Annotated in this window: 42 protein-coding genes and 1 pseudogene (2 of these 43 cut by a window edge); 28 read left to right on the top strand and 15 right to left on the bottom strand. The window is 70.3% G+C overall.

Going from position 1 to position 57,671, the window contains the following annotated elements; genetic code table 11:
- The 5 genes from BLP83_RS07890 to BLP83_RS07910 all read right to left on the bottom strand — a co-directional run.
- Nucleotides 1-64 carry the start of an efflux RND transporter permease subunit gene (locus tag BLP83_RS07890; RefSeq protein ID WP_091241023.1) on the bottom strand. It extends 3,071 nt beyond the left edge of the window, so only the first 64 of its 3,135 coding nucleotides appear in the window; it begins with the start codon at nucleotides 62-64; its stop codon lies beyond the left edge, outside the window.
- A 13-nt stretch (nucleotides 65-77) separates the two neighbouring features.
- Complete coding sequence (locus BLP83_RS07895; protein WP_091241025.1) at nucleotides 78-1,346, bottom strand: efflux RND transporter periplasmic adaptor subunit; 1,269 nt, start codon at nucleotides 1,344-1,346, stop codon at nucleotides 78-80.
- Nucleotides 1,343-2,608, bottom strand: a complete 1,266-nt coding sequence (locus tag BLP83_RS07900) for a TolC family protein (protein ID WP_091241026.1) — start codon at nucleotides 2,606-2,608, stop codon at nucleotides 1,343-1,345. The genes BLP83_RS07895 and BLP83_RS07900 overlap by 4 nt, the downstream gene beginning before the upstream one ends.
- 131 nt (nucleotides 2,609-2,739) lie before the next feature.
- Nucleotides 2,740-3,126, bottom strand: coding sequence for a hypothetical protein (locus BLP83_RS07905; RefSeq protein ID WP_091241028.1), 387 nt, complete (start codon nucleotides 3,124-3,126; stop codon nucleotides 2,740-2,742).
- Nucleotides 3,127-3,321: 195 nt separating this feature from the next.
- The gene (locus BLP83_RS07910) at nucleotides 3,322-4,053 is read right to left on the bottom strand and encodes a GntR family transcriptional regulator (RefSeq protein WP_245679984.1); all 732 of its coding nucleotides are present in this window, start codon (nucleotides 4,051-4,053) and stop codon (nucleotides 3,322-3,324) included.
- A gap of 173 nt (nucleotides 4,054-4,226) precedes the next feature.
- On the opposite strand from BLP83_RS07910, the gene zwf reads away from it, so the two are divergent.
- The 6 genes from zwf to BLP83_RS07945 all read left to right on the top strand — a co-directional run bounded on the left by zwf (nucleotide 4,227) and on the right by BLP83_RS07945 (nucleotide 13,711).
- Nucleotides 4,227-5,693: a glucose-6-phosphate dehydrogenase gene (zwf, locus tag BLP83_RS07915; protein ID WP_091241031.1), complete on the top strand. Its 1,467-nt coding sequence runs from the start codon at nucleotides 4,227-4,229 to the stop codon at nucleotides 5,691-5,693.
- A complete protein-coding gene (gene pgl, locus BLP83_RS07920; RefSeq protein WP_091241034.1) occupies nucleotides 5,683-6,408 on the top strand; it encodes a 6-phosphogluconolactonase in 726 nt (241 codons plus the stop codon). Before zwf ends, pgl begins: the two co-directional genes overlap by 11 nt.
- A gap of 716 nt (nucleotides 6,409-7,124) precedes the next feature.
- Nucleotides 7,125-8,957, top strand: a complete 1,833-nt coding sequence (gene edd / locus BLP83_RS07925; protein ID WP_091241036.1) for a phosphogluconate dehydratase — start codon at nucleotides 7,125-7,127, stop codon at nucleotides 8,955-8,957.
- Nucleotides 8,958-9,990: 1,033 nt separating this feature from the next.
- Complete coding sequence (gene eda, locus BLP83_RS07935) at nucleotides 9,991-10,641, top strand: bifunctional 4-hydroxy-2-oxoglutarate aldolase/2-dehydro-3-deoxy-phosphogluconate aldolase (RefSeq protein ID WP_091241037.1); 651 nt, start codon at nucleotides 9,991-9,993, stop codon at nucleotides 10,639-10,641.
- Between the two features lie 351 nt (nucleotides 10,642-10,992).
- A complete protein-coding gene (locus BLP83_RS07940; protein WP_091241038.1) occupies nucleotides 10,993-11,805 on the top strand; it encodes an undecaprenyl-diphosphate phosphatase in 813 nt (270 codons plus the stop codon).
- A 103-nt stretch (nucleotides 11,806-11,908) separates the two neighbouring features.
- The gene (locus tag BLP83_RS07945; protein ID WP_091241041.1) at nucleotides 11,909-13,711 is read left to right on the top strand and encodes a diguanylate cyclase domain-containing protein; all 1,803 of its coding nucleotides are present in this window, start codon (nucleotides 11,909-11,911) and stop codon (nucleotides 13,709-13,711) included.
- Nucleotides 13,712-13,910: 199 nt separating this feature from the next.
- Here the strand turns inward: BLP83_RS07945 and BLP83_RS07950 are convergent, their stop codons facing one another.
- Genes BLP83_RS07950 through BLP83_RS07965 form a run of 4 tightly spaced genes read right to left on the bottom strand, consistent with a single transcriptional unit; the run spans nucleotide 13,911 to nucleotide 15,948 of the window.
- Nucleotides 13,911-14,603 (bottom strand): DUF3106 domain-containing protein, encoded by a 693-nt coding sequence (locus BLP83_RS07950; RefSeq protein WP_091241044.1) that lies wholly within the window; start codon nucleotides 14,601-14,603, stop codon nucleotides 13,911-13,913.
- The gene (locus BLP83_RS07955) at nucleotides 14,600-14,926 is read right to left on the bottom strand and encodes a hypothetical protein (protein WP_091241046.1); all 327 of its coding nucleotides are present in this window, start codon (nucleotides 14,924-14,926) and stop codon (nucleotides 14,600-14,602) included. The genes BLP83_RS07950 and BLP83_RS07955 overlap by 4 nt, the downstream gene beginning before the upstream one ends.
- Nucleotides 14,926-15,306, bottom strand: coding sequence for a hypothetical protein (locus tag BLP83_RS07960; protein WP_091241048.1), 381 nt, complete (start codon nucleotides 15,304-15,306; stop codon nucleotides 14,926-14,928). The genes BLP83_RS07955 and BLP83_RS07960 overlap by 1 nt, the downstream gene beginning before the upstream one ends.
- A gap of 9 nt (nucleotides 15,307-15,315) precedes the next feature.
- The gene (locus tag BLP83_RS07965; protein ID WP_091241467.1) at nucleotides 15,316-15,948 is read right to left on the bottom strand and encodes an RNA polymerase sigma factor; all 633 of its coding nucleotides are present in this window, start codon (nucleotides 15,946-15,948) and stop codon (nucleotides 15,316-15,318) included.
- A 292-nt stretch (nucleotides 15,949-16,240) separates the two neighbouring features.
- Here BLP83_RS07965 and BLP83_RS07970 point away from each other — a divergent pair, with 292 nt between their 5' ends.
- Nucleotides 16,241-18,043, top strand: a complete 1,803-nt coding sequence (locus BLP83_RS07970) for a sensor domain-containing diguanylate cyclase (RefSeq protein ID WP_176764069.1) — start codon at nucleotides 16,241-16,243, stop codon at nucleotides 18,041-18,043.
- Between the two features lie 339 nt (nucleotides 18,044-18,382).
- Here BLP83_RS07970 and recC read toward each other — a convergent pair whose 3' ends face one another.
- Nucleotides 18,383-21,985: an exodeoxyribonuclease V subunit gamma gene (gene recC / locus BLP83_RS07975; protein ID WP_176764070.1), complete on the bottom strand. Its 3,603-nt coding sequence runs from the start codon at nucleotides 21,983-21,985 to the stop codon at nucleotides 18,383-18,385.
- A 227-nt stretch (nucleotides 21,986-22,212) separates the two neighbouring features.
- On the opposite strand from recC, the gene BLP83_RS07980 reads away from it, so the two are divergent.
- The 6 genes from BLP83_RS07980 to BLP83_RS08005 all read left to right on the top strand — a co-directional run bounded on the left by BLP83_RS07980 (nucleotide 22,213) and on the right by BLP83_RS08005 (nucleotide 30,367).
- Nucleotides 22,213-23,382 (top strand): efflux RND transporter periplasmic adaptor subunit, encoded by a 1,170-nt coding sequence (locus tag BLP83_RS07980; RefSeq protein ID WP_091241055.1) that lies wholly within the window; start codon nucleotides 22,213-22,215, stop codon nucleotides 23,380-23,382.
- Between the two features lie 5 nt (nucleotides 23,383-23,387).
- A complete protein-coding gene (locus tag BLP83_RS07985) occupies nucleotides 23,388-24,635 on the top strand; it encodes an ABC transporter permease (protein WP_091241058.1) in 1,248 nt (415 codons plus the stop codon).
- Entirely contained in the window at nucleotides 24,628-25,338 is a 711-nt protein-coding gene (locus BLP83_RS07990) for an ABC transporter ATP-binding protein (protein WP_091241061.1), read from the top strand. Before BLP83_RS07985 ends, BLP83_RS07990 begins: the two co-directional genes overlap by 8 nt.
- 347 nt (nucleotides 25,339-25,685) lie before the next feature.
- Nucleotides 25,686-26,942 carry a glycerophosphodiester phosphodiesterase family protein gene (locus BLP83_RS07995; RefSeq protein ID WP_091241063.1) on the top strand — a complete coding sequence of 419 codons (1,257 nt, stop codon included), beginning with the start codon at nucleotides 25,686-25,688 and terminating at the stop codon, nucleotides 26,940-26,942.
- 595 nt (nucleotides 26,943-27,537) lie between these two features.
- Nucleotides 27,538-28,341 (top strand): DODA-type extradiol aromatic ring-opening family dioxygenase, encoded by an 804-nt coding sequence (locus BLP83_RS08000; protein ID WP_091241074.1) that lies wholly within the window; start codon nucleotides 27,538-27,540, stop codon nucleotides 28,339-28,341.
- A 109-nt stretch (nucleotides 28,342-28,450) separates the two neighbouring features.
- Nucleotides 28,451-30,367 (top strand): polysaccharide deacetylase family protein, encoded by a 1,917-nt coding sequence (locus tag BLP83_RS08005; protein ID WP_091241076.1) that lies wholly within the window; start codon nucleotides 28,451-28,453, stop codon nucleotides 30,365-30,367.
- Nucleotides 30,368-30,454: 87 nt separating this feature from the next.
- Here BLP83_RS08005 and BLP83_RS08010 read toward each other — a convergent pair whose 3' ends face one another.
- Both BLP83_RS08010 and BLP83_RS08015 read right to left on the bottom strand, forming a co-directional pair.
- Nucleotides 30,455-31,324, bottom strand: coding sequence for a hypothetical protein (locus tag BLP83_RS08010; protein ID WP_091241079.1), 870 nt, complete (start codon nucleotides 31,322-31,324; stop codon nucleotides 30,455-30,457).
- Nucleotides 31,325-31,591: 267 nt separating this feature from the next.
- Nucleotides 31,592-33,337 (bottom strand): M28 family metallopeptidase, encoded by a 1,746-nt coding sequence (locus BLP83_RS08015; protein WP_425388988.1) that lies wholly within the window; start codon nucleotides 33,335-33,337, stop codon nucleotides 31,592-31,594.
- A gap of 111 nt (nucleotides 33,338-33,448) precedes the next feature.
- Between BLP83_RS08015 and BLP83_RS08020 the strand changes: the two genes are divergently transcribed.
- From BLP83_RS08020 to BLP83_RS08075, 13 genes and pseudogenes are all read left to right on the top strand, one after another.
- Nucleotides 33,449-33,904 carry an ion channel gene (locus tag BLP83_RS08020; RefSeq protein ID WP_091241085.1) on the top strand — a complete coding sequence of 152 codons (456 nt, stop codon included), beginning with the start codon at nucleotides 33,449-33,451 and terminating at the stop codon, nucleotides 33,902-33,904.
- 483 nt (nucleotides 33,905-34,387) lie between these two features.
- Nucleotides 34,388-34,831: a type II 3-dehydroquinate dehydratase gene (aroQ, locus tag BLP83_RS08025; protein ID WP_091241088.1), complete on the top strand. Its 444-nt coding sequence runs from the start codon at nucleotides 34,388-34,390 to the stop codon at nucleotides 34,829-34,831.
- Nucleotides 34,832-34,874: 43 nt separating this feature from the next.
- Nucleotides 34,875-35,357: an acetyl-CoA carboxylase biotin carboxyl carrier protein gene (accB, locus tag BLP83_RS08030; protein WP_091241090.1), complete on the top strand. Its 483-nt coding sequence runs from the start codon at nucleotides 34,875-34,877 to the stop codon at nucleotides 35,355-35,357.
- A gap of 21 nt (nucleotides 35,358-35,378) precedes the next feature.
- Complete coding sequence (locus BLP83_RS08035; protein WP_091241092.1) at nucleotides 35,379-35,810, top strand: four helix bundle protein; 432 nt, start codon at nucleotides 35,379-35,381, stop codon at nucleotides 35,808-35,810.
- On the top strand, nucleotides 35,800-37,167 hold the full coding sequence (gene accC, locus BLP83_RS08040) for an acetyl-CoA carboxylase biotin carboxylase subunit (RefSeq protein ID WP_091241094.1): 1,368 nt from the start codon (nucleotides 35,800-35,802) through the stop codon (nucleotides 37,165-37,167). The genes BLP83_RS08035 and accC overlap by 11 nt, the downstream gene beginning before the upstream one ends.
- A gap of 346 nt (nucleotides 37,168-37,513) precedes the next feature.
- On the top strand, nucleotides 37,514-38,413 hold the full coding sequence (gene prmA / locus BLP83_RS08045; protein ID WP_091241096.1) for a 50S ribosomal protein L11 methyltransferase: 900 nt from the start codon (nucleotides 37,514-37,516) through the stop codon (nucleotides 38,411-38,413).
- A gap of 600 nt (nucleotides 38,414-39,013) precedes the next feature.
- On the top strand, nucleotides 39,014-41,785 hold the full coding sequence (locus BLP83_RS08050) for a serine/threonine-protein kinase (protein WP_091241099.1): 2,772 nt from the start codon (nucleotides 39,014-39,016) through the stop codon (nucleotides 41,783-41,785).
- 214 nt (nucleotides 41,786-41,999) lie between these two features.
- Entirely contained in the window at nucleotides 42,000-42,572 is a 573-nt protein-coding gene (locus tag BLP83_RS08055; protein ID WP_091241101.1) for a sigma-70 family RNA polymerase sigma factor, read from the top strand.
- 82 nt (nucleotides 42,573-42,654) lie between these two features.
- Complete coding sequence (locus tag BLP83_RS08060; RefSeq protein WP_143006606.1) at nucleotides 42,655-44,748, top strand: DUF7452 domain-containing protein; 2,094 nt, start codon at nucleotides 42,655-42,657, stop codon at nucleotides 44,746-44,748.
- Nucleotides 44,749-44,997: 249 nt separating this feature from the next.
- A complete protein-coding gene (putA, locus tag BLP83_RS08065; RefSeq protein ID WP_425388989.1) occupies nucleotides 44,998-48,225 on the top strand; it encodes a bifunctional proline dehydrogenase/L-glutamate gamma-semialdehyde dehydrogenase PutA in 3,228 nt (1,075 codons plus the stop codon).
- Between the two features lie 136 nt (nucleotides 48,226-48,361).
- Nucleotides 48,362-48,886 (top strand): hypothetical protein, encoded by a 525-nt coding sequence (locus BLP83_RS18260; protein ID WP_143006608.1) that lies wholly within the window; start codon nucleotides 48,362-48,364, stop codon nucleotides 48,884-48,886.
- Nucleotides 48,887-49,353: 467 nt separating this feature from the next.
- Nucleotides 49,354-50,067 (top strand): hypothetical protein, encoded by a 714-nt coding sequence (locus BLP83_RS08070; protein ID WP_091241105.1) that lies wholly within the window; start codon nucleotides 49,354-49,356, stop codon nucleotides 50,065-50,067.
- 160 nt (nucleotides 50,068-50,227) lie between these two features.
- Nucleotides 50,228-50,614 (top strand): annotated as a pseudogene (locus BLP83_RS08075) (beta-eliminating lyase-related protein); the annotation flags it as partial.
- A gap of 150 nt (nucleotides 50,615-50,764) precedes the next feature.
- Here BLP83_RS08075 and BLP83_RS08080 read toward each other — a convergent pair.
- A complete protein-coding gene (locus BLP83_RS08080; RefSeq protein WP_091241108.1) occupies nucleotides 50,765-52,114 on the bottom strand; it encodes a serine hydrolase domain-containing protein in 1,350 nt (449 codons plus the stop codon).
- Nucleotides 52,095-53,543, bottom strand: a complete 1,449-nt coding sequence (locus BLP83_RS08085; protein WP_218121223.1) for an alginate export family protein — start codon at nucleotides 53,541-53,543, stop codon at nucleotides 52,095-52,097. The genes BLP83_RS08080 and BLP83_RS08085 overlap by 20 nt, the downstream gene beginning before the upstream one ends.
- Before the next feature lie 159 nt (nucleotides 53,544-53,702).
- Between BLP83_RS08085 and ltaE the strand changes: the two genes are divergently transcribed.
- Complete coding sequence (ltaE, locus tag BLP83_RS08090; protein ID WP_091241110.1) at nucleotides 53,703-54,710, top strand: low-specificity L-threonine aldolase; 1,008 nt, start codon at nucleotides 53,703-53,705, stop codon at nucleotides 54,708-54,710.
- A 190-nt stretch (nucleotides 54,711-54,900) separates the two neighbouring features.
- Here the strand turns inward: ltaE and BLP83_RS08095 are convergent, their stop codons facing one another.
- Nucleotides 54,901-56,040, bottom strand: a complete 1,140-nt coding sequence (locus BLP83_RS08095; protein WP_143006609.1) for an HD-GYP domain-containing protein — start codon at nucleotides 56,038-56,040, stop codon at nucleotides 54,901-54,903.
- A 235-nt stretch (nucleotides 56,041-56,275) separates the two neighbouring features.
- On the opposite strand from BLP83_RS08095, the gene aceB reads away from it, so the two are divergent.
- Nucleotides 56,276-57,671 carry the 5' portion of a malate synthase A gene (gene aceB / locus BLP83_RS08100; RefSeq protein WP_245679987.1) on the top strand. It continues 203 nt past the right edge of the window, so only the first 1,396 of its 1,599 coding nucleotides appear in the window; it begins with the start codon at nucleotides 56,276-56,278; its stop codon lies beyond the right edge, outside the window.

The following is a 57,671-nucleotide window of genomic DNA, read 5'->3' on the forward strand; positions in this document are numbered from 1 at the left end:
CCAGCACCGCGGCCAGCACCGCCCAGCGCTGCCGGATGGCGGCGTGGATCAATGAATCCAGCATGGTCCGTGCTCCCTCAGTGGTCGTGGCTGGCGCCGGACTTCTCGATGTCCGCCTTGATCAGAAAGCTCTGCTCGACCACGACCTCGTCGCCCGCCTTCAAGCCTTCGAGCACCTCGACCCAGTCGCCATCGCTGCGGCCGAGTTCCAGCGGGCGGATTTCGTAGTCCTCGCCGACGCGGAGGAAGGCCACCTGCCAGTCGCGGAAGCGCTGCAGGGCCGACAGCGGCAGGCGCAGCGGCACCTCGTCGGCGCTGAGCTGCAGCGAGGCCTCGACCGCCATGCCCGGCCGCCACTGGCCGTCATCGACCGGCAGGGCGACGCGCGCGACCAGGCTCTGGCTGTGCGCATCGGCCTGCGGCAGTACCGCCTGCAGCGCGCTGTCGATCGCGCGGCCATCGATGAGTCGCGTCAGTCGCACCGGCGTGCCGGGCGCGAGCGCCAGCGCCTCCGCGCCGAACACCGGCAGGTCGGCGACGAGTGCATCCAGCCTGCCGATCACGAACAGCGGTGCGTCGCCGGCCATGCCGCCGAGCGCGGCCGCGCGCTCCAGCACGACGCCGTCGATCGGGCTGGCCACCGTGTAGCGGCCGAGGCTGGCATTGCTTTCGATCTCGGCCAGCAGCTGGCCAGCGCCGACGCGTTCGCCAATGTCCGCGCGCAGGCTGCGGATCAGGCCGGGGAAGCGTGCCGACACCGCGGCCTGCGCGTTGGCCGGCAGCACCACGCGGCCCTGCGCGCGCAGGCGCTGTTCGATCGGGCCGCTGCCGATGGGCTCGACGCGGATGCCGATCTCATCGGCCGCGGACTGGGCGATGCGGGTGCGGCCTTCGAAGCTTTCGTAGCGCCATTCGGCGCGGCGGCCTGCGGCTTCTGCGCGCACCGTGACCACGAAGCTGTGCGGTTCGCCGACCACGCCGCTGCCGACCAGGCGATCGTTCTGTGGCCTCAGCGTATGCGTGTCGACCTGGCCGCCCAGACGTTCGAGCTGGACGCTCACCTGCGCATTCGCAGGTGCCACCGGCTGGCCGTCCAGCCTCACCCAGGCGGCATAGCGCGGCGGCTGGCCGTCCTCTTCGATCTTCAGCTCGACTTCGAGTCCGGCGTCCTCGTGCAGGCGGCCGCCGTGTGGCCCCTTGGGGGCTTCGTCGGCGTGGTCGTCGTGACCATGGCCGTGATCGTCATGGCCATGGCCGTGGTCATCATCGTGCGCGTGCTCGCCGCAGGCGGCGAGGCCGAGCGTCAGCAGGACAAGCAGCAGGGTGTTGCGTGCGGGGCGGATCATCGGGCGTCTCCGGCGTTTGCGGCGGCGCCGAAGGGCTCGGCGGTCAGGCGCTGCAGTTCGATCAGGGCGCGCTGCGCCTCGGCGCGCGCGGCGAGCAGGTCCATGCGGGTGGCGAGCAGGGCGTTCTGCAGGCTGGCCCACTCCAGCCAGGACAGGGCACCGCTGCGATACGCCCGGGCCGCGCTGTCGGCGGCGCGCTGCTGGGCCGGCAGCACGCGACGCTCCAGGCCGTCTGCGCGGGCGCTGTGGCGAGTCGCCTGATCGAGCGCGGCCAAGGCCAGGGCTTCCAGCCGCAGCGCCTCGGCGGCATGCGCGCTGTCGAGCGCGGCCAGCGCCGCGTCAGCCGCGGCCATGCCCGGCTGGGCGCGGCGCGCCGAGCCCAGCGGCAGCGACACGCCCGCGACGAGCGCGGTATCGCGTCCGTCCTGCAGGCGGCGCAGGCCGAGCTGCCAGTCGAGGTCGAAGGACGCAGCCGTGCGCGCCAGTCGCAGCTGGGCCTCGGCCAGCCGCTGCTGATCGGCGAAGGCGCGCAGCTCCGGCGTGCGCTGCAGCAGGGCGCGCAGCGCGGCGGGCGAGGGCAGGGCGGGCGTCTGTGTGGGCAGGCTGGCGAGGTCGGGTATCGCGTCGCTGTCCGTTTCGCCCCAGAGCAATGCGAGACGCTGCCAGGCCGCGGCTTCAGCCTGCGCGCGCGCCTCGATCTCCAGTTCGATCGCGATCACCGCGCTGTCGGCCGCGAGCGCGGAGGTTTCAGGCTCGGCGCCGCGCTGAAAGCGATCGCGCGCCGCGCGGGCGATGTCGCGGCGTGCCTCAAGCTCGGCCTGCAGCAGTGGCGCGCGGTCCTGCCACTCGGCCACCTCGAGGTAGCGGCGCGCGACCTCGGCCAGCAGGTCGAGCTCAGTCGCCGCGCGCTGCACGCCCAGCGCATCGAGGCGGCTCGCGGCCAGCGCGCGGCGTGCCTCCAGCTTGCCGCCGCGCTCCAGCACGCCGGCCAGGCTGATCGTCAGCTCGGCGCCTGAGACGCCGGCGAGCGCGCCGCTGCCGGGGGCGTTCTCCAGCTCGGCGGCCAGCCGCAGCGGCGGCGCTTGCCCGGCGAGGTTGACCTCGGCGCGCAGCGCGGCGGTACGCGCGGCATAGCCGCGCAGTTCGGGGTGGTACTGGATGACGCGGTCCAGCGCGTCATCGAGGGTGAGCTCGGACGCCGCGGGCGCGGCCAGCGCCGGCCACGCCGCAACGACCGCGAACGCGGTCCACAGCAATCGCATGGGAGTCTCCGAAAGAGGGGGTGTGCGGCCGACACCGGTGTGCGGCGAAGGGCCGGGGCGGAACGCGGGTCATCGCCCCGCGCCGCAGGCCTCCTCAGGAGGCGGCAGCGCGCGGCAACGCCCGTGCCTCTTCAGCCGATCGGAGGGCGCAGCAGGCTCTCGAGTCGCGGGCTCGGCGCGCGCGCGATCGCCGCGGGCAGGGGCGCCGCAGGCGCCAGCAGGGCAGGCGCAGACGGCAGCAGCGGGCTGGGCGCGAAGCTCTGCGCGCAGCTGCTCAGCTCATGGGCCAGCAGATGCACGAAGCCGTCCCAGCTGTCGTCGCCGTGGTCGGCGTCGGCATGGACATGGGCGTGGTGGGCCGTGTGATCCTGCGTCCAGTGCGCGCTTGGCAGGCCCCTGTCCAGCGCATCCACCGCCACATGCGCCGACGCGAAAGCGCCCAGCGCCGGAAACAGCGCGGCCCAAAGCGCGAGGGCGAGGCAGACGAGGCGCAGCGGCGTGGGCGGGAGAGAGCGCATGGGCCGCGAGTGTAGCGGGCCGGGCGGAGCGGGGCGATGGCATCGAATCGACGGCATCACGGGATTGCAGCTTGGGCAACGCCGCAGGCAGGGCGCAGTGTGCGCACGCCTGCGAGCCGGCTCCTGCAAAGGGTGGCCGCGGCGCGAGTCGCTCGCCTCGGGTCGCCCTGCGAATCCCGAATCCCCAATCCCGGCTCACTCGCTATGCAGCTCCGCCACGAAGTCGTAGGCGTCGCCGCGGTAGTAGCTGCGTGAGAACTCGACCACGCGGCCGTCGCGCAGGAAGCCGCGGCGCTCGATGTACAGGCCCGGCGTGCCAGGCACCAGGTGCAGCAGGCGCGCCTGGTCGGCGGTGAAGGCGATCGCACGCAGGCGCTGCAGCGCGCGCACCGGGCGGCCGGCGAGGCGGTCCAGGGTTTCGTAGAGCGAGTCCTGCACCATCTCCGGATCGCGCAGGATCTCCTGCGGAATCGCGCTGCGCTCGATCGCCAGCGGTTCGTCGCCGGCATAGCGAAGTCGCGTCAGCCGTACCACGCGCGCGCCAGGCGAGAGGTTCAGGGCCATGGCCTCGGCCGGCGTCACCTCGCCGGTCTCGCGTTCGAGGAAGCTCGAGCGTGGCCGCAGGCCGCGCGCGCGCAGGTCGTCGGTGAAGCTCGACAGCTTGCTGATCGCCTTGACGATGCGGTCGGCGATGAAGGTGCCCGCGCCCTGACGCTGCACCAGCAGGCCGTCCTTGACCAGGCCGCTGATCGCGCGGCGCACGGTGACGCGCGAGAGCTCCAGGCTCTCGGCGAGATCGCGCTCGCCAGGCAGGGCCTGGCCCGGCGCCAGCCGTCCGCTTTCGATCAGCCGACGCAGGGCTTCACGCAGGCGCATATAGGCCAAGGGGCGGCTGCCGATCGGCGCCACATCGGTCTGGGCGAGCATTTCGGCGATCAATCGATGCATACGTATACAAGACCAATTGGATACCGGGCGCAGCATAAGCCCCTTGAAAGCGCCTTGGAAAGGGGTAAATTCGCAGACCACCGGGCTGCATTGGTATGCCGATGGACTTCGGACCTGCAGACCGGCTCTCCCCCGTCCATCCGAGGTCACGCATGAGCCCGGCGATCGTTCCCGCCGATCCCTTCGATCTGGTCATCTTCGGCGGCACCGGCGATCTCGCCCTGCGCAAGCTGCTGCCGGCCCTGCTGCACCGCTTCGCCGACGGCCAGATCCTGCCCGGCACGCGCATCCTCGGCGTCGCTCGTGACGAAGGCCTGGACGACGCCGCCTACCGCGCCAAGGTGCGCGACTGGTTGAAGCACGCCGCCGGCCCCGAACTGCTCGAGGGCTTCCTGCCGATGCTGCAGTACCGTGCTCTGGATGCGCGCAGAGAGAGCGGCTGGGACGAGGTCACCGCGCTGATCAAGGAGGGCGGCGAGCGCGTGCGGGTGTTCTACCTCGCCACGGCGCCGGACATCTTCGTGCCGATCTGCGAGCGCCTGCGCGACTGCGGTCTCAACGGCCCGAGCTCGCGCGTGGTGATCGAAAAGCCGATCGGCACCGACCTGGCCAGTGCCGCGCGCATCAACGACGCGGTCGGCCACTGCTTCGACGAAAGCCAGACCTATCGCATCGATCACTACCTCGGCAAGGAGACGGTGCAGAACCTCACCGCCCTGCGCTTCGCCAATGCGCTGTTCGAGCCGATCTGGCGCGCCGAGCACATCGACCACGTGCAGATCACCGTCGCCGAAACCGTGGGCGTGGAAGGCCGTGCGCCCTACTACGACCGCGCCGGCGCGATGCGCGACATGATCCAGAACCATCTGCTGCAGCTGCTGTGTCTGGTGGCGATGGAGCCGCCGGCCAGCTTCTCGGCCGACGCCATCCGCGACGAGAAGCTGAAGGTGCTGCGCGCGCTGAAGCCGATCACCGCCGCCAACGCCAGCCTGATGAGCGTGCGCGGCCAGTACCGCGCCGGTGCGGTCTGCGGCCAGGCCGTGCCGGGCTATCCCGATGAATTGGGCGGCAGCTCGCGCACCGAGACCTTCGTTGCCCTGAAGGCCGAAGTCGCCAACTGGCGCTGGGCCGGCGTGCCCTTCTATCTGCGCACCGGCAAGCGCATGCCCGAGCGCGTCTCCGAGATCGTGGTGACCTTCCGGCCGGTGCCGCATTCGATCTTCGGCGAGGTCACCGGGCCCATCCACCCGAATCGACTCGTGCTGCGCCTGCAGCCCGACGAGAGCGTGACCCTGTGGCTGACCAACAAGGTGCCCGGCCCCGGCGGCCTGCGTCTGCGCCACGTGCCGCTGGACATGAGCTTCGCCGAGACCTTCAGCGGCCTGCGCCACGTCGACGCCTATGAGCGTCTGCTGATGGACGTGGTGCGCGGCAATCCGATGCTGTTCATGCGCCGCGACGAGGTCGAGGCCGCCTGGGTCTGGGCCGACCAGATCCTCGCCGCCTGGGCGGCCAGCGATGAGGCGCCCAAGCCCTACACCGCCGGCAGCTGGGGGCCGAGTGCGGCGGTGGCGCTGATCGAGCGCGACGGCCGCACCTGGAGCGACCATGTCGAATGAGCGCGCCCGCGACGTGCCGCTGCAGATCCCGCAGCCGCGCGAGCGGAGGTTTGCAGATGGCGCCGAGCTGGCCCGCGGCCTCGCCGAGCGCGTCGCCACCGAGCTCGAAGCCGCACTCCGCGCGCGCGGTCGCGCCCTGCTGGCGGTCAGCGGCGGCAGCACGCCCAAGCGCTTCTTCGCCGAGCTGTCGAAAGCCGACATCGACTGGCGTGCGGTGGAGATCACGCTCGCCGACGAGCGCTGGGTGCCGGCCAGCGACGAACGCTCGAACGCGCGGCTGGTGCGCGAGCAGCTGCTGGTCAACGCCGCCGTCGCGGCGCGCTTCGTGCCGCTGCAGATCGACGGACACACACCGGAAAGCGGCGCCGAGGCCCTGGAGCGCGAGTTCGCGTCCCGATTGCCGATCGACGTGCTGATCCTCGGCATGGGCAATGACGGCCACACCGCTTCGCTGTTTCCCGAAGGCGATCATCTGCAGGCGGCGCTGGACCCCGCCGGTGAGCGCATGCTGCTGCCCATGCGCGCGCCCGGCGCGCCCGAGCCGCGCATCACCTTCACCCTGCCGGCGCTGGTGGCGGCGCGCCATCTGCATCTGCACATCGAAGGCGCGGCCAAGCAGTCCGTGCTGCGCGAGGCCCTGGCCCGCGGCGAGCTTCCGATTGCGAAGGTGCTGGCGGCGTGCGAGCGGCCGGTGGATGTGTGGACGTGCCCCTGAACGCGCCGCCGCGCTTCGAAATCCGCATAGGGTGGGCCCTGGCCCACCATGGGCTTCACGCTCGCCTCGGTCTCGTTCCGGCGCTTCGCCGCTCGAAGCGAAGAGCAAGAGCTTTCGGTCAGCCCAGCGGCGGGCCGCAGCGTACGCCTGCCATAGGGTGGGCCCTGGCCCACCATGAGCTGCACGCTCGCCTCGGTCTCGTTTCGGCGCTTCGCCGCTCGAAGCGAAGTGCAAGAGCTTTCGGTCCGCCCTGCGGCGGGCCGCAGCGTACGTCTGCCATAGGGTGGGCCCTGGCCCACCATGGGCTGCACGCTCGCCTCGGTCTCGTTTCGGCGCTTCGCCGCTCGAAGCGAAGTGCAAGAGCTTTCGGTCAGCCCTGCGGGCTGCCCGAGTCCCTTTTCTTTGCGTGGCCAAAGAAACGTAACCAAAAGAAAGGCCACCCCTCGTCCGCGCCCTTCGCGCATCCCTGCGCTCCGGGTTTGCGAGCCTCGGCCGGTGTTCGTGGACAGTGCATCCCTGCACTGTCACGAACATCGCCGGCCTCCCTGCCGGCGACCCTGCGGGCTGATCGTCCGAGTCTCGCCGCTCCCCAGGGGCCCCAGGAAGCGCGCGGGCTCCTGCCCGCGGAAGCCGCAGCGCGCTGCGTTTGCGCTTTTCGTTTGGTTTTGCAGCACCGGCTCTAAGTCCCGAATCCCTGCCTTCAAGACCCCGCTCCCATGACCACCCTCCCCACCGTCCCCCTCCACCCCGTCCTCGACGAAGTCACCCGTCGGATCGTCGAGCGCAGCCGCGAGACGCGCGCGGCCTATCTCGAACGCATCCGTCGCGCGCGCGCGGAAAGCACGCATCGGCGGGCGCTGTCCTGCGGCAATCTCGCGCATGGCTTCGCCGCCTGTGCCGATACCGACAAGGAGCGTCTGCGCGGCGGCGCGATTCCCAACCTCGGCATCGTTACCGCCTACAACGACATGCTGTCGGCGCATCAGCCCTACGAGCGCTATCCGGAGCTGATCCGCGGCATCGCCCGCAAGCTGGGCTACACCGCCCAGGTGGCCGGCGGCGTGCCGGCGATGTGCGATGGCGTCACCCAGGGCCGCGCCGGCATGGAGCTGTCGCTGTTCTCGCGCGATGTCATCGCGCTGTCGACCGCGATCGCGCTCTCGCATGACATGTTCGACGCGGTCGTCTGTCTGGGCATCTGCGACAAGATCGTGCCGGGCCAGCTGATCGGTGCCCTGGCCTACGGGCATCTGCCGACCCTGTTCATTCCGGCGGGGCCGATGCCCTCGGGTCTGCCCAACAGCGAAAAGTCGCGCGTGCGTCAGCTCTACGCCGAGGGCAAGGCCGGGCGCGAGGAACTGCTCGAAGCCGAGGCCGCCAGCTACCACAGCCCCGGCACCTGCACCTTCTACGGCACCGCCAACTCGAACCAGATGTTCATGGAGATCATGGGCCTGCACCTGCCCGGATCAAGCTTCGTCAACCCCGGCACGCCGCTGCGCGAAGCGCTGACCGAGGCGGCGATCGAGCAGGTCTTCAAGATCACCCACGCGGCCGGTGACTACCGGCCGATCGGCGAGGTGATCGACGAGCGCAGCTTCGTCAACGCCATCGCCGGTCTGCACGCGACCGGCGGCAGCACCAACCATCTGCTGCATCTGGTGGCGATGGCCGCGGCGGGCGGTATCCAGCTGAGCTGGGACGACTTCGATGCGCTCTCGCATGCGGTGCCGCTGCTGGCGCGGGTGTATCCGAACGGCAGCGCCGACGTGAACCACTTCCACGCCGCCGGCGGCATGGGTTTCATCATTCGCGAGCTGGGCCAGGCCGGCCTGCTGCATCTCGATGCACGCACGGTCTGGGGCGGCAGCCTGGCCGACTACGCGCAGCTGCCGCAGCTCGATGGCGAGCGCCTGCACTGGACGCCGCTGACCGCGCCGAGCGGCGACGAGAGCCTGCTGCGTCCGGTCGATCGCCCCTTCCGCGCCGACGGCGGCCTGCGCCTGCTGCAGGGCCCGTTGGGACGCGCCGTCATCAAGGTCTCGGCGGTGCAGGACGATCGCATGGTGGTCCAGGCGCCGGCACGCATCTTCCACGAACAGGACGAGGTCAAGGCGGCCTTCGAGCGCGGCGAGCTGGAGCGCGACGTCATCGTGGTGCTGCGCTTCCAGGGCCCGGCCGCCAACGGCATGCCCGAGCTGCACAAGCTCACGCCGCTGCTCACCGTGCTGCAGAAGCGCGGCTTCCGCGTGGCCCTGGTCACCGACGGCCGCATGTCGGGCGCCTCGGGTCAGGTGCCGGCGGCGATCCACTGCACGCCCGAAGCCGCCAAGGGCGGTGGCCTTGCACGGCTGCGCGATGGCGATGTGGTCACGGTCGATGCGGTGAACGGGCGCCTCGATGTCGCCGTCGACCCTGCCGAACTCGCTGCCCGCGAAGCGGTGGTGGTTGATCTCAGCCATTACCACAGCGGCTTCGGCCGCGAGCTGTTCGCGTCGATGCGGGCGACCGTGGGCGCGGCAGATCTCGGCGCCAATTCGCTGCTGTGAATGTCACCCGCATAGGGTGGGTCCTGGCCCACCATGAGCTTCGCTCTCGCCTCGGTCTTGCTTCGTTGCGCGATCGTTTGAAGCGAAGCGCAAGCGCTTTCGGTCAGCCCTGCGGACGGCCCGACTTCGCGGCTGTCACAGGGTGGGCCCTGGCCCACCATGAGCTTCGCTCTCGCCTCGGTCTTGCTTCGTTGCGCGGTCGTTTGAAGCGAAGCGCAAGCGCTTTCGGTCAGCCCTGCGGACGGCCCGACTTCGCGGCTGTCATAGGGTGGGCCCTGGCCCACCATGAGCTTCGCTCTCGCCTCGGTCATGCTTCGTTGCGCGGTCGTTTGAAGCGAAGAGCAAGAGCTTTCGGTCCGTCCTTCGGCCGGCCCGAGTCACTTTCTCTTGCGTGGCCAAGAGAAAGTAACCAAAGAGAAGGCCACCCCTCGTCCGCGCCCTTCGCGCCTCCGTGCGCGAAGGGTTCGCGTGAGTCCGTGGGTGTTCGTGGACAGGCCGTCCCTGGCCTGTCACGAACATCGGCCGCATCCTTGCGGCCGCCCCTGCGGGCTGATCCACGAACTCCCGCCGCTCCCCAGGGGCCCCATGGAAAAGCGCGGGCTCCTGCCCGCAAGAGCAAGAGCGGCAGCCAAAGCCAAAGCCAAAGCCAAAGCCAAAGCCAAAGCCAAAGCCAAAGCCAAAGCCAGCGATGCTCAGGTCACTGGCTGGGGTGGGCCAAGCGCGGCGCGGCCGGTCTGCGCGCATCGGTGTCGACTGCGCGATCGAATCTGCATGTGCGCTTTCCGGACGCGTTGTCTCCGGTTTCGCACTCCGCACTTCGCATCGTTGCTTCGCGCCACAGGTGGGGCGACATCGGTGCGCGACACGCGCTCCGAACGGCCTGCGGCTGCGCGGATCCGTGCGCTCCGGACTCTGCCCACCCTCCCGCCCTGCCAACGCCACCGCCAACGGCCGATGGACGCATCGACGGGTCTGTCACACCCTTTCCCTGTCTCAACCTCGCGCTGACCGCGCGACTACCGGAACCCACCCCATGAACCTGCTCGAATCCCACACCCACCGCCTTGCCACGATCCTGGATCTCGCGCCGGTGGTGCCGGTCGTCGTCGTGCACAACGCCGCGCAGGCGGCGGATCTGGCGCGCGCACTGGTGGCGGGCGGCATTCCTGCGATCGAGGTGACTCTGCGCACGCCGGCCGCGCTTGATGCGGTGCGCGCAATCGCCGCCGAGGTCGAAGGCGCGGTCGTCGGCGTCGGCACGGTGATCGAGCCGCGACAGTTCGATGAAGCGCTGGCAGCCGGCGCGCAGTTCGCGGTGTCGCCGGGGGCAAGCCCGAAGCTGCTGGCGGCCGCGCGCGAGCATGCGCTGCCTTGGCTGCCGGGTGCCGCCACCGCGAGCGAGTGCATGAACCTGTTCGAAGAGGGCTATCGCCTGCTCAAGTTCTTTCCGGCCGAGGCCGCGGGGGGCGTCAACGCGCTTAAAAGCTTTGGCGGCCCGCTACCGCAGCTCGGTTTCTGCGCGACGGGCGGGATCAGCCTCGACAACGCGCCGAAGTACCTCGCTCTTGCGAACATCCGCGCCGTCGGCGGCAGCTGGCTGACGCCGGAGTCGGCCCTGGCGGCGGGTGACTACGCGCGCATCGAAGCGCTGGCGCGCGAAGCCGCGAATCTCAAGCGCACCTAGGGTGGGCCCTGACCCGCCGTGAGCCTGAATCCATGGGGTGGGCCCTGGCCCACCCTGGGCTGAATCCTGATCGCTGGCATCGCGAGAAACGCGCGGTCGCGGGCGTCGGCACCGAGGCGAACTCAGAGGGCGGGATCCGACCCGCAAGGCGGCTCGCGGCCGTAACGCGTTGCCGCTTCGCGAAGCGCGCCGGCCTGCGAGGGCTCGGGCGCGCGTCGAGCTCGCGGTGGGCCAGGGTCCACTCCACGCCGCTTTAGGGAATAACGGCGGGATCGAGCGCCCGGGCATGTCGCCTGCGCAGACGACCTTGCAGCCGCTACCCTATGCGGCTTCGCCCCGCGCCGCGCCCCCATGAGCCCCATCGAAATCATCGTCCTCGCCCTGCTGCAGGGCTTCACCGAGTTCCTGCCGGTCTCGAGCTCGGCGCATCTGCTGCTGGTGCCGATGCTGACCGGTTGGCGGGATCAGGGGCTGGCCTTCGATCTGGCCCTGCATCTGGGCAGCCTGGCGGCGGTGGTTCTCTACTTCCGGCACGAGCTCGCGCAGATCGCGGTGTCACTGCTGCGCAGCCTGGCGGGGCGGGGCACCGATGCGCATGCGCGGCTCGGCTGGGCGGTCGGCTTCGCGACCATTCCGGTCGGTCTGGCTGGCCTCGCGTTCAAGCCGCTGATCGAGACTGCGCTGCGCACGCCGGAGATCGGCGCGCTGGCCATGGCGTTCGGGTTGATCTTCTTCGGCCTGGTGCTGTGGGTGGCGGACGTGCGCTTCCGCGGCGAGCGCACGGTCGAGCAGATCGGCTGGAAGGACGTGTTGCTGATCGGACTCGCGCAGGCGCTGGCGCTGATCCCGGGCACCTCGCGTTCGGGCATCACCATGACCGCCGGCCTGATGCTCGGGTTCTGCCGCGAGTCGGCCTCGCGCTTCTCCTTCCTGCTTTCGATTCCGGTGATTGTCCTGGCCGTGCTGCTGAAATCGCTGGACCTGATCGAGCCCGGTGCGCAGGTCGACTGGAATGCGCTGCTGTGGGGGACCCTGCTGTCGGCGCTTGCGGCCTACACCTGCATCCACTTCTTCCTCGCCTTCATCAACCGCATCGGCATGCTGCCCTTCGTGGTGTATCGGCTGCTGCTGGGGGGGGCGCTGCTGTGGGTGTTCTGGCCCTGAGCACGGAGCGCTCAGCGGCAGCGCCCAGCGCAGGTCGAAGCTCGCCTTGCGCTCGCGTGTTCTGGCAAGGTGGGCCCTGCTTCCGCTGCGCCGCGCGCCCCTCATGAAAGCGTTCGCCACTCCGGCTGCTGTTCCGCTGCGCTGGCCGCTCGCCCTCGCTCTGGGGACACTGATTCTGTCGTTGCTGTCGCTGGAGCTGAGCCGACTGGAGGCCGGCGTGGCCCTGGTCTGGTTGGGCAACGGCTGGGCGGTGGCCGTGCTGCTCTGGTGGCCGGGGCGGATACGCGCCCTCGACTGGGCCGTGCTCGCCCTGGGCCTGGTCGTCGCGCGGCTGCTGGCCGACGATTCTCTGCCGCGTCTGGCTTTGCTCAGCGCACTGAACTTCATCGAGGTCGCTCTGGTGGTGGGCGCGGTGCGTCGTTTCGGGCGGCCGCTGTCCGAGCCTGAGGGCCTGCCGCGCAGCGCCACCTGGGCGGCGCTGTCGAGCGTGGTCGCCTGTGCCCTGGTGGGCGTGTTGAGCAGTCTCGCGCTGGCGGCGATCGGCGAGCGTCCGCTGGACTTCCTCACAACCGCCTTGACCGTCGCCAGTGCGCACCTGCTCGGCCTGGTCACCACGGCCAGCCTGATGAGCGCAGCGATCGGCCAGCGCGGTCGGCTGTTGGGCCCGCAGGGGCAGCGTATGCAGCTGCTGCTCGCTTGGCTGCTGCAGGTCGCCGTGCTGGCGCTGGTGCTCGGACAGAACACCTATCCCCTGCTGTTCCTGCCGCTGCTGCCGTTGGCCTGGCTGGCCTTCCGCCACGCGGTCAGCGGGGCCGTGCTGGGCGTGCTCAGCCTTGCGGTGTCGGCGGGCATGGCCTCTATCCTGCGCATCGGGCCTTTTCAGCTTGTCGAGCATGCTGACCTGCTGGCGCGCAGCCTGCTGCCGCAGGTCTACGCCCTGTCCGCCTGCCTGCTGGCCCTGCCGCTGGCCCTGATGGTGGCGGAGCGCCGGCGTCTGCTGGGCAGCCTGAGCCGCAGCGAGGCGCGCTACCGCCTGCTTGCCGACCACGGTCGCGATCTGGTCGTGCGCCTGCGCGCCGACGGTATCCGCAGCTATGTCTCCGAGGCTGCGCGCAGCCTGCTCGGCTACGCGCCCCACGAGCTCGCCGAGCCGCGGCGCGAGCTCTTCCATCCGGACGACGACCCCGGCATCCGCGTCCTTTTGGCCCCGCTGTTCGTCTCGCCGGGCAGCACCACCATCGAGTTCCGCCTGCGCCATCGCGAGGGCCATTGGGTGTGGATGGAGGCCTTGGCCCAGAGCGTGCCGGCAGAGCAGGGTGAAGGTTTCGACGTGGTCTATTCCGCCCGCGACATCAGCGCGCGCGTGGCCGCCGAGCAGGCCCTGCAGGCGCAGGCGCGCACCGATGCGCTGACGGGGCTTGCGAATCGTCGCGCGTTCGAGGAGCGGCTCGAGCACGCGCTGGCGCGGGCGCGCCGCTTCCAGCAGCCGCTGGCGGTGTTCGCGCTCGATCTCGACCACTTCAAGCAGATCAACGACAGCCTCGGCCATGCCGCGGGCGACGAGGCCCTGATCGAGTTCGGCCGACGCATCCGCGCCTGCGTCTACGAGACCGACGTGGTTGCGCGCTTGGGCGGTGACGAGTTCGTGGTGCTGATGGAGCACCAGTCCAGCACCGAGGGCTGCGAGGCGGCGGCGCGCCGCCTGCTGGCGCAGATGGCCGAGCCGATGCGGCTGGCGGGCGAGTCGCGCGTGGTCGGCACCAGCATCGGCATTGCCTACTGCGGCTGCAACGCCGCCTCGGCCAGCGATCTGCTGGCGACCGCCGATGCCGCGCTGTACGCCAGCAAGCGCGAGGGGCGCGGACGCTTCAAGCGTGTCGATCTCGCGGCGCTCCCGCAGCCCTGAGAGCATGTGAGAACCGTCCGCCGACTGCGGCCGCCTCTGGGCGCCCGTGGCGGCAGCGCGCTACGCGAATTCCGCGGTCACTAGCTCGCCAAACGCCCTTGAATTCACGCACCGCGCTTTGCCATGAACACCCAGAGGCACCCTCGCTACGGCGTCTGGGTTTTTCACACCCTCTGAGGCGCAGTCCGGCTGGCGCCGCTCAGCGCGCGCGCAGCAGCCGCGCCTCGCGCTCGGCTGGTGTCATCGCCATCAACGCTCGGCGCAACACTTCGCGCTGCTCGGCGGGCAAGGTTTCGAACTCGGCGCGCAGCGCGCGTCGGGCCTCGGGGCTGAGGCTGCGCACCATTGCCCAGCTCGCCTCGCGCGCCTCAGGCGGCAAGTGGGCGAAGGGGCCGGGTGGGCGGGCCTGGCCGCTGCGGCGCATCGCCTCGGCCCCCTGCAGAAAGGCGCGACGCTCGGCCGGACCCATCGCCTCGAAGCGCCGGCGCAGCTCGCGGCGCTGCTCGGGCGGCAGGTTCTGGAACTCGCGGAAGCGCTGCTGCAGGCGCTGCTGCTGTTCGGGGCCGAGCGCCCGGTAGCGCTGGTGGGCCTGGCGCAGGCGCTCGCGCTGCTCCGGCGGCAGGCGCTGCCATTCGGCCAGGCGCTCGGCGGCGCGCGCCCGCTGCTCGGGGCTCATGCTCAGCCAGCGCTGGGCGCCACGGCGCAGCTGCTCGCGGGTGGCGGCATCGAGGCCGTTCCAGCTGTCGGCGAAAGGCGTCAGCACGCGCTGTTCGTCAGGCGGCAGGGTGGAGAAGGCCAGGTCCTCGGCCTTCACCGCCGCTGCCAGCAGCAGCGCCAGGCCCAGCAGCGTCGCGCGCGCGACTGCGCTCAATCGATGGAATCGGCGGTTCATCGGTGATCTCCGCGCCGCCGCTCGGCGGTGGTCGCTTCGGTTTCGGGTTGAGGGGGCGGCGTTGATGTCGCCCCTGCGGCGGCGTCTGTGGCGGGTGTCTCCCCGACCGGACCCGCGGGCGACTCCGCTTCGATCGCGCCTGCTTCCGCCTCGGTCTGCGCGCGATCGAGCAGGCCGAGCGCGGGAACTTCGCCCTCGGCATCGGCAAATTCGGCGAGGAACAGCAGGAGTTCGGCATCGACTTCGGCGGCAGTCCGGTCTTCCGCCAGCGCGGACAGCGGTGCTGCGAGCGCGAGCAGCAGCGGCAGGCCCGAGCCGCGCATCAGCCTTCCCAGGCCTCGTCGTCCTGCTGGCTGTCGAGCCAGGCGTAGAACTCGAGTTCCTCCAGCAGGGCCGGCTCGACCTCGTCGCCGATCAGGGCGAAGTCGCTGCTCGCTGCGGGCAGTGGCGGAGTGGGCGGGCTGAGCAGCCCGGGCGCCAGCACCAGGGCCAGCGCAGCGCTGGCGGCCAGCGCCAGGCCGCCGACCCGCAGCGACCAGCGCCAGCCGCGGCGGCGTGCTGAAGCCGCGGCGAGCGCGGCCTGGCGAGCGCGGTTGAGGCGCGACAGGGTGGCGGCGTCGAGCCCTTCGGCCGAGCTGTCCAGCGCGCGGCGCAGGCGCTGATGGCCGTCGGGGAGATCGTCCTGCGGGGTGGGCGTGTGCATGGCGGCGCCTCAGCGGTGTTCGGCCAGATGTTCGCGCAGACGCGCCAGCGCCCGCGAGAGATGGGTTTTGACGCTGCCCTCGCCGCACTGCATGGCGGCGGCGGTCTGGGCCACGTCGAGCCCTTCCCAGATCCGCAGCAGGAAGCACTGGCGCTGGCGCAGGGGCAGGGCGCGCAGGGCGGTCTCCAGATCGCCCATCAGGCGCTCATCCGACAGCCGTAGCCAGGGCTCCGGCTGCTGCGGATCGGCGATCTGCTGCAGCGGGTCGGCCTCGTCGTCCTCGTCGCGGGGCTTGAGCCACAGCCGCCAGCGCGAGCGCACCTGGCTGCGCCGGTGGTGATCGAGGATGCGGCTGTCGAGCACCCGGTAGAACAGCGGCGCCCATTCAGCGGGGTCGTGCCCGGCATAGCGGCGCGCGAAGCCGAGCATGGCGTCCTGCACGATGTCGAGGGCGTCCTCGCGCTGGCCGCAGCTCAACTCGGCCATGCGCAGCGCGCGCCGTTCGACGCCGCGCAGGAAGGTATCGAGCGTGGTGCGGCGGTAGCGTTCGGCGTCGGTGGCGGCGCGGTCCAGATCGTCGGTTCCGTCGAGACGGAACAGCAGCGTGCCAGAAGCGGCCGCCGCAGCTGTGGGGATGGCCATGGGACGGTCAGGCGGAATGCGGTGTTGCAGGATGACAACGCAGGACGCGCGCAGCGGTTGACAGCGCGGCGCGCCGCTTTCGCGATGCAGGCGGCGCGCGGGAAAGGCGGTCCGCATCATCGCCCCGCCCCCGCTGGTCTCGTTTCGTCGTGGCGCGCTTGAACCAGGGCGCACTTTGTGCCGCGGTTCGCCCAGTAAAATCACGGGTCGCGCCCACAGCCTCCGGCTGTTGCCGGAGCCGCCTCGCAGCGCGGCATCCGAAAGACGCGGCCGGACCGGAGCAGCGATGGCAATGGCATCCCGAGACCACCGCAGCGGCGCGCGCAGGCAGGCGTGGCTGCTGCTTGCCTTGGGGCTCGGCGTCGGTGGCCTCACCCTGGCCTCCCTCGCTTTCGTGATGACCGAGGGCCTGCCCCTGCTCTGGCTGTCCAGCGGCTTCGCGGCCGGCGTGATCGTGGCCTTCGGCCTGCGCCTGCAGCTCAGCGTCGTGCTGGTCCTGTTGCTGGCCCTGTACGTGCCCGGCGGGCTGCTCGGGGTGACACCCTCGACCGCGCTCGGTTACGGCCTGATCCACCTGCTGGAGATCGTGCTGGTGGTGTGGGGTGCGCGGCGCTTCGGCGGCAGGCTGATGGTGGTGGAAGAAGTGCTGCGCTCCTCGCTGGTGGCCGGCGTGGTGTCCCTGCTGGCGACAGGCCTGACAACCGTGCTGGCCATGGCTCTGCGCTGGGCGACCCGCGGCCCGGACGCGGTCGACTTGGGCGTGGCATTGACCTGGTTCACCTCGCACCTGACCGGCATGGTGGTCACCGCCGGCCTGATCACCGTGGGGGTTGTCCAGACCCGACACTGGCTGAAGCACCACGAACACCAGCCGGGTTTGCTGGCCGCGTGGCTGCTCCTGCTGCTCGCCTTGGCCGGCGTCTTCGGCACGCAGATCCACGCCCTGTTGTTCCTGCCCTTCCTGCCGGTGATGTGGCTGGCCTTCCGGCATGGTTTGCCGGGCGCCCTGCTGGCGGCCGCAACCGTGGCGGTGGCCAGCGGCACCGCAGCCTTCATGGGCCGCTTCGCGCCCGCCGTGCCCGGCCTCGATCCGGCGCTGTCGGCCACCCTGTTTCCGCAGCTGTATGCCTTCGCCACCTGCCTGATGGTGCTGCCGATGGCAGTGGTGATGACCGAGCGCGCCCGCCTCGCGGCCCGGCTCAAGCGCAGCGAGGCGCACTACCGGCTGATGACCGAGCATGCCCGCGACCTGGTCGTGCGCCTGCGCGCCGACGGCAGCCGCAGCTATGTGTCGGAAGCCGCGCGCAGCCTGCTCGGTTACGCCCCGGATGAGCTCCATGACCCACGTCGAGAGCTGTTCCATCCTGAGGACGACCCGCCGATCCGCGCCCTGCTCGCGCCGCTGTTCGTCGAGGCGGGCAGCACCAATGTCCAGTTCCGCATGCGCCACCGCGAGGGGCATTGGGTGTGGCTGGAAGCCCTGGCGGTGAGCGTGCCGGCGGAGCAGGGCGAAGGCTTCGACATCGTCTATTCGGCGCGCGACATCAGCACGCGCGTAGCCGCCGAGCAGGCGCTGCTCGCGCAGGCGCGCACCGATGCGCTCACCGGGCTGCCGAACCGGCGCGAATACGGCGAGCGCCTGCAGCGCGCCCTGCAGCGTGCACGCCGCTCGGGCCTCGGGGTTGCGGTGTTCGCGCTCGACCTGGATCACTTCAAGGCGATCAACGACGAGCTCGGCCATGCCGCTGGCGACGAGGCGCTGCGTGAGTTCGCCGCGCGCATGCGGCCACAGCTGCGCGATGCCGACGTGCTGGCGCGGCTGGGTGGCGACGAGTTCGCGCTGTTGATGGAAAACCTCACCCACGCCAGCGAATGCGAAGCCACCGCGCGCCGCTTCCTGGCCGGCATGCGTCCGCCGTTCCGGGTCTCTGGCGAGGCACGCGTTCTCGGCGTCAGCATCGGCATCGCTTTCGGCCGCGGCGCGCTTGATGCCGATGCAAGGTTGGAGGCGGCCGACGGCGCCCTGTACCGCGTCAAGGAGAGCGGGCGCGGGCGCTACGAGCTGGTCGAGCTGGGCCCCGCGCCGGCTGGGTAGGCGAGCCGCTTGTTGAAAAACTCCCTTCCGGGGAGTTTTTCGAGTCGGCGGTCCGGCGCAGCTCCGTACCGCCCCAGTACACATCCATCGCTTGCGCGCTTGCTTCGTCGTCCCGGCCATCCATGGCCGGGCTGGCAGGCTGTTTTTTGAACAGCCTGCGAGGGCCATGCGTTCGGCTTGGCCCAGGCAGGCTCGAGCCGCGCCGAAAACGGCAAGTCCGCGAGCCTGGGCCGCGCCCCGTGCGGCCCAAGGCCTTCGGCCCGCAGTCTGGATGCAAGACAAGCCTTCGTGCCCTCATCCCGAAGCTTGGACGCGAGCAGCGATTCCGCGCGACAGGCTTCATGCCGCGCTCTTGAGCGACGGCGCCTCCAGCGTGATGCAGGCCAGCAGCCGCTGCGCGAAGTCGAGCAGGCGGGCGATGTCCTCGCTGTCGGCCTCAGTGTCGAGCGCGCCGAACAGCAGGCGCGCATAGCCGGGGCCGTAGTCGGCCTCGCCGGCGAACTGATCGCCGCCGCTCCAGGCGCTGCTGACGGAGTTGGCCAGGCGCTCCGGATAGGGCGCGGAATCGGCGCGCTTGCCTTCGACGGGCTCGCACAGCGCGGCCCAGCTGGTGCGCGGCAGGTAGGGCAGGCGCCCGCCCTGGCCCTCGCGCCAGAACGCCAGCAGCTGGGTCAGCCGCTGAACGAGATCGTGCAGCATGCGATCCCGCGTCGACGCATCGCCCGCACACAGTGCGGCATCCCAGGCATTCAGGCCATCGATCCACGGGCTCGCCGCGTCGCGGTCGAGCAGCGCCAGCACCCGCAGGGGTTCCGGCTGGGCCGCGCCCTGCGCCGTCGCCAGCCGCAGCAGGGCCCAGTCGAGGAACAGCGGTACTCGGCGGCGGAAGTCGAGCTCGTCCTCGGCGAGCAGAGCGCTCGCATCGTTCTTCAGTCGCGTGCGTGCAAAGCCGCGCAGCAGCCAGTGGCCGCCGCCCGCGCGCGCATGCAGGCCGGGCACTTCGCCGACCAGCCGACAGCCGTCGACGCTGGCGTCCACCGGCAAGCTGATCGCCGCGCCGCTGTCGAAGCCCTCCACCTCGCGCAGCGCCGACAGCAGGGCATCGAGCTTGGCCCGCTCCTGCGCCCAGGCCGCCTGCCCGAGTCGACCGGGGGGCAGCAGGCCGGACAGGCGCAGCCAGGCCGGCGCTTCGATCGGCACCTCGCACTGCGGCCAGCGTTCGAGCAGGCGGCTGAACACACGATCGGACAGGCGCTCGCGCGCATCGACTTCCGCCTCCAGCGGCTCGCTGTCCGGCAGGCGTTGGGCATCCAGCGCGTCCAGATGCAGCTGCAGGCCCTGCACCAGCACCTGTCGCGCCGGGTCGCGCCAGAAGGCCTGCAGCTCGCGCAGGCCGAGCTGGGCCGGCAAGGCCGCAGGCGCGCAGGCGCTGCTGTCGACGAAGGGCGGCAGCTCGGGCAGGTCGCCGCGGCTGGGCAGGGCGGCATAGGCCTGCGTATGCGAGAACAGGCGCGGATCGCTGCCATCGAAGTAGCGCGGATCGAAAGGCTGCAGCGGATGGGTGACGACCCACGGACGCTCGCGCTGGGCGTCGTCGACACCGATGCCGCAGTGCAGGTCGAGCAGGGCCAGCAGCTCGGCCAGCGGTGCGGCGGGATTGCGCGGCGCGCCGTCCTTGACCGCGCGGCCGAGGTAGCTGAAGTGCAGGCGCTGCCGCGCCGACATCACCGTCTCCAGGAACAGGTAGCGGTCGTCGCTGCGCTGTTCGCGGTCGTACAGGCGTGGGGCGGCGCGCATCAGATCGAGGCCGCCGTCGGCGCCGCGGCGCGGAAACTCGCCTTCGTTCAAGCCCAGCACCGCGACCAGGCCGAAGGGAATCGCCCGCTGCGGCACCATGCCGCAGAAAGTCATGCCGCCGAGCAGAAAGGCCTGGCGCTCGGGCACCGCATCCAGCGCTTCCTCCAGCAGGCTGCGCGCCAGCGCGAAGGGCAGGGGCGTCGCCTGCTGCGCGACCGGCGGCTGCGCGGCCAGGCCCTGCAGCATCTGCCGCAGCAGCTGTTCGGCCTCGCGCGCGGCAGCGTCCTCGGGGTCGGTGCGGAACAGCGCATCGAGCAGAGCCTCGAAGCGCTCGCACCAGCGCGCCAGCGGCAGGGTCTCGGCGGCCAGGTCGAACAGGCCCTGCAGGGCCTGCAGCAGGGCATCGAGCGCGCCGATCGGCTCGGCCTCGGGGCCATGCAGGCCGGACACGGGGGCGAGTTCGCTGCCGTCGCCCAGGCTGAGCGCGCGTGGCGCGTCTTCGCCGGCGGCGTCCTCGATCAGATAGCCGGCGATCAGCCGGTCCATGCCGAAGGCGAGGCTGTGCGCGTACAGCGCCGGCAGGTCGAAGCGCTCGCGAAAAGCGGCATCGAGACCCCAGCGCGCGCCCGCGGCCTGCAGCCAGTCGGCCAGCGAGTCCACCGCCGCCGCATCAAGGCCAAAGCGCCGCGCCAGCTCCGGCTGCTGCAGCAGGTCAACGAGTTCCGGCGCGGACAGCCGCGTCGCCGGCAAGGCGAGCAGACGGCGGAACGCGGCGAACAGGCGGTGGCTGCGCGCGGTGCTGATGTCGGCGAGGTGGTAGGGCAGGCGCGCGCGCGCGTCGCCGGGCGGGCCGAACACCGCCGGAATCAGCGGCAGATAGGCGCCGATGTCGGGCGCCATGACCACGATCTCGCCGGGCGTGAGTTCCGCCTCGCCCTGTCTGTCCGCGCCGGTGGCGTCGAGCAGCACCTCGCGCAGCACCTCGAGCTCGCGCAGCCGCGTGTGGCAGGCGTGCACGCGCAGGCTGTCGTCGGCGCGCGCGCGGGTTTCGTCGATGGCGTCGGCAAGCGGCTCGCGCAGCAGGCCGGGATCGAGTCGGCGCAGGCTTTCCTGCAAACGCTGCAGCCGGTTCGCGGGCTCGGGATCGCGGCGGTCCTGCCAGTGCCGCAGGTCTTCGGCGACCGCGTCGATCTCCGACAGCGCCATGAAGAACTGCTGGCCCAGCCGGCCCCAGCGCGCCAGCAGCGGGTGGCCCTGCTCGATGAACCAGTCGCCTTCGCCGGCGGCGTCGATGGCCGCGGCCTCCTGCGCACGGCGCGCGGCCAGCGCATCGAGGTCGCGGCTGAGGCCGCCCCAGAACTCGCGGCAGGGGTCGGGCGCGTACAGCGCGACCAGGCGCGAGTCGGCCAGCGCGCGCAGCACAGCGAGCTCTTGCGGCGGCGCGTGGTTCAGGCCGAACACATGCAGCGGCGTGCTCGCCGGCAGCGCGCGCAGCCGCGGCAGCAGGCGCTGCAGGATGTCGGCGCGGTGCTCGCCCAGGCGCTGTTTCAGCGCGCGCCAGAGCGGTGCTATCAGCTCGCCCTCCAGCCGCGCGCGAGGTGAATCCAGGTGGGCCAGCGCACGCTCGCCGCGCTCCCAGCGGCGCAGCCAGTCCGGCCGATAGACGAGGTACTGCGCGTACAGCCGGGCCAGCCGGTCGGCCAGCTCGAAGCGCCGGCGCAGGCGGTCTTCGGGCGCGCCGTGATCGAGGTAGGAGGCCAGCCGTGCGGCGTCCAGCTCGCCACGCGCCGTCTCCAGCAGATCGAAGACCTGCCAGCGCAGCTGCGCGCTGCGCCACTGCGGCAGTGCCACCGCCTGCCGGCCCAGCATCTCCTGCGCCAGGCGGTCGATGAAGCTGCTGGGCAGCAGCACCTCCAGGTTGGCGACGATGCCGCGCGGCCCGCGCGCCTTCGCCAACGCCCGCGTCAGCCAGTGGCGCATGCCCGGATGCGCGGCCAGCACGGTCTGCGGCGTCAGCACGTCCTCGGGCGGCGCGGCATCGAGCAGCTCCAGCAGCGGTTCGAGCAGGGCCTCCAGCCGGCTGGCGCGATACACCACCAGACCCGCGCCGACGCTGCGCCCATCGATGTGCTGCACCTTCGCCACGCTGTCTCCCGTTTGCCCGCCGCACGCGGCACGTCGGCATTGTGCCGCGAGTGGCGGCCCGCGCCGCTCTGGCCGCGCCAAGCCCACCCCATGCCGGCGCGGGCTGCGAGGCTTGCAGGTGGCTGCAAGCGTCTGGCACGTCCGACCCCTGCGCCGTCGTGAAGGCCGCTTTCGCATGCGTCTGCGTATGCTCCGGGGCTGACTCTTCACTTCCGTGAGAACGCTCCATGGCGCGACTGCGTCTGCCGCGATGGCCCTGGCTGTTGGCGATCGGTGTCGGTCTGCTGGTGCTGCTGCGCTTACCCGGCTGGGTGCAGGGGCCGGAGGTCACCGTGTATGCCGTCGAGCGCGGGCCGCTGCTGGCCAATGTGGTGGCGACCGGGCGCGTGCAGACGCCCTCGCGGGTCACGCTGGGCAGCGAGATCGCCGGCGTGCTGGTCGAGCGCAGCGTGACCGATGGTGATCGCGTGGCGCCGGGGCAGGTGATCGCGCGGCTGCGCGATGACGAGCTGCGTGCGCGCTTGCATGAAGCCGAGGCCGCACTGGCCCAGCTGGAGCTTCGCCAGCGCCCTGAAAGCCAGGCCGCACTGCGCGAGGCGCGCGCGCGCGCCCAGCAGGCCCGGCGCGAGGCCGAGCGCCTGGCGACCCTGGTCGCGCGTGGTCTGGTCGCCAAGGAGCAGGCCGAGCAGGCGCAGGAAACCCGCGAGATCGCCGAGGCCCAAGCCGCGCGCGCCGCCACGGTGGCCGCGGCGCTGGCGCCCGGTGGGGTGGAGGAGCAGCTGCTGCGTGAGCGCATCGCCACGGCATCCGCGCTGCTGGCGCGCAGTGAAGTGCGCAGTCTGGTGGCGGGTACGGTGCTACGGCGTCTGGCCGAGCCCGGCGATGTGTTGAGTGCCGGCCGCGGCATCGTCGAAGTCGCGGTCGATGGGCCGACCGAAATCGTTGCCCAGGTCGATGAGCGCAATCTGGATCGACTGGCGCTCGGCCAGCCGGCCCTGGTGTCGGCCGATGCCTTCCCCGAGCGCCGCGAGCCCGGCGAGGTCAGCTTCATCGCCCCGGCGGTGGACCCACAGACCGGTACGGTCGAGGTGCGCGTGCGGGTGCCGGAGCCGCCGGCCTACCTGCGTCAGGACATGACCGTCTCGATCGATGTGGAAGTGGGTCGGCGCGAGGACGCGCTCAGCCTGCCGCTGGACGCGCTGCGCAATCCGCGCGCGGGGGCGGCCGAAGTGTTGGCAGTGCGCGAGGGCCGCGTCGAGCGCCTGAGGCTGCGCACCGGTCTGCGCGGGCTGGGGCGCGTCGAGGTGCTTGAGGGGCTCTCTGCCGGCGACTTCGTGCTGCCCGCACGGGCCGTGGTCGAGCCCGGCGCGCGCGTGCGCCCGCGCCCGGCGGGCTGATCTCGATGCTGAAGCGCGCGCTCGACTCGCTGTGGTTCGAATGGCTGCTGGCGATCCGCCTGCTGCTGGAAGGCCGTGCGCAGAGCCTGCTGATCATCAGCGGCATCGGCGTCGGCGTGTGCGTGATCGTGTTCCTGACCGCGCTGATCGGCGGCCTGCAGAAGCAGATCATCGACCGCACGCTGGGCACGCAGGCGCACATCCGCGTACGACCGCCCGAAGAACTCGCACGGCCGCTGCGCACGGAAAGCGAAGCCGAGGCCGGGCTGATCTCGCAGGTCGACCAGCGCGCGCAGCGCTTGCGCGCGCTAGACCAGTGGCAGCGCATCGAGCAGAGCCTGCTCGCTGCCGACGACATCACCGCGGTCTCGCCGCTGGCCTCGGGCCCGGCGCTGGCGCGGCGCGGCGCGGCCAGCCGCTCGGTGGTGATCCTCGGCATCGAGCCCGAGCGCTACACCCGCATCGTGCCGGTGCAGGATTCGCTGCAGGAAGGCCGCTTCGCCATCGTCGGCAACGACATCGCCATCGGCCGCCAGCTGGCGACCGAGCTGGGCGCGCGGCTCGGCGATCGGCTGCGCCTGGATGCCGGCGAGGGCCGGGCCGATGTGTTCACCATCGTCGGCATCTTCGAGCTGGGCGTGCGCGACATCGACCAGCGCTTCGTCTACACCGCGCTGAAGCCCGCGCAGGCGCTGCTGGATCTGCCCGGGGGCGTCAGCAGCCTCGATCTGCGCGTCACCGAGATCTTCCAAGCCGAGCCGATCGCGCAACGCATCAGCGCGCGGCTCGGCGTCAATGCCGAGAGCTGGATGACGCTCAACCGCAACGTGCTCGACGCGCTGTCGGCGCAGAGCATGTCGACCAACCTGATCAAGTTCTTCGTCGGCCTGTCGGCGGCCTTCGGCATCGCCAGCGTGCTGGCGGTGAGCGTGGTCCAGCGCGGCCGCGAGATCGGCATCCTGCGTGCGATGGGCACCGGCCGCGGCCAGGTGCTGCGGGTGTTCCTGATCCAGGGCGGCGTGGTCGGCCTGCTCGGCTCGGCGCTGGGCGCGCTCGGCGGCGCGGGCCTGATCGGAGCGTGGAGCGCGGCTGGGCTCTCGCGCTCGGGACGCGGCTCCTTCGAACTGGCGGTCACGCCCGACTTGTTCATCGGCGCGACCCTGCTGGCCACCGTGGTCGGCATGCTGGCCGCGGTGGCGCCCGCGCGGCGCGCGGCAAAACTCGACCCGGTGGAGGCGATGCGCGGTGGCTGAGTCCTCACCCGTTCTGGAACTGCACGGCCTGACCAAGCGCTACGCGATCGGCACGCCGGCCGAGATCGAAGTGCTGCACGGGCTGGATCTCAGGCTTGAACGCGGCGAGTTCGCGGCGCTGATCGGGCCGTCCGGCTCGGGCAAGAGCACCCTGTTGAATCTGCTCGGCCTGCTGGATTCGCCGACCGCGGGCGAGCTGAGCCTGGTGGGCCAGCCGACGCGGGCGCTGGATGACGACGCGCGCACGCGGCTGCGCGCCGAGTCGATCGGCTTCGTGTTCCAGTTCCATCACCTGCTGCCGGCGTTCACGGCGATCGAGAACGTGCTGATGCCGCTGATGGCGCGGCATGGCAAGCCCTCGGCCGAACAGCGCCAGCGCGCGCAGCGCCTGCTCGATGCGGTGGGCCTGGGCGCCCTGGCCCATCGCAGGCCGAACGAACTCTCGGGCGGCCAGCAGCAGCGCGTGGCGATCGTCCGCGCCCTGGTCAGCGAGCCGGCCCTGCTGCTGGCCGATGAGCCCACCGGCAACCTCGACACCCAGACCGCGGATGAGGTCTTCGCCCTGCTGCGCCAGCTGCACGCCGAGCGCAGCTTCGCGGTGCTGGTGGTGACGCATGATCCGCGGCTGGCCGAGCGCTGCGACCGCATCATCCGCCTGGTTGACGGCCGCATCGTCGAGGATCAGCGCAGGCCGCGCCCATAGGGTGGGCCCTGGCCCACCATGACGCGAATGCTCGCCCCGGTTCCGGTTCCGGTTCCGGTTCCGGTTCCGGCTCCGCCGCTGTCCGGACGCGCGTGCATTCCTGCAGGTAAGACCGCGGCCAGCGTTGAGCGTTGGAAGCGAGCGCTCGCTAGCGCGCAAGAGCGGGGCGAGTGTGAAGCCCATGGTGGGCCGGGGCCCACCCTATGGCGTCTCGCGCTGCGATCCGAGCGACGCGCTGTCGCGGTTCGCAGGGTGGGACTGCTCCGTCGCGATTGTCATCGCTGCGTCAATGAACAGTCATGCCCGGGCTGCAGGATGCGCGCTCCCTTCGCTCCGGAGCGTCCTCCATGCGTCTCGTCCTGCTTTTGAGCCTGCTGCTGCCTGTGGCCTGTGCCGCACAGCCGTCTTCCACGCCCGCTGACGCCAAGCTGTTCGGCGCGTCGTCTGTGCAGCTCGGTCCGCGTCCTTTCTTCCTCGTCGACGACATGCAGGACGGCCCGCTGAAGCGTGATCTGCAGCGCTGTGCTGCGACCCGGCCGCTGTACCGGTCCAGCCAGTTCTCGATTGGCCACCGTGGCGCGCCCATGCAGTTCCCCGAGCACACCCGCGAGTCCTACATCGCCGCCGCGCGCATGGGCGCGGGCGTGCTGGAGTGCGATGTGGCCTTCACCCGCGACAAGGAGCTGGTCTGTCGGCATGCCCAGAATGATCTGCACACCACCACCAACATCCTCGCCACGCCGCTGGCGGCCAAGTGCACGCGGCCCTTCGCGCCGGCCGAGTTCGATGCGGCAGGCAGCCTGGTGCGCCCGGCGAGCGCCGAGTGCCGCACCAGCGACATCACGCTGGCCGAGTTCAAGACCCTGCGCGGCAAGATGGATGCCTTCAACCCGCGCGCCCGCACGGTGGCCGAGTACATGGCGGGCACGGCCAACTGGCGCACCGATCTGTATTCCGGCCCCAGCAGCGGCACCCTGATGAGCCATGCCGAAAGCATCGCGCTGTTCAAGCAGCTCGGCGTGGACATGACGCCCGAGCTGAAGACGCCGGTGGTGGCCATGCCCTTCGAGGGCTTCAGCCAGCAGGACTACGCGCAGAAGCTGCTCGACGAGTACCGCGCGGCACGCGTGCCTGCCCGTCGGGTGTGGCCGCAGAGCTTCAACCAGGCCGACGTGCTGTACTGGGTGCAGCGCGGTGGCGATTACGGGCGCCAGGCCGTGTTTCTCGACGATGCCGGCACCGTCGCCGATCTGCCCAGCGCCGCCGAGCTGCGCAACTACCGCAGCCAGGGCATCCGCATCGTCGCGCCGCCGACCTTTGCGCTGCTGGCGGTCGATGGCCAGAACCGGATCATGCCCTCGCAGTACGCCCGCGATGCACGCGCCGCCGGCCTGCAGATCATCACCTGGACCCTGGAGCGCAGCGGCATCCTGGCCGACGGCAACAACGGCTTCTACTTCCAGACCTTTGACAGCGCGATCCGCCGCGACGGCGACGTGTTCGAAGTGATCGACGTGCTGGCGCAGGACGTCGGCGTCCTCGGCATCTTCACCGACTGGCCGGCCACGGTGAGCTTCTACGCCAACTGCAAGGGCCTGCGCTGAGGCGCTGATCGCCGCCGCGGCTTTCGTCGCGGCGGCGGTTACGGCAAGGCGATTGCCAGCCGCCTGGGAGTTCGCAGGGAGGATTGGGCGAACGCGTTGGGCCGCGCTGCGCGTCGCCCACGCTGAGGAATCAGAATTCGCATCGGTTGGGCCCTGGCCCACCACGGGCTCAAGGCTGGCCCCGATGCCGATGCCGATGCCGATGCGGATGCCGAGCCGAGTCGATGTCGATGTCGCAGGCGCGGGCGCTGGCGGCAGAACCATCGCCAGCAAGACAGGGATGCAGTCGCGAGTGTTCGCGCCACGGTGGGCCAGGGCCCACCCTATGAGATCCGTCGTGAGCCCCTCGAAGTCGCAGCGGTTGCGGCGTGCGGCGAGGCGTCGATGTGTGGGGTGGGGTTGCGCCGCGCTTGGCCCCACCCACGACAGCTGTCCGCGCTGTTCGATGGGAAACGGCGAGGCCTGCACGCGGTGTCCGTCGCGTGTGGGCAATGGCCTGCGGCCCTGGCGCGACACAGCGTTGCAGGTCCTCAGCTTGTTGCGGTTCAGGGGCGCGCCCATCCTTCAGCGCACGTCGGAAGCCGGATCGCTGCCCATGCCGCTCGCCCCCAGTCTGTTCGTGTCCCACGGTGCGCCGACCTTCGCCTTGGCGCAGTCGTCGCCGGCGCTGGCGCTGCGCGCTTTTGGCAAGGCGCAGCCGCGGCCGCGCGCGGTGGTGGTGGTGTCCGCCCATTGGCAGACCCCTGGCCTGCGCGTGCAGGCGGCCGAGTGGCCGTCGACGGTGCACGACTTCGGCGGCTTTCCCGAGGCGCTGTATCGGCTGCGCTATCCGGCGCCCGGTGCGCCGGGACTGGCTGCCGAGGTGCAGGACCTGCTGGTGGCGGGCGGCCTGCCGGCGCAGCTGGATCAGGCGCGGGGATTCGACCACGGTGCCTGGGTGCCGCTGATGCACCTGCTGCCCGAGGCCGAGGTGCCGGTGCTGCAGGTCTCACTGCCGCAGATGGCCGGGCCGGCCCTGGCGTATCGCCTCGGCGAGGTGCTGCGGCCGCTGCGTGAGCAGGGGGTCTGGGTGCTGGGCTCGGGCAGCCTGACCCACAACCTGCACGAGCTGCAGTCGCCGCAGAGTCCGCCCGCGGCCTATGCGCAGGCCTTCGTCGAGGGCGTCGAACGCGCGCTCGCGAACGGCGATGTCGACACGCTGATCCACTACCGCCAGCGCATCGAGGGCGGTGCGCGCGCGCATCCCAGCGAGGAGCACTACCTGCCGCTGTTGGTGGCGGTGGGCGCCGCTCGGCCCGGCGAGCGGCCGCGGCGCATCGCTTCCGGCATCGAGTACGGCGTGCTGTCGATGGCGGCCTTCGCCTACGGCGCCGAGGCCGGCGTGCTGCTGTCGGCCTGATCGGGTTGCCCTGCGCCTGGCACGCCCCGTGCTGAGCCGTCTTCACGCGAGCTGAGTCCTTGGCACGCATGCTGCAGACCTCACGCATCGCTTCCATGCCGTGCTCCGCATGTCTGCCCCTCCCCGTCCCAATGCGTCGCTGCCCGCTCGCGACGGCCGCTCCGCGTCGCTGTGGCGCGCCTGCGTGTTCGTCCTGCTCGCCCTGCTGGGTGGTGCCGTCGCCCACGCGGCCCGGCCCACGCTGCTGATCGTCCACGCCAGCGGCGACCCCGTCTCCGAACTCGACGCGCGCGGCCTGCGCGAGGCCATGGCCGAGTTGCGCACGCCCTTCGAGGCGCTCGCCCTGGCGCCCGGCAGTCGCCTGCCCGCGGACGCCCTCGACGACCGCACCGTGCTGGCGCTGGCCCATGTCCAGCTCGATCCGCTCGATGCCGCCGACGTGCAGGCCTGGGTGCAGGCCGGTGGCGGCCTGTTCGCGAGCGGGCGCGCGGGCTTCGGTTTGGAGACGACGCTGGGCCTGGGCACCGTAGAGGCCTTGAATCGCGAGCGCGCGGGCCTGCCGCCGCTGGACGAGATCCGCTTCGGCGTCGCCCATCCGGCTGCTACCGGCAGCTACTGGAGCGGCGCCTCGATGCAGGTGCCGCCGATGCCCGGCTCGGAGCTGCCGACCGTGCCCCAGCTGTTGAACCGCACGCTCTGGCCGGCTTACACGGCGGGCTCCGCGGGCGCGGAGGCGATCGCGCGCTGGCGCAGCAGCGCCGAGCCCTGGGCCGCCGCCGATGCCGCCCCGGCAGTGTTCGCGCACAGCTACGGGCAAGGCCGCAGCCTGTGGTACGGGGCGCTGCCCGGTGTGTATTCCGATTGGCAGTACCCCCTGGGTTGGCGCGAGCCGATCCAGGAGGGCCTGGCCTGGGTCGATACGCGTGGTGCGCTGATCCAGCTCGGCCACTGGCCGCAGGCCAAGCGTGCGGCCTATGCCTTCACCGCCGATACGGAAAGCGCTGCCATGCGCACCGCGGTGCCGACCCTGCTCGACCTCTTCCAGCGCCTCGGGCTGGCTGATTTCGGCACCTTCTTCATCGTCGGTGCGGCGGGCGGCGACCCTGGCAGTGAGGGCGCGGTCGACAACCCCGAGGTGGTGCAGGCCCTGCTGGATGCGGGGGCCGAGATCGCCGGCCACGGCGACCTGCATCTGCGCTTCGCCGGCCAGGCTGAGTCCGTGCAGGCCCAGCGCCTGCAGTCGATGCGCCAGCTGATCGAGAGCAGCGTGCCGGGCGTGCCGTCGCTGCTCGGCTTCCGTGGGCCGGGGCTGGCGGTCGACCGCGCCACCTGGCGCGCGGCCGCCTCGGCCGGCCTCGCTTACGACAGCAGCGACCAGGACGTGTGGTGCGAGTGCAGCCTGCCCTGGTGGACGGGTGAAGTCTGGAGCCTGCCGCCGACCGCGCCGATGGACTACATCCTGCTCGACCGCTACGGCCTGAGCGGCGCGCAGCTGCAGGCGGTGATGATCGACAAGGCTGCCTATGTCGCGAGCCGGCGCGGCCTGTTCAACTGGGTCACCCATCCCTGGGTGCTTGAAGGGCGCACCGGCAGCGACATGTCGGGGCCGCCGGTGCGGCCTGGCGTGATGCCCCAGGTCGAGGCCATCCTGGCTGCGGCCCGCGACGACGGCGGCTTCTGGATGCAGCGCCTCGACACTCTTCTCGGCTGGTGGCTGCAGCGCGAGGACCTGCGCATCGAGCTGGTCGAGCGTCGCCTCGACCAGCTGCGCCTGCGCCTGCACAACGACGGCGACAGCGCCGTGGCCGGCACCTCGCTGTGGCTGCGGCCGCCGCCGGCCGAGTACCCGTGGGCCGTGCAGCTGGAGGGTGCCGCGGCGAGCACAGAGTCGCGCCCGCATGGCTTGGCGCAGCCGATCGACTACCGCGTGCTCGTGGTGCCACAGCTGGCGGCCGGCGCCAGCGCCGAGATCACGCTGACGCTGCGGCGTCCGCTCGAGGTGTTCGCGGACGGCTTCGAGAATTGAGCGGCAGGCCGCCCGGCGCGGCGCTTCCGTTCACAGCCGCGCCGGCAGCGCAGCCATCCTCAGCCCCCTCTACGGGAGGCGGCTGGACTAGGGCGCCCGGCATTCGGCCGGTATCTCGCCCAGGCGATGCGCGTAGAACACCGTGCCCGACCAGGTGTTGAAGCGGATACGGTTCTCTTCGATGTCGCCGAGGCGCGCGCTGCCGTAGACGAAGGGGGGCGAGACGCGCTCGTCGCTGATGCGGCACTCCGCGTCGGTCCCTGCGCCAAGGCCGGGTCGACAGGCGAAGACGATCAGCTCGCCCGGGTTGGCGGTCTGGGCGGCGCGCAGAGGGATCGAGAAGCTGCCATCGGTCGCGCGTGGACCTGGAGCGCCCAGCGAGAAGCGCGTCAGGCCGCCCAGCTCGCTCTCCAGCGCCCAGGTGCCACAGAGCTGTGGGAAGGGCAGGGGGCCGAACTCGGCGTCCGCCCGGTCGGCAAGGCCCATCGACGCATAGACGCCGCCGAAGGCGAAGGCCTGCAGCGGCAGTTCGGTGCGACCGTCGAGGCTGAGCCAGGCGCGGCGCGCGGACGCGAAGCGCAGTCGCAGCTGCCGGGCGGGCGGGTCCACCTGCGGCGCGCGCGCCGGCACGCAGTCGATGCAGCTGCCATTGCTGAAACCCAGCAGTTCAACACTGAGCGCGTCCCCCTGCATCCCGCCGAGGCCGATCCGCCAGACGGGCTGGCCGTCGACGAAGTCGAACAGGCTGACCGCGATCTGCTCGCCGCGGCGGCTCAGGTGCAAGGCGGTGCCGGGTGCCCCCGGACGCATCCACAGGCCTTCGGCCGGCAGCAGAGGCCAGCGCGGGTCGGGCGGTGGCGTCGGCGTCTGCGCATGGGCGGCAGCGCCCAAGCCGAGAAGGACAAGCAGGCAGATCAGCGGAAGGCGCGGCAGTCGCGCCGGGATCGACAGGTTCATGGAAACTCCGGAACAGGATGAAGACACGGAAGCGCGCCGCCCTCGGCGACGCGCGCGAGCCCCTGCCGTCCACCGCGCCGCGGTTTGGCCGCGGTCGACGCCGACTTCCGCTCGCGCTGGCGCTGACGTGGAATCGCGGCGCGGCGTGTCATTGCGGGCCCGCGCTGAGCGTGGCCGGCGCCCACCTGCCGAGGCCTTGCAAGCCCCCAAACGCAGACCGGGCCACGCGGGCCCGGTCTGCTTCAAACGGTATGGCGGTCGTCGCGCTTACTGCGCGGCCTTCGCCGGTGCCGCTTCCGCGTCGGCCTTGCGGCCGGCTTCCAGCGAGGCCTCGCGGGTCGCCTTGAAGGCGCTGGTGGGGTACCAGTTCGGCCAGAGGTCGGTGGTGACGATCTGCTGGCCGACGGCGAACAGGGCGTCCAGGTCTTCCTTCACGCCGGCCAGGTCCCAGTTCGGATCGAACTCGTCGCCGGGCTTGTGGTAGCGGTTGGCGGTGTAGTCGGCGGCCAGCTGCTTGCCGAACTCCTCGCCCTTCTCGAAGTGGTCGACGCCGCCCTTGGCGTACAGCGAGGGCACGCCGGCCTTGGCGAAGTTGAAGTGGTCCGAGCGGAAGTAGAAGCCGTTCTGCGGCGCCGACTCCGGCTGCAGCACGCGGCCCTGGCCTTCGGCGATCGGCCGCAGGATGTCCTCCAGCTCCGAGCTGCCGATGCCGACCACGGTGAAGTCGCGCACGCGGCCGATCACGCTCATCGCATCCAGATTGATGGTGGCGACGGTCTTGTGCAGCGGGATCACCGGGTTGGCGACGTAGTACTTCGAGCCGAGCAGGCCGGACTCCTCCAGGGTGACCGCCGCGAACAGGATCGAGCGCGAGGGCCGCGGGCCGCCGGCGAACTGGCCGGCGATTTCGAGGATGCCGGCCACGCCCGTGGCGTTGTCGATGGCGCCGTTGTAGATCTGGTCGCCGCCGGGCTGGAAGCTGCGACCCAGGTGGTCCCAGTGGGCCATGTAGACGACCACTTCATCGGCGCGGTCGGTGCCCGGCAGCAGGGCCAGCACGTTGTCCGACTGGCCTTCGCGCACGCTGCTCTTCACCGCCGCGCTGGCGGTGGCGTTCAGGGGCACCGGCTTGAAGCCGCGCTGGTTGGCGGCCGTGCGCAGGGCGTCGAGGTCCTGGCCGGCAGCCTGCATCAGCGCGGTCGCGGTGGGCGTGTCGATCCAGCCCTGCAGGGGCAGGCGCGGCTCGGGGTCGACGCTGGTCGGCAGGTCGAACTGCGGGCCGGTCCAGCCGTTCTCGACCACCGCCCACGGATAGGCCGCGCCGGCGTCGTCGTGGATGATCAGGGCCAGCGCCGCGCCCTGGCGGGCGGCTTCCTCGAACTTGTAGGTCCAGCGCCCGTAATAGGTCATGCGCTTGCCTTCGAACAGGGTCTCGTCGCCGCTGTGGAAGCCCGGGTCATTGATCAGCATGACCACGGTCTTGCCGCGCACATCGAGGCCTTCGTAGTCGTTCCAGCCGAGCTCGGGCGCATTGACGCCGTAGCCGACGAACACCACCTCGCTGGCGTCGAGCTTGGATTCGGGCGCGCCGGTGCGGGTGCCGATCACCATCTGCGGGCCGTAGGTCGGCGCGAGTTCGGTCTCACCGACCTTGAAGCTCAGCATCGCGCCCTTGTCGGTGGTGGTGGCCACCATCGGCACGGTCTGCACCCAGCTGCCCTGGTTGCCGGGCTCCAGGCCCATCTGCTGGAAGGCGTTGATCAGGTACTCGACCGTCTTCTTCTCGCCGGCGCTGCCGGGCGCGCGGCCCTCGAATTCGTCGGAAGCCAGCACGCGCACGCGCTCGGCCCAGTCGGCGGTGGTGATCTCGGGCGAGAACGCGTGCGCGGCGGTCGCCGCGTCGTTCGTCGGCGCTGCCTGTGGCGCAGGCGCGGGGGTTTCGGATGAGCACGCGGCCAGGCCGAGGCCCAGCGACAGTGCGACAGCCAGCGTTAGCAGACGCATGTGCGGCAGTCCTGCAAGTGGAAGGGACGTGGATGGTAGCAAGGCAGATTCCGCGCCCACCTGCGCCATCGGTCCTGCTCAAGGCCTAGGATGCTCCCGGGCAGTCCGCGGAGTGAGGCCATGTGGGGGGAGTACGGAGACTGGGGCATCAACGCGCTGGTGGTGGCGGCCACGGTGCTGATCGTGTCCCTGTGCGTGCTGTTGCACTACGAGAGCCTGGTCTGGCTGTCCGAGCGCTTGCGGCGGCTGTCCACCCAGCGCCGGCGCAAGGTGCTGTACGGCGTGTACGCGCTGCTCTTGCTGCATGTCACCGAGATCTGGCTGTTTGGACTGGGCCTGTGGCTGCTGATGCTGGTGCCCGGCGCCGGTCACTTGTCGGGTTTGGATCATGCCGGCCTGCTCGATTCTGTTTACCTCTCCGCGGCCAGCTTCACCACGGTGGGCTTCGGTGATCTGGCGCCGGTGGGGCCCATCCGCTTCCTGGTTGGCACCGAGGCGCTGACCGGGTTCGTGCTGATCACCTGGTCGGCCAGCTTCACCTTCATCGAGATGGAGACCTTCTGGCGCTCGCGTTGAGCTCCAGGCAGGCGCAGCCTTCCGCGGATTCACTCCGGCCAAGGCGCCGGGCGGTGCGGCCAGGAGGGCCGCCGGGGACGCTTGCGGGAGCGCGGGTCGAAGTCGCGCGCCAGGGAGGGCGCGCCCGCGGCTTGGCCGCAGGCCGAGCCGGCGTAGGCTTGGGCGGATTCACTCCGCCCAAGGCGCCGGGCGGTGCGGCCAGGAGGGCCGCCGGGGACGCTTGCGGGAGCGCGGGTCGAAGTCGCGCGCCAGGGAGGGCGCGCCCGCGGCTTGGCCGCAGGCCGAGCCGGCGTAGGCTTGGGCGGATTCACTCCGCCCAAGGCGCCGGGCGGTGCGGCCAGGAGGGCCGCATCCGCCCGCATCAAGAAATTTCAAACACCCGCGATCTCCCGCCAACAGCCGGGCATCTGCTGGACAGCTTCGGGCTTCACGCGCACACTACGCGCCCCGCGCGGGATGCGCGGCGAATGAACCGGGGGGCCTGTGTCGGCACTGCTGCTGCTCAATGGACCGAATCTGAACCTGCTCGGCACGCGCGAGCCGGAGGTTTACGGCCGCACCACGCTCGCCGACATCGAGGCCGATCTGAGCCAGCGCGCCGAGGCCGCAGGCTACCCCCTGCACTGCTTCCAGTCGAATGCCGAGCACGCGCTGATCGAGCGCATCCACGCCGCGCGCACCGATGGCACCGCCTTCATCCTGATCAATCCGGGCGCTTTCACCCACACCAGCATCGCCCTGCGCGACGCCCTGGCCGGGGTGGCGATTCCCTTCATCGAGCTGCACCTGTCGAACGTGCACGCCCGCGAGCCCTTCCGCCAGCACTCCTACCTGTCGGACCTCGCGGTGGGCGTGATCTGCGGCTTCGGTGCCGACAGCTACCGCCTCGCGCTCACCGCCGCGCTGTCGCGGCTGGGCGCGGGCTGACCTTTCTCGCCCGCGCCAGCGGGCAACACGCAACGAGGACTGCATGGATCTGCGCAAGATCAAGAAGCTGATCGATCTGCTGGAAGAGTCGAACCTGACCGAGATCGAGATCCGCGAGGGCGAGGAATCGGTGCGCCTGTCGCGCGCCAGCACCGCGGCGCCGGCGGCCGCCCCGGTCTACGCCGCCCCCGCGCCGGTGCAGGCCGCAGCCCCGGCGCCCGTGCCGATGGCCTCGCCCACCGAGGCCGCCACCGGCACGGTGAAGAACACCGCCAGCGCCGCCCTGCCGGAAGGCCATGTGGTGCGCTCGCCGATGGTCGGCACCTTCTACGCCTCGCCGAATCCCGACGCCCCGCCCTTCGTCAAGCTCGGCCAGACCGTCAAGGCCGGCGACACGCTGGGCATCATCGAGGCGATGAAGATGTTCAACCCCATCGAAGCCGACGTGTCCGGCACCGTGGTCGCGGTGCTGGTCGCGAACGGCAAGCCGCTGGAGTTCGATGAGCCGATGTTTGTGATCGGCTGAAGCCGACGGGATTGGGGATTCGTGATTCGGGATTCGCAGGAGCGGCCGCACGCAAGGCTTGAGGTCTGGCGCGACGCGATGCAGCTGGTGGAGGCGGTCTATACCTACTCTGCCGGTTTTCCCGACCAGGAGCGCTTCGGTCTGACCTCGCAGGTCCGGCGCAGTGCAGTCAGCGTGCCGTCCAATATCGCCGAGGGTGCGGCGCGGCGCTCCACCAGCGAATTCCTGCGTTTCCTCTCCATGGCCCGCGGCTCGCTGGCGGAACTCGACACCCAGATCCAGATCGCCGTGCGTCTGCAGATGGCTCCCCGCGATGGTGCACTCGAAGAACTGATCGACAAGACCTTCGCCAAGCTCAACGCCTTCATCCGCTCGCTGGGCAAGCCCTCAGTGCGTGAGGAGCCCGGCTCTTACGAATCCCGAATCCCCAATCCCGAATCCCATGTTAGATAAAGTCGTCATCGCCAACCGAGGTGAAATCGCGCTGCGCATCCTGCGCGCCTGTCATGCCCTCGGCATCAAGACCGTGGCCGTGCACTCCACTGTCGACCGCAATCTGAAGCACGTCGCCATGGCGGATGAGTCGGTCTGTATCGGCCCGGCACCGGCGTCCGAGAGCTATCTCAACGTGCCCGCCCTGATTGCCGCCGCCGAAGTCACGGACGCCCAGGCCATCCACCCCGGCTACGGCTTCCTGTCCGAGAACGCGGACTTCGCCGAAAGGGTCGAGCAGTCCGGCTTCATCTTCATCGGGCCCAAAGCCGACACCATCCGCCTGATGGGCGACAAGGTCGAAGCCATCAAGGCGATGAAGGCCGCGGGTGTGCCCTGCGTGCCGGGCTCGGGTGGGCCGCTGGGCGATGACGGCGCGGAGAACATTCGCATCGCGCGTGAGATCGGCTTCCCGGTGATCATCAAGGCTGCCGGCGGCGGCGGTGGCCGCGGCATGCGCGTGGTCCACTCCGAGGCCGCGCTCAACAACGCCATCCAGACCACCCGCGCCGAGGCCAAGGCGGCCTTCGGCAACGACATGGTCTACATGGAGAAATTCCTGGAGAACCCGCGCCACGTGGAGATCCAGGTGCTGGCCGACGGCCAGGGCAGTGCGATCCATCTCGGCGAGCGCGATTGCTCGATGCAGCGCCGCCACCAGAAGGTGGTCGAAGAAGCGCCGGCGCCGGGCATCACCGAAGCGCAGCGCGCCGAGATCGGCCGCGTCTGCGTGGAGGCCTGCATCCGCATCGGCTACCGCGGCGCCGGCACCTTCGAGTTCCTGTACGAGAACGGTCGCTTCTACTTCATCGAGATGAACACCCGCATCCAGGTCGAGCATCCGGTCACTGAGCTCGTGACCGGCATCGATCTGGTGCGCGAGCAGCTGCTGATCGCTGCCGGCCACAAGCTCTCGATCAAGCAGGAAGACGTGGTGCTGCGCGGCCACGCCATCGAGTGCCGCATCAATGCCGAAGACCCCGAGACCTTCATGCCCTCGCCGGGCCTGATCAAGCACTTCCACGCCCCGGGTGGCCCCGGTGTACGCGTCGATACCCACATCTACGAGGGCTATCGCGTGCCGCCGAACTACGACTCGATGATCGGCAAGCTGATCGTGCACGGCGCCGACCGCGCCCAGGCCATCGCCCGCATGCGCGTGGCGCTGTCCGAGATGGTCGTCGACGGCATCAAGACCAATGTGCCGCTGCAGCAGCGGATCATGGCCGACTCAGGCTTCCAGGCCGGTGGCGCCAACATCCACTACCTGGAGAAGAAGCTGGCGGAGGCGCGGGAGAAGGGCATCGGGCTGGGCTGAGCCCAGCACTCCCGCAACGTCCGCATAGGATGGGCCCTGGCCCACCGTTGGCTTAGCGCATGCCGCGCGCATCGCTCCCGGCGGATTGCCGAGGAAACTGCTGACCGCGATGCCCGCCGCGATCGCGGTTTTGGATGGGGTGGGCCCTGGCCCACCATGGCAATGGATCTTGCCCCGCGGTCGACCGGCCGAACGGTCATGAGTGCGGCACGCGCTTGCCGACCTGCACAGAGGAAGGCGTGGCGGGGTCCGGCTCGCGGTGGGCCAGGGCCCACCCTATGACGTTTCATCGCCAGCCTCACCTGCTTCTGTGGGCCAGGGCCCACCACATGGATCCGGAATCGCCATGCCCCACCTCAAACTCCGCCTCACCTGCACCCTGCCGCAGCAGCCCGCCGTCGAAGAAGCGCTGGAGGAACTCGGCGCGCTGGCGGTGACGCTGGCCGATGCGCATGCCGATGCGCCCGACGAGCAGGCGATCTTCGAGCCCGGCGTCGGCGAGATGCCGCTGTGGGGCGAGATCGTGCTGGAGGCGCTGTTCGAGCACGACGTCGATACGGAGCTGCTGCAGAGCGAACTCGCCGCGCGCGTGCCGGCCGAGGTCGCCGCCAGCGCGAGCACGGAAGCGGTCCCTGACCAGGACTGGGAGCGGGCCTGGATGGACCAGTTCAAGCCGATGGCCTTCGGTCGCCGCACCTGGGTCTATCCCTGGAACATCGAGCCGCCGGCCGATCCCGAGCTGGCGGTGATCCGCCTCGATCCGGGCTTGGCCTTCGGCTCGGGCACGCATCCGACCACGGCGCTGTGCCTGGAGTGGCTGGACGGCCTCGACCTGAAGGGCAAGACCGTGCTCGATTTCGGCTGCGGCTCGGGCGTGCTGGCGCTGGCCGCGCTGGTGCTGGGCGCCGAGGCCGCGGTCGGCGTCGACAACGATCCGCAGGCGCTCACCGCCACCGCCGACAATGCCGAGCGCAACGGTGTGGGTGATCGTCTGCGCGTCTATGCGCCGGAGGACGAGCCGACCGCGCAGTACCCCATCGTGGTCGCCAACATCCTCGCGACCGCGCTGGATGAACTCGAGCCCCTGCTGGCGGCGCGCACCGCGCCTGGCGGCCTGATCGCGATGTCCGGCATCCTCGATGGCCAGGAGGACGAGCTGCTGCTGCGCTACGCGGCGCACTTCACCGAACTGCGCGTGGATCGCCGCGAGGACTGGGTGCGGATCTCCGGGCGACGCCGGGCCTAGCCGCTTCCTTGACTTGGGCGGCGCTTCGCCAGCCCCGGTCCAATCGGGTCAACGCAAGCTGCGGGACGGCCGTGCCTTCCCTTGTGCGCCTAGGGTGGGCCCTGGTCCACCGTGGCCGCGCACCTGCCGTATCCGCGTCTTCCTGCCAACGGGCTTCGGATGCGGTCACACCCTCGTGGCCCGGCTCGATCTCCGAGGGAAATTGGCCGATGGACCGAGCGCGATCGCGGCGCACGCGACCGACACGATGAGGCGGTGTGCGGCTCCGGTGGGCCAGAGCCCACCCTTCGAGCGCGTGGGGCTGGGCCGAGGCTTGAGCCTCACGCGGTCTGCGGCAACGCTCCCTCAGGAAACCCAATCCCGAATCCCGAATCGCCGCTCAGCGGCTAGACTCGGGCCCCGGGGCCGATCGGGCCGGGAGCGCGCGCATTCGTCGTGGCACTAGGCATCACACCTCGACCGCATCTGACCGCAGGCGATCGCCACCATCGGCGGTGCGCGCCCGAGGCTGAGCCGCGGCGCACAGCAAGCGCGCGTCTGCGGTTGAACAAGACGCGCGCAGCCTTGTGCATGCGGTGCGAACTGCGAGCGGCCTGAACAATGCAGCGCCCCGACCTCGCCACTTGGAAGCGCCTTGAAACCCTGCTCGATGCCGCGCTTGATCTGTCAGCCGCCGAGCGTGAGGCCTGGCTGTCGTCCGCCTGTCCCGAGCCCGAACTGCAGACGCGCCTGCGCACGCTGATCGCACAGGCCGAGGCCGAGTCAGGCCCGCTTGAGGCCCTGGCAGCGCGACTGATCGCCGATGTCGACGACACCCGCGGGGCAGGCCGCGCGATCGGCAGCTATCAGCTGGAGTCGCTGCTGGGCGAGGGCGGCATGGCTGTGGTCTGGCGGGCGAGCCGCAAGATCGCCGGCCAGCGCCGCGAGGTCGCGCTGAAGTGCCTGCGCCGCGGCCTGCTGTCGCCGGAACTGCGCCAGCGCTTCCTGCAGGAGCAGGCGATTCTGGCGCGGCTGGAGCATCCGCACATCGCCACCCTGCTGGATGCCGGCGTCGAGCCCGACGGCACGCCCTGGCTGGCGATGCGCCTGGTCGAGGGCGAACGCATCGATGACTGGTGCAATGCGCGCCATCTCGACGCGCGGGCGCGCGTGCGGGTGCTGCTCGATGTCGCCGCCGCGGTGGCCTTTGCCCATCGCAATCTGGTGGTCCATCGCGACATCAAGCCTTCCAACGTGCTGGTCGACCGGGACGGCCACGTGCGCCTGCTCGACTTCGGCATCGCCCGCCTCACCGACGGCAGCGCTGCGGACACGACCCGCACCCTGCACCGCGCGCTCTCGCCGCAGTACGCCTCGCCGCAGCAGTTCGAGGGTCTGCCGGCCTCGACCGCCGATGACGCGTTCGGGCTCGGCGCACTGCTCTACGTCCTGCTGACCGGCCAGCCGCCGCGCGGCGAGCGCGATGCCGTCGTGACCGACATACCGCCCTCGCGCGCTGCGCGGCCCGCGGCCCTCGCCGCCGTACTGCCCGAAACGCGCACCTTGCGTGGCGATCTCGACGCCATAGTCCTGCGCGCGCTGGCGCCGCGTGTGGAAGATCGTTATCCCTCGGTCGAGGCGCTGATGGAGGAGCTCGATCGCTGGCTGTCCGGGCGGCCGGTACGTGCGCGCGGGGTCGGCTGGCTGTACCGCAGCCGGCGCTTCCTCGCGCGGCACTGGCTGGCCGCCAGCCTGGCTGCGGCGGCGCTGCTGTCGATGAGCCTCGGCACCTGGTTCGCGCTGGACCGTGCGCGCGTCGCCGAGGCCGAGCGCGCGCGTGCCGAGGCGGTGCAGGAGTTCCTGCTCGGCATCTTTGAGGCCAACCAGTCCGACGCCAGCGGCAACTACGTGATCAGCCGGCGCGAGATCGCCGCCGAGGCCGCCCACCGTCTCAGCGCGTCCGACGCGCTGGCGGGCAAGCTCGACCCTGCGCTGTCACTCGGCCTCGCCCGCGTCCTGCATCTGCTCGATCTGCGCGACGAGGCCCAGGCGCGCGCGCAGGCCGTGCGCGATCAGCTCGGCCCGGCGCGCAGTGGCGAGCCGCTGTCGATCCGGGCCGCCGTGCGCCTGGCTGCGCTCGCTGCTGATGCGCGTGACTACGCGGAAGCCGAGGCCCTGCTGCGCGAGGCCCTGGCTGCGAGCCGCCAGGCCAGTACGCGTGAGCGCTTCGACATCGCCCAGCAGCTGGTGATGCCGATCTACTACCAGCAGCGCATCGATGAGGCCTTGGCGCATTCGGACGAACTGATGCGGCTGCTCGACAGCGAGGCCGCCCTGAGCGTCGATCAGCGCGTGGGCGCCCTGCTGGACCGCAGCGTGCTGCTGCGCGGCGCCGGTCGGCTGGACGAGGCCCGCGCGCTGGTGGCGCGCACGCTGGCCGAGTCGCAGGCGGCGTTCGGGCCGCGCAGCCCCAAGCTCGTCCGCGTGCTGGATCTGAAGGGCACCATCGACAGTCGTGCGGGCTTCCTGCTCGACGGCATCCGCGCCCAGGAAGAGGCCATCGCGCTGGCGCGCACGACCAGCGGCTCGATCAATGCCGGCCGCTTGGGCAACCTCGCGCGCTCCTGGCTGCGGCTGGGGCATTTCGAGAAGGCCCGCGATGTCGCCCGGCATGGTGTCGAGCTGCGCGGCGAGGAGTTCCCGCCAGGACATCCGCTGGACTTTCTCGCGCGCGAGCCCCTGCATCGTGCCGAGGCCGAGCTGGGTGATCTTGACGGCGGCATCGCCTTTTATCGACGCTGGCTCGCGGCTGGCCCGGAGGACAGCGGCTCGGTGCGGCAGACCCGCCTGCGCGTCGAGCTGGCCGGGCTGCTTCGGCAGGCGGGAGAGGTCGCCGAAGCCGAAGCCCTGCTGCAGGCCGCGCTGGACCTGCCTGGAGCGATCTTTCCCGCCCGCGGCGTGCGTGCGGCGGCCGCAGCGCAGCTCGGCTGCCTGCGGCTGGGGGCAGGGCAGGGCGAGGCGGCGCGCGCGGCGTTCGCGCGCGTGCGCGCCGAGCTCGATCCCCTGCAGATGGAAGTTGACGAACTGCTGCTGCTCGCGGAGTGCGAGGCGCTGATGCAGGCGCGCGAAGGTGCGCTGCAGGTGGCCTCGGACAGTCTGCAGACGCTGGATGCCGAGCTCGCGCCGCGGCTGGGCGAGGACAGCCCGCGCCGTGCGCGATTGCAGCTGCTGCAGGCCGCGCTGCTGCAGCGGCTGGGGCGCGCGGCAGCGGCTGCGGATCTGGCCGAACCCGCCCAAGCCGTGCTTGAGCGGCATGGGCTGGCGATCCCTGAGCCTGGCGACCCGAGCCGGGTACCCGGCGCCGCCTTCCGCCGCGCGCTCGCGCCCGACTGATGCGCAGCACGCGGCTGAGTGCGGGCTCGCATGGGGGCGGCGCCTGCAGTCAGCGTCCATCGCGGCGCAGGTGTGGGCGATGACTGCGCCAGCCTTGCGTGAGGGCGGCCGCCTCGCGACGCCGCGAGTGCCCGTTCGCCGGCTTGACCGCAGCCCGCGGGCCCCACGCTAGACTCAAGCAGGGCCGGCCCGGCCCGACGCCTGCACAACCCTCGTGTCTCAGCACATCACCCGTCTTCTGCAGCAGGCCAGTGAAGGCGATCGCCATGCGTTCGATGCCCTGATGCCCCTGGTCTACGAGCCGCTGCGGCGCATCGCCCGCGGCCAGATCGCCAGCGAAGGCCGCGCACAGACGCTGTCGACCACCGCACTGGTGCACGAGGCCTGGTTGGGGCTGTCGAATGCCGGCGAAGTCGGCTGGCAGGACCAGAACCACTTCTACCGCTACGCCGCCCGCGCGATGCGCAACATCCTGATCGACGCAGCGCGCGCGCGGCAGGCGCAGAAGCGGGGCAGCGGCGCAGAGCACCTCGATGTCGACGAGGTCGCGCTGCCGATCAGCGAGGCCAGCAGTGGCGACCTGCTGGCGCTGGACGAAGCCCTGCAGAAGCTCGCCGAGGTCAACCCGCGGCTCGCCCAGGTGGTCGAGCTGCGCTTCTTTGCCGGGCTGGAAGTCGAGCAGGTCGGCGAGGTCCTCGGTATCCACGCCCGCAGCGTGGTCCGCGACTGGCGCCGCGCGCGTGCCCTGCTGGCGCAGATGCTCGATGCCGAAGCCCTGCCGGACTGAATTCTCCGGCGCAGACGTGTCCTCTCGCGTCCGCGCATTCCGTTTGAGATGGCATCGACATCATTCGGAAGGAGTCAGGGCGATGGCAATGCGCTGGATCCAAGGCCTGTGTCTCGTGCTCGGGCTGAGCGTGGCTGGCAGCGCGGCTGCAGCCACCCGCACCTGGCCCGGCAATGCGCCCTGTGCGGGCACCCTGCAGGCCTGCATCGACGCCTCGGCGGCGGGCGATGAGGTGCTGATCGCGACGACGGCCGAGATCGACGAGAACATCACGCTCAACAAGTCCTTCGCCCTGCGCGCGGCCCCCAACCTGGTGGCGCGCTTCGCGCCGGGGCGCAGCGTGACCGGTCAGGTCAGCAGCAACGTCACGAGCTGGGACATCGAAGGCCTGCACCTGCGCGACGGCCGCATCGAGCTGGTGCACAGCGCGCCGTCCTCACTGACGGCGCGGCTGGTGAACAACGCGATTGAAGTGACCCAGGGCCCCACGCTCGGTTCGCCGGTGGGGCTGCGCGTGCTCAAGTCGAATGCCAATGGCACCGCCAGCGTGGACGTGCAGAACAACCGGGTCGACAGCGGCATCTCCAACCAGCCGGCGATCAGCGTGAGCCTGAACGCGCGCACCTCCGGTCGTGTCGCCTTCAATCGGATCACGCGCAGCGGCGTGGCGAACAGCAGCGGCTCCGGCCTGCTGCTGAGGCTCAGCCCGGGCGATCCGCACGTGGTGAACGTCTACGGCAATCGCATCGAGGGGGGCTTCGCGGACGGCGCCTTGCGTGTCGATGTCGGCGTCACGCCGGTGTTCGGCAGCGGCGGCAGCTCGACGCCGGTCGTGCGCGCCTTCAGCAATGCGCTGATCTGCCTGGGCAGCGTCGGCTTTGCGCCCAACGGCCTGTATGCGGCCTCGTTCGCGGGCACAGGCCAGACCGAGCTGCGCCTGTTCAACAACACCGCGGTGGGCTGCGACACCCCGATCTGGATCGACTACCCGATCAATGGGCCCAGCCTGAGCGGCAGCATCTTCAACAACCTCATCGCCCACAACACGCAGAGCCTGGTGGTCTCGGGCAATGTGGTCGGCGGCTTCACCATCGAGCGCAACCTGAGCTTCGGCAACAGCTTCAACACCCTGCCGGCCAGCGCCACGCTCACCGTGACCGGCGATCCGCGCCTGCGTTCACTCCGGTTTCCGCGCCCGGGTGCGGGCTCGGCGGCAATCAACGCCGGCAATGCGGTGTCCGCACAGCTGCTCTATGCCGCGGCCAGCGCGCCGCAGGTCGATGTCGACGGCCGCCGTCGCAGCATCGGCAGCGGTACCACCGCGATCGACATCGGCGCCTACGAGTCGGGCGACAGCGTCGGCCTCGTGCGCAACGGCGCGAGCGCCGCCAGCACGGTTGCCCTCGGTGTGGCCAGCGAGGCGGTCAACGTGCAGCTGGGCAAGAGCTTCAACCCGCTGCCGGGCGTGCCCGGCGTCAGCACTGCGCGCCCGGTCGGCGTCTTCCACGCCCTGCAGTGGTTCGGCCAGGCGATCGGCGCCGATCTGCCGGCGGGCGCCAACCTGCATGCCTTCGCCCCCGGCCCGCAGGGCAGCTTCGGCGCCAGCTACCGGCACGAGACGGCGAGCGGCAACACCGCGTTCGAATCGACCTCGCTCAGCAACACCTATCTCAACGGCAAGGGTCGCGAGGACGCGATCGTGCTGGCCACGCCGGTCTGGCTGGGCGGCGCGCAGAACCCGCAGAACATCGCCGTGGGCTTCAGCTGTCCCAGCGGCAGCACCGGCGCCAACTGCTGGTTCATCGGCAACCAGGCGCTGGGCGCGAGCATGCCGACCGGGCTGGGTTTCCATGTCTATGCCCAGGACCCCAGCCCCAACGCCTTCGTGCACCGCGTGACCACGGCCGGCCGCTTCAGCCCCATGCCCTACCACCCGCTGCTGGGCGACGATCCGAACCGCTGCGCGCGCGCCATTGCCACGCCGCGGGTCGTGCCCGGCCTGACCAACAACACCCCCTATGACCTCGAATGGCGACAGATCGACGGCCGCGGCGTCTGGGGCATCCAGGGTGAGGCCTCGATGCCGGTCGGCGCCGAGTTCTTCGTCTTCGTCGACGCCGCGTCCTTCGAGGACTGCGCCTTCGCCGAGCTGTTCAAGGATGGGTTTGAGGATTGAGGGCGGGGATTGGGGATTGGGAGTCGGGAATCGATGAAAACCCGGCACCTGCCTCGGCCAGCGCTGCATCCCGAATCGGACGACTGGTTTTACAGGGGCTGGAGCTTGCGGAGCTGAGTGCAAACCTCAGGCTTGTCCCGATTCCCGATTCCCGATTCCCGATTCCCGATTCCCGATTCCCGATTCCCGGCTCTCCATCCAAACGCTTCCGCACGCGCCAACCCCGCCCTAGACTAGGTGGCGGCCCTGCTGAGCCCGTCCGGCGCGGCGGCCGCTCGCCCCTGCAAGGTTGCCCGCGTGAACACCCCCATCCTGACCCCGGAACTCCCGGCCGCCAGCGAACCGCTGCGCGCCGCCCTGACTGCTGCCTGGCTGCGTGACGAAGACGAGGCCGTGCGCGCCCTCCTGGGCGAGCTGCAGCTCGATGCCGATGCGCGCGCGCGCATCCAGGCCACTGCCGTTGATCTGGTCGAGCGCGTGCGCAAGCGCGCGCAGGACCAGGGCGCCATCGAAGCCTTCATGCGTGAGTACGACCTCTCCAGCGAAGAAGGCGTGCTGCTGATGTGCGTGGCGGAAGCCCTGCTGCGCATTCCCGACAGCGAGACCGCCGATCGCCTGATCCGCGACAAGCTGGGTGATGCCGACTGGGGCAAGCATGTCGGCCAAAGCGATTCGCTGTTCGTCAACGCCAGCACCTGGGGCCTGATGCTGACCGGCCGCATGGTCAATCTGGCCGAAGAAACCCGCAGCAACTTCGTCGGTGCGCTGAAGCGTCTGGTCGGTCGCGCCGGCGAGCCGGTGGTGCGTCTGGCCGTGCGCCAGGCCATGAAGATCATGGGCCACCAGTTCGTCATGGGCCGCACCATCGAAGAGGCCCTGAAGCGCAGCAAGAAAGGCGAGAACGCCCGCTACCGCTACAGCTACGACATGCTCGGCGAGGGTGCACTGACCCAGCCCGACGGTGACCGCTATTTCGAGGCCTATCGCAAGGCCATCCTCGCGATCGGCAGCACCGGCCCCTTCGCCGATGTGTTCGATGCGCCGAGCATCTCGGTCAAGCTCTCCGCCCTGCATCCGCGCTACGAGCACGGCAAGCGCGCCCGCGTGATGGCCGAGCTGGCGCCGCGCGTGCTGGAGCTGGCCAAGCTCGCGCGCGCCCAGGGCATCGGCTTCACCATCGACGCCGAGGAAACCGACCGGCTCGAACTCAGCCTCGACCTGATCCTGAACGTCTTCGCCGACCCCGCGCTGGACGGCTGGCAGGGTTATGGGCTGGCCGTGCAGGCCTACCAGAAGCGCGCGCCGCAGGTGATCGATCTGGTCGCCGATGCCGCACGGAAAGCAGGCCGCCGCATCCCGATGCGACTGGTCAAGGGCGCCTACTGGGATGCGGAAGTGAAGCGCGCCCAGGTCGAAGGCCAGGCGGGCTATCCCGTGTTCACCCGCAAGCCGAACACGGATCTCAGCTACCTCGCCTGCGCGCGGCGCATGCTCGGCCATATCGATGCGCTGTATCCGATGTTCGCCTCGCACAACGCCCACACCATCGCGGCCATCCATCACATGGCGCTGGAAATGCTGGGCCCGGTCGAGCCCACCGCCGCACCGCGCTTCGAGTTCCAGAAGCTGCACGGCATGGGCGATGACCTCTACGCCGAAGTGATCGGCCCCGATCGCCTCAACACGCCCTGCCGTGTGTATGCCCCGGTCGGCAGCCACGAGGACCTGCTGCCCTACCTGGTGCGTCGCTTGCTGGAGAACGGCGCCAACTCCAGCTTCGTTAACCGCATCACCGATCCCGCGATCAGCCCGGTCGAGCTGGTGGCCGACCCCACCGAGACCGTGCGTGGCTATGCCAACGCTGCGCATCCGCGCATTCCCCTGCCTGTCCACCTCTACGGAACCGAACGAGCCAATTCCATGGGCATCAACCTCGCCGACGACAACGCGCTGCGCGCCCTGGCTGAACGCATGAATGCGCTCCGCTTCCCGACCGAGGTCAAGCCGCTGGTGCCCGGCGCGAGTTCCGCGGGCGCCTGGGTGGACGTGCGCTCGCCCAGCGATCGCAGCCAGGTGCTGGGCCGCTGGCAGGCTGCGGATGCTGCGACGGTCGAGCGCGCCATTGCCAATGCCGAGAAAGCCCAGCACGGCTGGGACGCGCTGCCGGCGGCCTCTAGAGCCAAGATCATCGAGCACGCGGCCAGCCTGATGGAGCAGCGCATGCCCGAGTTCATGGCCCTGGCCACCCGCGAAGCCGGCAAGACCCTGGCCGACGGCATCGCCGAGGTGCGTGAGGCGGTCGACTTCTGCCGCTACTACGCCGTCCAGGGCCGCCGCCTGTTCAATCAGCCGGAAGTGCTGCCGGGGCCCACCGGCGAGAGCAACACCCTGCATCTGCACGGCCGCGGCGTGTTCGTCTGCATCAGCCCGTGGAACTTCCCGCTGGCGATCTTCATCGGCCAGGTGGTCGCCGGCCTCGTCGCCGGCAATGCCGTGATCGCCAAGCCCGCGGAGCAGACCACCCTGATCGCGCACGCGGCGGTGAAGCTGCTGCACGAGGCCGGCGTACCCGAGGACGTGCTGCAGCTGGTGCCGGGCGACGGCCCCACGGTCGGCGCGCCGCTGACCCGCGACCCGCGCATCGCCGGCGTGGCCTTCACCGGCTCGACCGAAGTCGCGCGCCTGATCAACCGCACGCTGGCCGAACGCGACGGCCCGATCGGCGTGCTGATTGCGGAGACCGGCGGCCAGAACGCGCTGATCGCCGATTCGTCCTCGCTGCCCGAGCAGCTGGTCAAGGACGCCATCAGCGGCGCCTTTGGTTCTGCCGGGCAGCGCTGCTCGGCCGCGCGCGTGCTGTTCGTGCAGGCCGACATCGCCGACAAGGTCGTGCACATGCTGGCCGGCGCCATGGCCGAGCTGAAGATCGGCGACCCTGGCCTGCTCAGCACCGACATCGGCCCGGTCATCGACGAAGAGGCCAAGGGCATCCTCGACGCACACGCCGCGCGCATGGATGCCGAAGCCAAACTCATCGCGGTGGCGCCCCTGCCCGCCGAGTGCAGCAAGGGCACCTACTTCGCCCCGCGCGCCTACGAGATCCCGAGTCTCGCCACGCTCAAGCGCGAAGTCTTCGGCCCGGTGCTGCACGTGATCCGCTGGCAGGCCAGCGAGCTGGACCAGGTCATCGACGCCATCAACGCCACCGGCTACGGCCTCACGCTGGGCATCCACTCGCGCATCGACGAGACGGTCGAGAGAATCAGCAAGCGCGTCCGCGTCGGCAACTGCTACGTCAACCGCAACCAGATCGGCGCCGTGGTCGGCGTGCAGCCCTTCGGCGGTGAAGGGCTGTCCGGCACCGGGCCGAAGGCCGGCGGCCCGCACTACCTGCTGCGCTTCGCCACCGAGCGCACGCTGACCATCGACACCACGGCGGCAGGCGGCAATGCCTCGCTGCTGACGCTGGATGAGTGAGGTCGCGGGCTGCCGATCCTGATGTGTGCAAGGCCGCCTTCGGGCGGCCTTGTGCTGTGTGCGGGCCCGTCAAGCTGTCAGTTCTTGCAGCTTGTCGGGCGGATCGGGGGGGGGGGGGTAACGTGCGCCCGCCGAAATGGTCGGCAAAGCAACGAGCATGTTCATGCGGATTCAAGGTTTGATGGTTGCCGGCATCCTGCTTTTCTCTGGCGGGGTGCTCTTTTCGACTGAAGCGCAGGCGGTGGACTGCATCCCAGGGGAGACGTGCCACGTGATCGGCGACCCGCCGCCTCAATCGCCCGTCCCGATTATCGGCGGCGGTATCGGCGGCGGTGATGATCCTTGCGGTGGTAATTTGTGCTTGGGCGGAGGTGGCGGAAACTCTGGCGGATCCGCGCTTGGAAGCGAATCTAACCCAAACGTGATTCCAGGTACTCTTCCGTGCGCCGACCCCGACACCCGGGAGCATCAGGTAACTGCGCTCTACAGCTCGATGCAGGGAGTTTCGTGCGGCGCTGATCATGGAAGAATCGGCCAGTATTTCTCGGTCCAGTTTGTAGGGAGTGACGGAAACCTGACTGCAGGCCTCTATGTGCGAACCGACAGCAACTGCATGTCCAGCCACAAGTTCTTCGAGATCGTGTCTCCCCCGGGATGCTGAGTACGAACCCGAAGTGTGTTTTCACGCTGACCTGCGTGGCCTGGAGAGACGGTGTCGCCGAGCGTGGTCGTCAAGATACCCATGCTTAGCAGGTTCGCCAGGGCGCTCCGGCACTCTGGCTGCGGTTTCCTGAGGTTTGTCGACGCTAACTAGACTAGGGACTCCTTATGCGGCGTTATTGGCTATGGTTGGCGTCTGTCCTCCTTCTAGGGGGGGGCGTCTGGTTGCTTGCAGGGGGATGGGGCGAGGTAGATCGGGAAAGCACTCCCGCAGGCGACCTGACTGGCCCAGCTGATGGGGCGGACTCTGAAAGCTTTGAGGAATCGCGGAGCGGGGAGACGAGCAGCGCTCCGGATTCGCCATCTGCAGGTGATATTCAAGTTGCAAAGCGGGCCGGGTTCGGGCGCACTGGCGCTTCTTTGACTGTTCACCTAAATCGCCTTCTCTCCTCTGCAAAGACTGGGGATATGTCCGCCTTCCTCGAGCTGGAGGGGCTCTTGGAGGTTTGTGACGCCATCGGGCTAGGTCAGGATGAGGTTGATCTGCGAACCTGGCCTTCCGATATGGACATCAGTGCTGTCCTGGCGGCTCGCGATCGCTTAATGGGCTTCTGCGATTTTTCATCAGCGGGGTTCTCTCATCGTGACTACTGGGCACAATTGCGAGATATCGAGCTGAGTCTTGGTGCGCGCGGTGAGCACATTGCCCTCATGCGTGCGGCCATGGATCCGTTCAGTGCGCAGTCGATGTCCGAGGGGCAGCGCGACGCTTTGATTGCACGCGCTTGGGACGCTGTAAGGGATTCCGACGAGCCCTGGGTGGCTCAGGCCTCGCTCGAATTCCTGCTGAGCTTGGGGCCAGGCGCTGTGCCGCGGCAGATAGCGCCCCAGATTCGGCAGTTTGATCGCGACCCTGCGTTAGCTGGAACCGGACCGGAGCGGCGCGCAGCCATTCGTGCGCTGGCGGCAGACTGGATCGCTTGCGAGCTTGGGGCGCCATGCGGCGCTTACGGCGGGCTGCAAGAGCGTCACTGCGTCTCCACTGGAAACTGCGCTTCGCATCTTGGAGTACAGGAGTACATTCGCCAGAGGCTGCTGACGCCCCCCGAGTATGGGGCCATGGTTCGGCTCGTTCGGGGAATACAAAATGCAATAAGGGCCGAGGCGGAAGGCCGTGGATAGCTGTCGGGTCCCGTGCGATCACGCACCTGCTTGACGTAGGGTTTCGGGTGGGAGGACTGCCGGCGATTCAGCGTCTGAATCGGAGAGCCATGACCCAGTGCCTTCTGCGCCAAGCTTTTGTTACAGAGCCAGACAATAGGGGCCGAATACGCGCAGCGCGCTGTCGCCACGGGCGGCCAGAGGCGGCGCAGAGGTGGGCGATGACGTCTACGGCGACGACCCGACGGTCAATGCGCTACAAGTGAAGCTCGCGGACATGCTCGGCTTCGAGGCGGGGCTGTTCGTGCCCTCGGGCACTCAATCGAACCTGCTGGCGCTGATGGCGCACTGCGAGCGTGGTGACGAGTACATCGTCGGCATGGACGCGCACACCTACAAGTACGAAGGCGGCGGGGCGGCGGTGCTGGGTTCGATCCAGCCGCAGCCGCTGCCGCAGGCGGCCGACGGCTCGATTCCGCTGGACTCGGTGCGCGCGGCGATCAAGCCGATCGATCCGCATTTCGCGCGCAGCAAGATCCTGTATCTGGAGAGCATCTGGCACGGCCGGCCGCGCGGCGATCGCGGTCGGGACCCTGCGTGCCGACGGACGCGCGGCTTCGAGTCAGGGCGTGCCGCTGGCCCCGCGCGGGTCAGCGCCAGTCCGGCCTTGCCCTGCGTCCCCTTGGCAACGCGCGAGCGTTCACAGGTTTGGGGCGCGCTAGCGCGAAGCCTGCATCAGGTACTCGGCGACGGCCTGGTAGGCCGGCAGCGAGGTCGGGTCGTTGGCGCTGTTGCCGGCCACGGGATGCGAGGCGAAGCGGGCGATCACCATGCGCGCGGTCGGGTCGATGTAGAGGGTCTGGCCGTGCACGCCGCGTGCGGCGAAGGCGCCATGCGGGTTGTGGAACACCCACCACATGCTGCGGTAGCTGCCGCCGGCAAGCGCGGCATAGCCGGCGCGGGCGAAGGCCTCGCGATCGCCGCCAGCGCGGAGGCTGCGCACGGCCTGTGCCGGAAAGATCTGTTCGCCGTCGACGCGTCCTTCGTCGAGCACCGCCTGACCCAGCCGCGCGAGGTCGCGCAGGCCGGCGCTGAGTCCGCCGCCGGCGAAAGGCGTGCCCAGGGAGTCCACCGTGTAGTAGGCGTCCTGCTCCATGCCCAGGCGTCGCCACAGCCGCGTCGACGCGAGGTCGGACACGGACTGGCCGGATGCGCGCGCGACGACCCAGCCCAGTGCGTCGGTGTTGACCGTCTTGTAGCCGAAGATCTCGCCGTGCTCGCCCGCCTTGCGCACCGTGCGCAGATAGTCGAAATAGCCGACCGGCCCGACATAGTCGGCGGGTTTGGGCAGCGGGCTCGCGGCGGCGCTGTAGATCCACACGTCGGCCTTGGGGTCGGCGTAGTCCTCGCTGTAGTCGAGGGCGGTGGTCATGTCCATCAGCTGGCGCAGGCTGGCGTCGCCGAACGCGCTGCCGGCAAGTTCGGGCACCAGGCTGTCGACACGCACCGTCGGGTCGAGCTTGCCTTCGGCGACCAGAATCTCGGCGAGCAGGCCGGTCACGGACTTGGTCACCGACATCGCGCCGTGCTGGCCGTCCTCGCGCAGGCAACCGGCGTAGTGTTCGTACACGATGCGGCCCTTGTGCAGGATCACCAGCCCGTCGGTGTAGTTGGCTTCCAGCGACTCGCGCCAGGTCATGGAGCGATCGCTGCCGGTCGGCTGGAAGCTGACCGCGTCGATGCCGGGATCGATCGCGCGCGGAAGCGCGCGAATCGGTCCCAAGCCACGGCTGACCTGCCGGGTCGGCAGCAGCTCGCGGAAGTGGCAGACCGTCCAGCGCATCTTCGGGAATGAGAAGAAGTTGGAGTCCGGCTGGCCGATCACCCGTTCGGCGGGCGGCGGAAAGCCCTGCATCCACTGCAGCTTCAGAGGGTCGGACTCCGCCGCGCTCAGCGCGGGCGGGCGCGGAGCCGCCGTGCTTTCCGCCGCGATGGCGCCGGCCGACACGCCCAGCCACAGCAGGGCGGCGGCGGAGCGTCGCAGGGCATCAGTAGTTGAATACGACATTGAGATAGGCTCCAGTCCAGCGGGGAACAGTGTCAGCCGCGGCGAGGCGGATGCCACGGCCAGGTATCGAAACGCTGAGCCCCGCGCCGACGTACAGCTGGCGCGAGGCAATCCGCAGATATTCGACGAACAGATCGTCCGACAGGTGCGGGTCGGTGACTCCGGCGATGATGTTGGAGGCGCCGTTGGCGAAGTCGGGACGCGTCGCCTGGCCGAACTGCAGCGGGCTGAACAATCGGTGTGCGCGGACGTGCGCGTAGCGCAGGGTCACGGTGTCACGCGGCCTTGGGCTCAACGTCAAGGCGAGGTTGTAGGCGCGCAGGTTGGAGTTGATGAAGACCATCGCCGACTTCGAGCCGCTCGCCCAGGCGGCAGGTGAGCCTTCGTAGAAGAGGGGGTCGAAGCGTTCAAGCGCGGCCGTGCGCGGATCATCTCCGCTGAACTGTTGGATGCCCGCAAGCAGGCGCGGCGCGCCACGGCCATCGGGGAAGCGCCATTCGGCCTGCACGCGTGCCGCCCAGGCTTCGAGATCGATGTGCGTATTGCGCTGGATCGCCCATTCACCGGTGAACGCGAGTTGGCCCGAGCCCAGGTGCCAAGGCCGGCTGCGGCCGTAGGCGTCGAGCAGCTCCAGGCCCCGGCGAGCGCCAGGCAGCACCGCAGGCGGAGCGCCGGGCGGGCCGGCCTGCGGATAGGGTGATTGCGAGCGGCTGACGCGGGCGGCGGTGATGCCGAAGTAGGCACCGTCGGGACCGTCGTGGCGGCCATCGAGTACGACGGCCCGATTGTCGTTGTCGCCGGAGTCCAGTTCGTTCGGCGACAGACGCGTCAGGGTGTAGGTGCGCGCGCCGCTGTGCAGTCGCAGCAGCGGGGCCTGGTCCCAGGACTTGCGCGGGCCGAGCTTCAAGGCGCCGCGCTCGAAGCCGTTGGAGCCGCCGTTCGAGAACAGCATGCCGGTGCCGAACTTCAGCGCGCGCGGCCCGAGCGAGGCTTCCAGTGAGCGCGCCGTGTCGAGACTGCAGATCGCGCCAAGGTGCGCCTCCTCGATGTCGATCTCCGACGCGTTGCTGGCCGCATAGGCGTCGGTGCCGCGGCTGCCCGACGCCACCGCCGACAGCGCGCCGAACCCGCGCCAGCGACCCCTCGACAGCTCGAAGCCGACGCTGGGTTTCAGGTGCCACTCCAACCATTGCGCATCGCTGTCGAAGCCACTGTCCGCGGCAAAGCGGTCGGCGAGGTTCCAGTACAGGTTCTGCTCGGCGACGACATTGAGGCCGGCCTGCAGGCCAAGCGTGTAGCGGGGCGGGCCGTCTGCCGTCGTGGTGGGGTTCGGCGGCTGCGCGGCGGCCGAGAGGGGCGCGCAGACCGCGACGAGCAGACTGCGCAGGCGACGGAGCGGTGCGAATCGCGGCCGGCTGGGGATGCCCATGTCCACTCTCCCGTGCGATCGCCAAGGCGCGTGCTGCGCGGAAGCATAGTCGCGAGGCGCCGGTGCCGGCGAGCGGCATCGGCGCGCCCAGCCATCGGCACTGGGCCGAGGGGTCGATTGTGCTGATGCTGCGTCAACGGCGACCCAAGAACAGACCCCATGAAAACCATCGATCTGCGCTCCGACACCGTCACTCGCCCAACTGCTGCGATGCGCGCGGCCATGCTGGCCGCCGAGGTCGGTGATGACGTCTATGGCGATGATCCAACCGTCAACGCGCTGCAGCTCAAACTCGCCGACCTGCTGGGCTTCCAGGCCGGGCTGTTCGTGCCCTCGGGCACGCAGTCGAACCTGCTTGCGCTGATGGCGCACTGCGAGCGTGGCGATGAATACATCGTCGGCATGGATGCGCACACCTACAAGTACGAGGGCGGCGGTGCCGCGGTGCTGGGTTCGATCCAGCCGCAGCCGCTGCCGCAGGCGGCCGATGGCTCGATTCCGCTGGACTCCGTGCGTGCGGCGATCAAGCCGATCGATCCGCATTTCGCGCGCACGAAGATTCTTTGCCTCGAGAACACCTGGCACGGCCGGCCGCTGCCGCTGGACTACCTGACCGAGGCGCGCGCGCTCTGCGATGCGCGCGGGCTGGGCCTGCATCTGGATGGCGCGCGCCTGTTCAATGCGGCGGTCGCGCTTGGCGTACCGGCGGCCGCGATCACCCGGCATTTCGACAGCGTGTCGGTGTGCCTGTCGAAAGGGCTGGGTGCGCCGGTGGGGTCGGTGCTGCTCGGCGACGCGGCATTGATCGAGAAGGCGCGGCGCTGGCGCAAGGTGCTGGGCGGCGGCTGGCGACAGGCGGGCATTCTGGCCGCGGCCTGCATCCATGCGCTGGATCACCACGTCGAGCGGCTGGCCGAGGACCATCGGCGCGCGGACGAGCTCGCCGCCGGGCTGCAGGCCCTGGGGCTTGTGGTCGAGCCCACGCCGACCAACCTCGTCTTCGTGCAGGTGCCCGAGGCGCGGCTCGACGCGCTGCGTTCGGTGCTGCGGGAAGCCGGCATCCTGGCCTCGGTCGGCGGCCCACGTATCCGCCTCGCCACGCATCTGGACATCGACGATGCTGCGGTGGCTGCAGTCTTGGTGGCCTTCGAGCGCGCCGTCGGCTGAGCTGCGGGGTGAGCGGCCCTGCGGTCCGGGGTGCCTCAGGGCAACACGGAGCAAGTCCCTCTTGGCCGTGATCCGTTTTCGCGCGTCCTGCAGGCGTTTGGGCTTGCTTGCGCTGGATCAGGCATCGCCTGCTTGATCCGCGGGCGCGCGTGCCATGACGCGCGGCAGCCTTGCATTCTTCGGCTTCGCCTCAGTCCCACAGTCGCTCGATCCCGCGGAGTAGAGCGCGGTAGCTGTCCTGCGGAAGGGATTCGGTGATCGCGTAGAGCGGATCGGCCGTGTCGCGGGCGATGCGGTCGATGTCCGGCGTGCTGTCCGACTTCAGCAGGCGCCGCACCTGCGGCTGGGTCGTGTTCTCGCCGCGGCGGGTGACGATGGCGACCTCGTTGCTGGCCAGGCGCACGATGCCGCCGGGGGGGTACAAGCCGACCTGCTTGATGAACAGCGCGGTCAGGCCCTCGTCGACGGCGGTGCCGCGCTCCAGGAACAGGGCGCGCAGGGCCTCCTTCGACTGCACGGCGCCGCCGTAGGCGCGCGGTCGGATCATCGCGCAGTAGGTGTCGACCAGGGTCAGCACGCGGGTGCCGCGGCCGATGCGCTCGGCCCCCAGCCGGTGGGGGTAGCCGTTGCCGTCAAGGCGCTCGTGGTGGTGCAGCACGGCGTCCAGCCAGAGCGGATCGTCCAGACCGGCGGCCTCAAGCAGGGCGGCAGCCTGCAGCGGATGCTGCTGCAGCTCGACGGCGGATACCGCGCCGGAGTGCGGATCTTGGCGGAGCAGGGCGGCCGCGTCCGGCAGCAGTGCGAGGTCGTGGCTCAGGGCTGCTCCGCACAGGCTGTGGATACTGTCGGCATCCAGCCCGGCGCCGCCGCCCAGCACTCGCACCAGCAGGGCGGCATGGATCGGGCGTGCACTGAGGCCGTCTTCGGGGTCGCTGAGCTGCATCGCCGCCATCGCTGCGTCCACATCGGTGTCCGCGTAGCGCGCGAGAAGGTCGTTGAGCTGGCGCAATCCGGCGAGGCCCTGGGGGTCGCCGCGCAACAGGCGCTGCTGGACCTCGATCAAGGTTTCGAGGATGCCGCGCAGGCCCCCGAACACAGAAGTCTGCATCGCCAGCGAGGTCGCCAGCGGGGCACCGCCGAAGGCGTCGGGCTCTGGCTCGGCGACTGGCGCGGCTGTCTCCTGCACGAAGCCGCGCTCAAGCAGGGCGCCGCGCACGCTGGAACTGCGGACGATGTGGCCGCCTTCCAGAAGCAGTCGCCCCTCGGCGTCGTATACCGCCTGCGCCAAGGGCCGGCCGAGGACGACGTCCTCCTCCTGCAGTGGCCGCATTCCGCTCTCCCGATGGGTGTTTCGCCCCTGCGCGGGGGCGAAATCGATGCAGCCGACCATGCAAACCCCAGGCCAGCCCATGGCGAGACGGATACAAGTCGATGAATTTCAGGGGGCTTGCTGCGATATGACGGCGTAGTATTTGATTTGATAATCCAAAACATTGAAACATTTGCCTGTGCAAACGCTGCGCTGCGGCATAAGGTCGGTCTCCACGATACGCCGGAGCATGTCCATGGCCCCCAGCAGCGCCGCCCAGAGCTTTTCGACGCAGGCCCAAGCCGATCCGCGGGTGCAGCGCGTGCTCACGGCCGAGGCCGTGGCCCTGCTCACCGACCTGCACCGCCGCTTCGAGCCGACCCGCCAGCGTCTGCTGCAGGCACGTCGCGACTGGCAGGCGCGGATCGATGCCGGCGCCCTGCCGGACTTCCGCCCCGAGACCCGCGAGATCCGCGAGAGCGACTGGACCGTCGCGCCGAGTCCCGAGGCCCTGCAGGACCGCCGCGTCGAGATCACCGGCCCGGTCGACCGCAAGATGATCATCAACGCGCTGAACTCGGGCGCGAAGGTGTTCATGGCCGACTTCGAAGACTCTTCGAGTCCGACGCGGCGCAACATGCTGGACGGCCAGATCAACCTGATGGACGCGGTCGCCGGCACCATCGAATTCACCTCCCCCGAGGGCAAGCGCTATGCGCTGAAGCCGGAAGGCCCGGCGACCCTGATCGTGCGCCCGCGCGGCTGGCATCTCGACGAGGCCAACTTCCGCGTCGACGGCCAGCCGATGTCGGGCAGCCTGTTCGACATGGCCCTGTTCGCGTTCCACAACGGCCGCAGCCTGCACGCACGCGATCGCGGCCCCTACTTCTACCTGCCGAAGATGCAGGCCTTTGAGGAGGCCGCGCTGTGGGACGAGGCCATGGCCTTCGTCGAGAACCGCCTGGGCCTGCCGGTCGGCTGCATGAAGGCCACCGTGCTGATCGAAACCCTGCCGGCGGTGTTCGAGATGCACGAGATCCTGCACGCCCTGCGCTGCCGCATCGTCGGCCTCAACTGCGGGCGTTGGGACTACATCTTCAGCTACATCAAGACCTTCCGCCGCCACGCCGACCGCGTGCTGCCCGACCGCAGCCAGGTCACGATGACCGTGCCGTTCCTGAAGGCCTATTCCGAGCTGCTGATCCAGACCTGCCACCGCCGCGGTGCGCATGCGATGGGCGGCATGGCCGCGCAGATTCCGATCCCGAGTGATCCGGTGGCCAACGAGGAAGCCCTGGCACGCGTGCGCGCCGACAAGCTGCGCGAGGTCACCGCCGGCCACGACGGCACCTGGGTCGCGCATCCCGGCCTGATTCCGGTGGCGCGCGAGATCTTCGACAAGCACATGCCGACGCCGAACCAGCTGCACGTGCGCCGCGACGACGTGCAGGTCAATCGCGACCTGTTGATCCATCCCAGCATCGGCACCATCACCCGCGAAGGCTTCTACGCCAACATCGACGTGTGCGTGCGCTACCTCGCGGCCTGGCTCGACGGCATGGGCTGCGTGCCCATCCACAACCTGATGGAAGACGCCGCCACCGCCGAGATCAGCCGCGCCCAGCTCTGGCAGTGGCTGCATACGCCCGACC

The sequence above is a fragment of the Aquimonas voraii genome (assembly GCF_900101825.1).
Taxonomy (GTDB): Bacteria; Pseudomonadota; Gammaproteobacteria; order Xanthomonadales; family Xanthomonadaceae; genus Aquimonas; species Aquimonas voraii.

What these genes read in the sequence shown, in the direction of transcription:
- BLP83_RS07965 (WP_091241467.1), bottom strand. Translation starts at nt 15,948, where the DNA reads ATGGCCATCCCCACAGCTGCGGCGGCCGCTTCTGGCACGCTGCTGTTC.
- BLP83_RS18260 (WP_143006608.1), top strand. Translation starts at nt 48,362, where the DNA reads ATGGTCGGCAAAGCAACGAGCATGTTCATGCGGATTCAAGGTTTGATG.
- BLP83_RS07945 (WP_091241041.1), top strand. Translation starts at nt 11,909, where the DNA reads ATGAAAGCGTTCGCCACTCCGGCTGCTGTTCCGCTGCGCTGGCCGCTC.
- BLP83_RS07970 (WP_176764069.1), top strand. Translation starts at nt 16,241, where the DNA reads ATGGCATCCCGAGACCACCGCAGCGGCGCGCGCAGGCAGGCGTGGCTG.
- BLP83_RS08095 (WP_143006609.1), bottom strand. Translation starts at nt 56,040, where the DNA reads ATGCGGCCACTGCAGGAGGAGGACGTCGTCCTCGGCCGGCCCTTGGCG.
- BLP83_RS08005 (WP_091241076.1), top strand. Translation starts at nt 28,451, where the DNA reads ATGTCTGCCCCTCCCCGTCCCAATGCGTCGCTGCCCGCTCGCGACGGC.
- BLP83_RS07940 (WP_091241038.1), top strand. Translation starts at nt 10,993, where the DNA reads ATGAGCCCCATCGAAATCATCGTCCTCGCCCTGCTGCAGGGCTTCACC.
- BLP83_RS08010 (WP_091241079.1), bottom strand. Translation starts at nt 31,324, where the DNA reads ATGAACCTGTCGATCCCGGCGCGACTGCCGCGCCTTCCGCTGATCTGC.
- eda (WP_091241037.1), top strand. Translation starts at nt 9,991, where the DNA reads ATGAACCTGCTCGAATCCCACACCCACCGCCTTGCCACGATCCTGGAT.
- BLP83_RS07985 (WP_091241058.1), top strand. Translation starts at nt 23,388, where the DNA reads ATGCTGAAGCGCGCGCTCGACTCGCTGTGGTTCGAATGGCTGCTGGCG.
- BLP83_RS07950 (WP_091241044.1), bottom strand. Translation starts at nt 14,603, where the DNA reads ATGAACCGCCGATTCCATCGATTGAGCGCAGTCGCGCGCGCGACGCTG.
- BLP83_RS07905 (WP_091241028.1), bottom strand. Translation starts at nt 3,126, where the DNA reads ATGCGCTCTCTCCCGCCCACGCCGCTGCGCCTCGTCTGCCTCGCCCTC.
- BLP83_RS07955 (WP_091241046.1), bottom strand. Translation starts at nt 14,926, where the DNA reads ATGCGCGGCTCGGGCCTGCCGCTGCTGCTCGCGCTCGCAGCACCGCTG.
- BLP83_RS08080 (WP_091241108.1), bottom strand. Translation starts at nt 52,114, where the DNA reads ATGTCGTATTCAACTACTGATGCCCTGCGACGCTCCGCCGCCGCCCTG.
- BLP83_RS08050 (WP_091241099.1), top strand. Translation starts at nt 39,014, where the DNA reads ATGCAGCGCCCCGACCTCGCCACTTGGAAGCGCCTTGAAACCCTGCTC.
- BLP83_RS08020 (WP_091241085.1), top strand. Translation starts at nt 33,449, where the DNA reads ATGTGGGGGGAGTACGGAGACTGGGGCATCAACGCGCTGGTGGTGGCG.
- ltaE (WP_091241110.1), top strand. Translation starts at nt 53,703, where the DNA reads ATGAAAACCATCGATCTGCGCTCCGACACCGTCACTCGCCCAACTGCT.
- BLP83_RS07980 (WP_091241055.1), top strand. Translation starts at nt 22,213, where the DNA reads ATGGCGCGACTGCGTCTGCCGCGATGGCCCTGGCTGTTGGCGATCGGT.
- pgl (WP_091241034.1), top strand. Translation starts at nt 5,683, where the DNA reads ATGTCGAATGAGCGCGCCCGCGACGTGCCGCTGCAGATCCCGCAGCCG.
- BLP83_RS08070 (WP_091241105.1), top strand. Translation starts at nt 49,354, where the DNA reads ATGTCCGCCTTCCTCGAGCTGGAGGGGCTCTTGGAGGTTTGTGACGCC.
- edd (WP_091241036.1), top strand. Translation starts at nt 7,125, where the DNA reads ATGACCACCCTCCCCACCGTCCCCCTCCACCCCGTCCTCGACGAAGTC.
- BLP83_RS08000 (WP_091241074.1), top strand. Translation starts at nt 27,538, where the DNA reads ATGCCGCTCGCCCCCAGTCTGTTCGTGTCCCACGGTGCGCCGACCTTC.
- accB (WP_091241090.1), top strand. Translation starts at nt 34,875, where the DNA reads ATGGATCTGCGCAAGATCAAGAAGCTGATCGATCTGCTGGAAGAGTCG.
- BLP83_RS08085 (WP_218121223.1), bottom strand. Translation starts at nt 53,543, where the DNA reads ATGGGCATCCCCAGCCGGCCGCGATTCGCACCGCTCCGTCGCCTGCGC.
- prmA (WP_091241096.1), top strand. Translation starts at nt 37,514, where the DNA reads ATGCCCCACCTCAAACTCCGCCTCACCTGCACCCTGCCGCAGCAGCCC.
- BLP83_RS07895 (WP_091241025.1), bottom strand. Translation starts at nt 1,346, where the DNA reads ATGATCCGCCCCGCACGCAACACCCTGCTGCTTGTCCTGCTGACGCTC.
- BLP83_RS07910 (WP_245679984.1), bottom strand. Translation starts at nt 4,053, where the DNA reads ATGCTCGCCCAGACCGATGTGGCGCCGATCGGCAGCCGCCCCTTGGCC.
- zwf (WP_091241031.1), top strand. Translation starts at nt 4,227, where the DNA reads ATGAGCCCGGCGATCGTTCCCGCCGATCCCTTCGATCTGGTCATCTTC.
- BLP83_RS07995 (WP_091241063.1), top strand. Translation starts at nt 25,686, where the DNA reads ATGCGTCTCGTCCTGCTTTTGAGCCTGCTGCTGCCTGTGGCCTGTGCC.
- BLP83_RS08060 (WP_143006606.1), top strand. Translation starts at nt 42,655, where the DNA reads ATGGCAATGCGCTGGATCCAAGGCCTGTGTCTCGTGCTCGGGCTGAGC.
- BLP83_RS07960 (WP_091241048.1), bottom strand. Translation starts at nt 15,306, where the DNA reads ATGCACACGCCCACCCCGCAGGACGATCTCCCCGACGGCCATCAGCGC.
- BLP83_RS07900 (WP_091241026.1), bottom strand. Translation starts at nt 2,608, where the DNA reads ATGCGATTGCTGTGGACCGCGTTCGCGGTCGTTGCGGCGTGGCCGGCG.
- accC (WP_091241094.1), top strand. Translation starts at nt 35,800, where the DNA reads ATGTTAGATAAAGTCGTCATCGCCAACCGAGGTGAAATCGCGCTGCGC.